General features: G+C 63.2%; 56 protein-coding genes and 3 tRNA genes (2 of these 59 running past the window's edge). 17 read left to right on the plus strand and 42 right to left on the minus strand.

From position 1 onward, the window contains the following. The 3 genes from IG122_RS04010 to IG122_RS04020 all read right to left on the minus strand — a co-directional run. A protein-coding gene (locus IG122_RS04010) for a RidA family protein (protein WP_193180705.1) crosses the window boundary here: on the minus strand, positions 1 to 243 show its 5' portion. The gene continues 153 nt to the left of window position 1, outside the view; 243 of the gene's 396 nt are visible here — the first part of the coding sequence; it begins with the start codon at positions 241 to 243; the stop codon falls past the left edge of the window. A 50-nt stretch (positions 244 to 293) separates the two neighbouring features. Next, positions 294 to 1,001: a DUF502 domain-containing protein gene (locus IG122_RS04015; RefSeq protein WP_193180706.1), complete on the minus strand. Its 708-nt coding sequence runs from the start codon at positions 999 to 1,001 to the stop codon at positions 294 to 296. A gap of 67 nt (positions 1,002 to 1,068) precedes the next feature. Next, on the minus strand, positions 1,069 to 1,941 hold the full coding sequence (locus IG122_RS04020; protein WP_193180707.1) for an alpha/beta fold hydrolase: 873 nt from the start codon (positions 1,939 to 1,941) through the stop codon (positions 1,069 to 1,071). Between the two features lie 59 nt (positions 1,942 to 2,000). Here IG122_RS04020 and IG122_RS04025 point away from each other — a divergent pair, with 59 nt between their 5' ends. Further along, positions 2,001 to 3,182 carry an aminotransferase class V-fold PLP-dependent enzyme gene (locus IG122_RS04025; protein WP_193180708.1) on the plus strand — a complete coding sequence of 394 codons (1,182 nt, stop codon included), beginning with the start codon at positions 2,001 to 2,003 and terminating at the stop codon, positions 3,180 to 3,182. 5 nt (positions 3,183 to 3,187) lie between these two features. On the opposite strand, the gene IG122_RS04030 is transcribed toward IG122_RS04025, so the two are convergent. Together IG122_RS04030 and IG122_RS04035 are read right to left on the minus strand one after the other, a co-directional pair. After that, entirely contained in the window at positions 3,188 to 3,421 is a 234-nt protein-coding gene (locus tag IG122_RS04030) for a hypothetical protein (protein ID WP_193180709.1), read from the minus strand. 94 nt (positions 3,422 to 3,515) lie between these two features. Further along, the gene (locus IG122_RS04035; protein WP_193180710.1) at positions 3,516 to 3,860 is read right to left on the minus strand and encodes a hypothetical protein; all 345 of its coding nucleotides are present in this window, start codon (positions 3,858 to 3,860) and stop codon (positions 3,516 to 3,518) included. A gap of 382 nt (positions 3,861 to 4,242) precedes the next feature. Here IG122_RS04035 and IG122_RS04040 point away from each other — a divergent pair, with 382 nt between their 5' ends. Then, the gene (locus IG122_RS04040; protein ID WP_193180711.1) at positions 4,243 to 4,773 is read left to right on the plus strand and encodes a PAS domain-containing protein; all 531 of its coding nucleotides are present in this window, start codon (positions 4,243 to 4,245) and stop codon (positions 4,771 to 4,773) included. Between the two features lie 17 nt (positions 4,774 to 4,790). Here IG122_RS04040 and IG122_RS04045 read toward each other — a convergent pair. The 5 genes from IG122_RS04045 to ssb form a co-directional block, all read right to left on the minus strand. Next, positions 4,791 to 4,866: transfer RNA gene (locus IG122_RS04045), tRNA-Lys, on the minus strand. Positions 4,867 to 4,937: 71 nt separating this feature from the next. Further along, positions 4,938 to 5,444 carry a pantetheine-phosphate adenylyltransferase gene (gene coaD / locus IG122_RS04050; protein WP_193180713.1) on the minus strand — a complete coding sequence of 169 codons (507 nt, stop codon included), beginning with the start codon at positions 5,442 to 5,444 and terminating at the stop codon, positions 4,938 to 4,940. A 16-nt stretch (positions 5,445 to 5,460) separates the two neighbouring features. After that, positions 5,461 to 8,211 carry a DNA gyrase subunit A gene (gene gyrA / locus IG122_RS04055; protein WP_226893320.1) on the minus strand — a complete coding sequence of 917 codons (2,751 nt, stop codon included), beginning with the start codon at positions 8,209 to 8,211 and terminating at the stop codon, positions 5,461 to 5,463. Between the two features lie 159 nt (positions 8,212 to 8,370). Further along, positions 8,371 to 9,198, minus strand: a complete 828-nt coding sequence (locus IG122_RS04060; RefSeq protein WP_193180715.1) for a class I SAM-dependent methyltransferase — start codon at positions 9,196 to 9,198, stop codon at positions 8,371 to 8,373. A 39-nt stretch (positions 9,199 to 9,237) separates the two neighbouring features. Then, on the minus strand, positions 9,238 to 9,753 hold the full coding sequence (gene ssb, locus IG122_RS04065) for a single-stranded DNA-binding protein (protein WP_193180717.1): 516 nt from the start codon (positions 9,751 to 9,753) through the stop codon (positions 9,238 to 9,240). A 199-nt stretch (positions 9,754 to 9,952) separates the two neighbouring features. Between ssb and uvrA the strand changes: the two genes are divergently transcribed. Then, complete coding sequence (gene uvrA / locus IG122_RS04070) at positions 9,953 to 12,817, plus strand: excinuclease ABC subunit UvrA (protein ID WP_193180719.1); 2,865 nt, start codon at positions 9,953 to 9,955, stop codon at positions 12,815 to 12,817. Here the strand turns inward: uvrA and IG122_RS04075 are convergent. Further along, positions 12,814 to 14,034 (minus strand): hypothetical protein, encoded by a 1,221-nt coding sequence (locus IG122_RS04075; RefSeq protein WP_193180721.1) that lies wholly within the window; start codon positions 14,032 to 14,034, stop codon positions 12,814 to 12,816. The two genes, uvrA and IG122_RS04075, sit on opposite strands and share 4 nt — an antisense overlap. A 167-nt stretch (positions 14,035 to 14,201) precedes the next feature. Between IG122_RS04075 and trmFO the strand changes: the two genes are divergently transcribed. Further along, positions 14,202 to 15,584, plus strand: coding sequence for a methylenetetrahydrofolate--tRNA-(uracil(54)-C(5))-methyltransferase (FADH(2)-oxidizing) TrmFO (trmFO, locus tag IG122_RS04080; RefSeq protein WP_193180722.1), 1,383 nt, complete (start codon positions 14,202 to 14,204; stop codon positions 15,582 to 15,584). Position 15,585: 1 nt separating this feature from the next. On the opposite strand, the gene IG122_RS04085 is transcribed toward trmFO, so the two are convergent. The 6 genes from IG122_RS04085 to yajC form a co-directional block, all read right to left on the minus strand. Further along, on the minus strand, positions 15,586 to 16,434 hold the full coding sequence (locus IG122_RS04085; protein ID WP_193180725.1) for a phytoene/squalene synthase family protein: 849 nt from the start codon (positions 16,432 to 16,434) through the stop codon (positions 15,586 to 15,588). Beyond that, complete coding sequence (locus IG122_RS04090) at positions 16,431 to 17,366, minus strand: squalene/phytoene synthase family protein (RefSeq protein ID WP_193180727.1); 936 nt, start codon at positions 17,364 to 17,366, stop codon at positions 16,431 to 16,433. Before IG122_RS04090 ends, IG122_RS04085 begins: the two co-directional genes overlap by 4 nt. Continuing rightward, positions 17,359 to 17,736 (minus strand): Mth938-like domain-containing protein, encoded by a 378-nt coding sequence (locus tag IG122_RS04095; RefSeq protein WP_193180729.1) that lies wholly within the window; start codon positions 17,734 to 17,736, stop codon positions 17,359 to 17,361. Before IG122_RS04095 ends, IG122_RS04090 begins: the two co-directional genes overlap by 8 nt. A 4-nt stretch (positions 17,737 to 17,740) precedes the next feature. Then, positions 17,741 to 18,703: a protein translocase subunit SecF gene (gene secF / locus IG122_RS04100; RefSeq protein WP_193180731.1), complete on the minus strand. Its 963-nt coding sequence runs from the start codon at positions 18,701 to 18,703 to the stop codon at positions 17,741 to 17,743. 12 nt (positions 18,704 to 18,715) lie between these two features. Next, complete coding sequence (secD, locus tag IG122_RS04105) at positions 18,716 to 20,290, minus strand: protein translocase subunit SecD (protein ID WP_193180733.1); 1,575 nt, start codon at positions 20,288 to 20,290, stop codon at positions 18,716 to 18,718. A 71-nt stretch (positions 20,291 to 20,361) separates the two neighbouring features. Further along, positions 20,362 to 20,733, minus strand: a complete 372-nt coding sequence (gene yajC, locus IG122_RS04110) for a preprotein translocase subunit YajC (RefSeq protein WP_193180735.1) — start codon at positions 20,731 to 20,733, stop codon at positions 20,362 to 20,364. Between the two features lie 257 nt (positions 20,734 to 20,990). Here yajC and IG122_RS04115 point away from each other — a divergent pair, with 257 nt between their 5' ends. Further along, positions 20,991 to 21,848 carry an ATP-binding protein gene (locus IG122_RS04115; RefSeq protein ID WP_193180737.1) on the plus strand — a complete coding sequence of 286 codons (858 nt, stop codon included), beginning with the start codon at positions 20,991 to 20,993 and terminating at the stop codon, positions 21,846 to 21,848. 13 nt (positions 21,849 to 21,861) lie between these two features. Here the strand turns inward: IG122_RS04115 and IG122_RS04120 are convergent, their stop codons facing one another. From IG122_RS04120 to IG122_RS04195, 16 genes are all read right to left on the minus strand, one after another. Continuing rightward, the gene (locus tag IG122_RS04120) at positions 21,862 to 22,902 is read right to left on the minus strand and encodes a peptidoglycan DD-metalloendopeptidase family protein (protein ID WP_193180739.1); all 1,041 of its coding nucleotides are present in this window, start codon (positions 22,900 to 22,902) and stop codon (positions 21,862 to 21,864) included. 107 nt (positions 22,903 to 23,009) lie between these two features. After that, the gene (locus IG122_RS04125; protein WP_193180741.1) at positions 23,010 to 23,654 is read right to left on the minus strand and encodes a protein-L-isoaspartate(D-aspartate) O-methyltransferase; all 645 of its coding nucleotides are present in this window, start codon (positions 23,652 to 23,654) and stop codon (positions 23,010 to 23,012) included. 6 nt (positions 23,655 to 23,660) lie between these two features. After that, the gene (surE, locus tag IG122_RS04130; protein WP_193180743.1) at positions 23,661 to 24,458 is read right to left on the minus strand and encodes a 5'/3'-nucleotidase SurE; all 798 of its coding nucleotides are present in this window, start codon (positions 24,456 to 24,458) and stop codon (positions 23,661 to 23,663) included. Between the two features lie 14 nt (positions 24,459 to 24,472). After that, on the minus strand, positions 24,473 to 25,762 hold the full coding sequence (gene serS / locus IG122_RS04135) for a serine--tRNA ligase (protein ID WP_193180744.1): 1,290 nt from the start codon (positions 25,760 to 25,762) through the stop codon (positions 24,473 to 24,475). A 114-nt stretch (positions 25,763 to 25,876) separates the two neighbouring features. Beyond that, the gene (gene tatC, locus IG122_RS04140) at positions 25,877 to 26,698 is read right to left on the minus strand and encodes a twin-arginine translocase subunit TatC (RefSeq protein WP_193180745.1); all 822 of its coding nucleotides are present in this window, start codon (positions 26,696 to 26,698) and stop codon (positions 25,877 to 25,879) included. Between the two features lie 3 nt (positions 26,699 to 26,701). Next, positions 26,702 to 27,151: a Sec-independent protein translocase protein TatB gene (tatB, locus tag IG122_RS04145; RefSeq protein ID WP_226893322.1), complete on the minus strand. Its 450-nt coding sequence runs from the start codon at positions 27,149 to 27,151 to the stop codon at positions 26,702 to 26,704. Between the two features lie 96 nt (positions 27,152 to 27,247). Beyond that, positions 27,248 to 27,487 (minus strand): twin-arginine translocase TatA/TatE family subunit, encoded by a 240-nt coding sequence (locus IG122_RS04150; RefSeq protein WP_193180747.1) that lies wholly within the window; start codon positions 27,485 to 27,487, stop codon positions 27,248 to 27,250. Between the two features lie 106 nt (positions 27,488 to 27,593). Next, positions 27,594 to 28,676, minus strand: a complete 1,083-nt coding sequence (locus tag IG122_RS04155; RefSeq protein ID WP_193180748.1) for an ABC transporter ATP-binding protein — start codon at positions 28,674 to 28,676, stop codon at positions 27,594 to 27,596. Positions 28,677 to 28,818: 142 nt separating this feature from the next. Continuing rightward, positions 28,819 to 29,472: an SMC-Scp complex subunit ScpB gene (gene scpB / locus IG122_RS04160; protein ID WP_193180750.1), complete on the minus strand. Its 654-nt coding sequence runs from the start codon at positions 29,470 to 29,472 to the stop codon at positions 28,819 to 28,821. Next, a complete protein-coding gene (locus IG122_RS04165; protein WP_193180752.1) occupies positions 29,469 to 30,269 on the minus strand; it encodes a segregation and condensation protein A in 801 nt (266 codons plus the stop codon). Before IG122_RS04165 ends, scpB begins: the two co-directional genes overlap by 4 nt. A gap of 8 nt (positions 30,270 to 30,277) precedes the next feature. Then, positions 30,278 to 30,985, minus strand: a complete 708-nt coding sequence (locus IG122_RS04170) for a site-2 protease family protein (protein ID WP_193180754.1) — start codon at positions 30,983 to 30,985, stop codon at positions 30,278 to 30,280. Beyond that, a complete protein-coding gene (gene nagZ, locus IG122_RS04175; RefSeq protein WP_193180756.1) occupies positions 30,985 to 32,004 on the minus strand; it encodes a beta-N-acetylhexosaminidase in 1,020 nt (339 codons plus the stop codon). The genes IG122_RS04170 and nagZ overlap by 1 nt, the downstream gene beginning before the upstream one ends. 13 nt (positions 32,005 to 32,017) lie before the next feature. Beyond that, complete coding sequence (locus IG122_RS23915) at positions 32,018 to 32,371, minus strand: SPOR domain-containing protein (protein WP_193180758.1); 354 nt, start codon at positions 32,369 to 32,371, stop codon at positions 32,018 to 32,020. Between the two features lie 50 nt (positions 32,372 to 32,421). Continuing rightward, positions 32,422 to 32,958, minus strand: coding sequence for a hypothetical protein (locus tag IG122_RS04185; protein ID WP_193180760.1), 537 nt, complete (start codon positions 32,956 to 32,958; stop codon positions 32,422 to 32,424). Continuing rightward, a complete protein-coding gene (gene argS / locus IG122_RS04190; RefSeq protein ID WP_193180762.1) occupies positions 32,955 to 34,712 on the minus strand; it encodes an arginine--tRNA ligase in 1,758 nt (585 codons plus the stop codon). The genes IG122_RS04185 and argS overlap by 4 nt, the downstream gene beginning before the upstream one ends. Next, positions 34,712 to 35,920: a deoxyguanosinetriphosphate triphosphohydrolase gene (locus IG122_RS04195; RefSeq protein WP_193180764.1), complete on the minus strand. Its 1,209-nt coding sequence runs from the start codon at positions 35,918 to 35,920 to the stop codon at positions 34,712 to 34,714. The genes argS and IG122_RS04195 overlap by 1 nt, the downstream gene beginning before the upstream one ends. Before the next feature lie 168 nt (positions 35,921 to 36,088). On the opposite strand from IG122_RS04195, the gene erpA reads away from it, so the two are divergent. Next, positions 36,089 to 36,478, plus strand: a complete 390-nt coding sequence (gene erpA, locus IG122_RS04200; protein ID WP_193180767.1) for an iron-sulfur cluster insertion protein ErpA — start codon at positions 36,089 to 36,091, stop codon at positions 36,476 to 36,478. A gap of 100 nt (positions 36,479 to 36,578) precedes the next feature. Beyond that, positions 36,579 to 37,349: an exodeoxyribonuclease III gene (gene xth / locus IG122_RS04205; protein ID WP_193180769.1), complete on the plus strand. Its 771-nt coding sequence runs from the start codon at positions 36,579 to 36,581 to the stop codon at positions 37,347 to 37,349. A 138-nt stretch (positions 37,350 to 37,487) separates the two neighbouring features. Here the strand turns inward: xth and IG122_RS04210 are convergent, their stop codons facing one another. Together IG122_RS04210 and IG122_RS04215 are read right to left on the minus strand one after the other, a co-directional pair. Beyond that, the gene (locus IG122_RS04210) at positions 37,488 to 38,990 is read right to left on the minus strand and encodes a M81 family metallopeptidase (protein ID WP_193180771.1); all 1,503 of its coding nucleotides are present in this window, start codon (positions 38,988 to 38,990) and stop codon (positions 37,488 to 37,490) included. Between the two features lie 38 nt (positions 38,991 to 39,028). Next, positions 39,029 to 39,205 carry a hypothetical protein gene (locus IG122_RS04215; RefSeq protein WP_193180773.1) on the minus strand — a complete coding sequence of 59 codons (177 nt, stop codon included), beginning with the start codon at positions 39,203 to 39,205 and terminating at the stop codon, positions 39,029 to 39,031. A gap of 141 nt (positions 39,206 to 39,346) precedes the next feature. On the opposite strand from IG122_RS04215, the gene IG122_RS04220 reads away from it, so the two are divergent. Beyond that, complete coding sequence (locus IG122_RS04220) at positions 39,347 to 40,252, plus strand: HAD-IIA family hydrolase (RefSeq protein ID WP_193180775.1); 906 nt, start codon at positions 39,347 to 39,349, stop codon at positions 40,250 to 40,252. Positions 40,253 to 40,270: 18 nt separating this feature from the next. Further along, positions 40,271 to 40,711 carry a thermonuclease family protein gene (locus IG122_RS04225; protein WP_193180777.1) on the plus strand — a complete coding sequence of 147 codons (441 nt, stop codon included), beginning with the start codon at positions 40,271 to 40,273 and terminating at the stop codon, positions 40,709 to 40,711. 18 nt (positions 40,712 to 40,729) lie between these two features. On the opposite strand, the gene IG122_RS04230 is transcribed toward IG122_RS04225, so the two are convergent. From IG122_RS04230 to IG122_RS04245, 4 genes are all read right to left on the minus strand, one after another. Continuing rightward, positions 40,730 to 43,372 carry a valine--tRNA ligase gene (locus IG122_RS04230; RefSeq protein ID WP_193180786.1) on the minus strand — a complete coding sequence of 881 codons (2,643 nt, stop codon included), beginning with the start codon at positions 43,370 to 43,372 and terminating at the stop codon, positions 40,730 to 40,732. A 133-nt stretch (positions 43,373 to 43,505) separates the two neighbouring features. Continuing rightward, positions 43,506 to 44,150, minus strand: a complete 645-nt coding sequence (locus tag IG122_RS04235; protein WP_193180788.1) for a DUF2497 domain-containing protein — start codon at positions 44,148 to 44,150, stop codon at positions 43,506 to 43,508. A gap of 94 nt (positions 44,151 to 44,244) precedes the next feature. After that, positions 44,245 to 45,624: a TolC family outer membrane protein gene (locus IG122_RS04240; protein ID WP_193180790.1), complete on the minus strand. Its 1,380-nt coding sequence runs from the start codon at positions 45,622 to 45,624 to the stop codon at positions 44,245 to 44,247. A gap of 59 nt (positions 45,625 to 45,683) precedes the next feature. Continuing rightward, positions 45,684 to 46,343: a protein-L-isoaspartate O-methyltransferase family protein gene (locus IG122_RS04245; RefSeq protein ID WP_193180792.1), complete on the minus strand. Its 660-nt coding sequence runs from the start codon at positions 46,341 to 46,343 to the stop codon at positions 45,684 to 45,686. Between the two features lie 134 nt (positions 46,344 to 46,477). On the opposite strand from IG122_RS04245, the gene IG122_RS04250 reads away from it, so the two are divergent. From IG122_RS04250 to IG122_RS04265, 4 genes are all read left to right on the plus strand, one after another. Continuing rightward, a complete protein-coding gene (locus IG122_RS04250) occupies positions 46,478 to 47,554 on the plus strand; it encodes a tartrate dehydrogenase (RefSeq protein ID WP_193180794.1) in 1,077 nt (358 codons plus the stop codon). Positions 47,555 to 47,616: 62 nt separating this feature from the next. Next, positions 47,617 to 47,690 (plus strand) — tRNA-Cys (locus IG122_RS04255). Between the two features lie 175 nt (positions 47,691 to 47,865). Further along, a tRNA-Asn gene (locus IG122_RS04260) sits at positions 47,866 to 47,940 on the plus strand. Between the two features lie 117 nt (positions 47,941 to 48,057). Continuing rightward, positions 48,058 to 49,146 carry a CaiB/BaiF CoA transferase family protein gene (locus tag IG122_RS04265; RefSeq protein ID WP_193180795.1) on the plus strand — a complete coding sequence of 363 codons (1,089 nt, stop codon included), beginning with the start codon at positions 48,058 to 48,060 and terminating at the stop codon, positions 49,144 to 49,146. Here IG122_RS04265 and IG122_RS04270 read toward each other — a convergent pair. Together IG122_RS04270 and IG122_RS04275 are read right to left on the minus strand one after the other, a co-directional pair. Then, positions 49,143 to 50,720 carry a CYTH and CHAD domain-containing protein gene (locus IG122_RS04270; protein WP_193180796.1) on the minus strand — a complete coding sequence of 526 codons (1,578 nt, stop codon included), beginning with the start codon at positions 50,718 to 50,720 and terminating at the stop codon, positions 49,143 to 49,145. The genes IG122_RS04265 and IG122_RS04270 overlap by 4 nt on opposite strands. Further along, positions 50,717 to 51,235 carry a SixA phosphatase family protein gene (locus IG122_RS04275; protein ID WP_193180797.1) on the minus strand — a complete coding sequence of 173 codons (519 nt, stop codon included), beginning with the start codon at positions 51,233 to 51,235 and terminating at the stop codon, positions 50,717 to 50,719. Before IG122_RS04275 ends, IG122_RS04270 begins: the two co-directional genes overlap by 4 nt. Before the next feature lie 218 nt (positions 51,236 to 51,453). Here IG122_RS04275 and IG122_RS04280 point away from each other — a divergent pair, with 218 nt between their 5' ends. The 4 genes from IG122_RS04280 to IG122_RS24395 all read left to right on the plus strand — a co-directional run bounded on the left by IG122_RS04280 (position 51,454) and on the right by IG122_RS24395 (position 55,092). Next, positions 51,454 to 52,023 carry a GNAT family N-acetyltransferase gene (locus IG122_RS04280; protein WP_193180799.1) on the plus strand — a complete coding sequence of 190 codons (570 nt, stop codon included), beginning with the start codon at positions 51,454 to 51,456 and terminating at the stop codon, positions 52,021 to 52,023. A 105-nt stretch (positions 52,024 to 52,128) separates the two neighbouring features. Continuing rightward, positions 52,129 to 53,130, plus strand: a complete 1,002-nt coding sequence (locus IG122_RS04285) for a cysteine synthase A (protein ID WP_193180801.1) — start codon at positions 52,129 to 52,131, stop codon at positions 53,128 to 53,130. Between the two features lie 23 nt (positions 53,131 to 53,153). After that, on the plus strand, positions 53,154 to 54,005 hold the full coding sequence (gene sseA / locus IG122_RS04290) for a 3-mercaptopyruvate sulfurtransferase (RefSeq protein WP_193180803.1): 852 nt from the start codon (positions 53,154 to 53,156) through the stop codon (positions 54,003 to 54,005). Positions 54,006 to 54,018: 13 nt separating this feature from the next. After that, positions 54,019 to 55,092, plus strand: coding sequence for a GNAT family acetyltransferase (locus tag IG122_RS24395; RefSeq protein WP_193180805.1), 1,074 nt, complete (start codon positions 54,019 to 54,021; stop codon positions 55,090 to 55,092). Between the two features lie 79 nt (positions 55,093 to 55,171). Here IG122_RS24395 and IG122_RS04300 read toward each other — a convergent pair whose 3' ends face one another. After that, positions 55,172 to 55,331, minus strand: the end of a protein-coding gene (locus IG122_RS04300) for an amino acid ABC transporter ATP-binding protein (RefSeq protein WP_193180807.1). 632 nt of this gene lie beyond the right edge of the window; the window shows 160 of its 792 coding nt (coding positions 633-792); the start codon falls outside the window, past its right edge — the gene reads right to left on this strand; its stop codon occupies positions 55,172 to 55,174.

The raw sequence follows: 55,331 nt of genomic DNA on the forward strand, positions 1-55,331 counted from the left end.
GGTCAACATGATGCGGGTGCGGACGACATCCTCCATCGCCCCGCCGGCATCCTCGAGCGCCTTCCGGATGATTTCGAGGCAGCGGACGGTCTGACGGTAGACGTCACCTATGCCGTCGGTCTTGCCGTCGCGCCCGATCGGAGCCGTTCCGGCGACGGCGATGAAATCTCCGGAGCGGACGGCACGGCTGAACCCGATCTGCGGCTCAAGATAGGAGCCGGATGAGACGAGAGTACGCGGCATGTCGAATCCTGTTGGTCATGTGAGTTATTCCGGCGCGTCGGCGCCGGGCTTTATTCGTCGGGCGAGGCGATCGCTTCAACATGAATCACCGGCTTCTTCCGTTCGGACTCCGGACGCCGGTCGGGGGGCGTTACGATGCCCGCCGAGATCACCATCTTGATGCCTTCCTCGACCGTCATATTGAGGCGGTAGAGATCGCGGTCCGGAATGAACAGCAGGAACCCGGAGGTCGGGTTCGGCGTGGTCGGCAGGAAAACGTTGATCATCGTGTCGTCGGTCACGTTCTGGACCTCGCCGACGGTGCCGCCGGTGATGAAGCCGACCGCCCAGATCCCGCGCCGCGGATACTCCACCAGCACGACCTCGCGAAACGCGTTGGACTGCTGCGCCATCACGGTTTCCATGATCTGCTTGATGGCGCTGTAGACGTTGCGCACCACCGGCATCCGGGCGAGCAGGTGCTCGCTCAGCCGGATCATCCAACGCCCGAGAATACCCGCCGTCAGCCAGCCGATCAGGGTCAGCGTGGTCAGCATCACGATCAGACCGATGCCGGGCACGGAGAACGGCAGGAAGTTCTCAGGATGATATTTTGCCGGCAGCAGCGGCATGATCTTGCCGTCGATGAAGTCGATAAAGACCCAAGTCAGATAGAGCGTGATGCCGAGCGGGGCTGTGACAAGGATGCCGGCAAAAAGATAGGCCCGCAGCCGCCCGAAGAATGTCGGCCGGACGATGCCGGAATTGTCCTTGGTCATGTATGGTGCTCCCTGTCCCGAGCCTGACCATATAGGGATGCCGGGCGCGGAAGCAATCGGTTCCCCGTCAGGTCGGGAGGAAGCCTCCGAGTTCGTCCAGAAGCCGCTCCGGCGCCTCTTCCGGAATGTAGTGCCCGGACGGCACGGAGCCGCCGGTCACCGGCGCGGTCGTATATCCCCGCCAGACCTCGAGCGGCCGGTAGAGCTTGCCGATGATCCCTTCGGCGCCCCAGAGTGCCAGAACGGGGATGTCGAGACGTTCGCCGCGATCGGCACGGTCATGTTCCAGATCGATTGTGGCGCCGGCACGATAATCCTCGCAGCTGGCGTGGATCGTGGCCGGATCGCGGAAACAGCGGAGATATTCCGCCATCGCCACTTCAGTGATGGCGGAGCCGTCGGCGAGGAATTTCATCTTCTTCGAGAGATAGAAATCCGGATCGGCCCCGATCATCCGTTCGGGATAGTCCGCCGGCTGGATCAGGAAGAACCAGTGATAATAGGCCGAGGCGAAAGCCATGTCGGTGGTCTCGTACATGTCGAGCGTCGGGCAGATATCGAGCACGGCGAGCCGCTCGACCCGGTCCCGGTTGTCCCGCGCCAGCCTGTGGGCGACCCGTCCGCCCCGGTCATGCCCCACGACGGAAAACCGCTCGAAGCCCAGCGCAGACATCACTTCGGCCTGGTCCCGTGCCATCTCGCGCTTGGAATAAGGCATGTGCGCCGGATCGGTCGGCGGCTTGCCGCTGTCGCCGTAGCCGCGGAGATCGGTCGCCACAACGGTGAAGCGTTCAGCGAGCTTCGGCGCAACCTTGTGCCAGATCGCGTGGGTCTGCGGATAGCCGTGCAGGAGCAGCAAGCCGGGCCCGCTTCCGCCGGTGACGAGGTTGATCTCCGTCCCGGAGGTCCTGATTCTTTTCCGCTCGAAACCCTCGAACATTCTGCTGCGCTCCCATCCGCCGCCGTGGCACTCTCGCTGGGCCACATTCGGAGATCACCATGCAGCGTCCTGCCTCTCTCAGCAACTCGTCCCCGTCCTTCGGCGCGTCCGTCCGCGGGGCCTTCTCTCTTCAGCGGGACTACACCCATCTCAATCATGGATCCTACGGCGCGACTCCCGTCTCGGTGATGGCCGCGCAGCGGATATGGCAGGACAAGCTGGAGCTGGAGCCGAGCCGCTTCATGCGGCGGGACTACAAACCGGGCATGCGTGCCGCCATCGCGGCACTGGCGCCGCGTCTCGGTGTCGGAACGGAGGGGCTGGCCCTGGTCGAGAACGCCACGCAGGCTGTCAATGCCGTGCTCCGCGAACTGGATCTGCCGGCAGGGTCTGACGTCCTCGTCACCGACCAGACTTATGGCGCGGTTAAGAACGCCGCACGCCACATGAGCGCGCGCAACGGCTGGAACTTGCGCAGCGTGACCCTGCCCTTCCCGGCTGCGTCGGCAGAGGAAATCATTGCTGCCTACAGTGCCGCCCTGGATCCGGCGCCCGCTCTTGTGATCCTCGACCACATCACCTCACCGACGGCTCTCGTGCTGCCGCTGAGCGAAATGGCGGAGGCCGCCCGGGCAAGGGGCGCACTGGTGCTCGTCGACGGCGCCCACGCGCCGGGCATGCTGGATCTCGATCTCGGCACCATTCCCTGCGACTGGTACACCGGGAACCTGCATAAATGGATGTTCACACCGAAAGGCTGCGGCTTTCTCTGGACCACGGAGGCGCAACGCGCCACGACGCATCCGCTGGCGATTTCCCATTGGTACCAGGAAGGCTACGGCGCCGAGTTCGAATATGTCGGAACGCGCGACGCCTCCAGCCAGCTCTGCCTGCCGAGTGCGCTGGACTTCATCGACGCACACGGCCAGGCCGCGATCCGCGCCTACAACAATGCGCTGGTCAACGAAGCGGCCGACATGTTGGCCGCGCGCTGGGGCACGGAACGTGGCGCGGGGCCTGCGCTGACCGGGCACATGGCGATGGTGCGCCTGCCAGATGGTTTCGGAAGCGCGCGAGAGGACGCCGAGGCGCTGCGCGATCGGCTGGTGGATGATTTCAGGATCCAGATTCCCATCAATCCGCTGACAGGCACGCTCTGGTGCCGGCTCTCGGCGCAGATCTACAATGAGATGGCGGATTACGAGCGGTTGGCGGAAGCCGTGGAAAGATTGGCCGGCTGAAGATTTCAGTTCAGCTTGTTGCGGAACTTCTTCTCTAGGAAGGCGAGCACCTCGCTCTTGCGGGCGCCATCGTTGGCGCGTGCGAGCTTAAACAGCCGGGAGGCTTCATTCTCCTGCATCGGAGCCGGTTTCTCGCCCATCTGGATCAAGGCTGCCTGATGCGCGCGTTCGAGGACCTTCGGGTCGATCTTCTTGCGGATTTCCCGCATCATCAGCAGCAGTTTCTTGCGTTCATCCACGACGGATCTCCTTGCCGGTGGAAGCATCCCGATCAAGGGCCACCTCTCTCAACCATGCTAGCAAGAAAGATACCAGAAACCGGAGGTCGGCGCCTCAGTGTTCGTACGGCTTGATCGTGAAGGCGGCGGCGAGCGCGTTCTGGGTCACCTTGGTAACCACAGCCTCGGCCGAGCCCTTCATCTTGTGCTGCCCCTTCGAGACATCGATCTCGAAGCGGAACCGTTGACTCTTGATCAGTAAGTCTTTGTCGTAGGGCTCAATGATGAAGCCCTTGAGATTGTAGTCCTTCACGTTGAAGGTGAAGCTGTCGATCTTCACGATACCGCAGGAATCCAGCTTGCCCTTGGCTTTGACACTCTTGATGCCCTGAGCCTTGGTCGGCCTCGCCGCCTTCTTCTTTGAATCCGCGGTGATTTTGAGGAAGTCAAGAAGCCCCACGCCCGATTCCCTTTCGCCGTTCGCGCCGCTTCAGCGTCATTGGTTTCAGAAGGATGCCGAATGCACACCGTTTTCCAGAGGCAGAGCGGGCCCGAGGCAACGTGTATTTCGGTCAGGGCCAAGGCCCAAATCAGACTATCGTCAAAATGGGCGTAATTTTCAAGTAACAAGGTATTGCACTTAAATAATCGCTCTAAAGGTAGGGATTAAACCTCTGCCGAAGCGAGAAAAGTAGACGCTGCAAGGGCAGGTGTGATCTCCCCGGCATGCACGAACTTTAACGCCATTCAGGGAATGTCAGAATAATAAACAAATATTGACGATAAAATTACAGAAAGTTTTATGCTATTTTCTTGGGATGACGTTTTCTAGGGAGACCGGCATGGATGCCCGTCCAGTTCTCGGCGAAACCTTAACGGCGACGGAAGCTTACGATGTGGAAATCATCCAATGGGAATTTGAAGAGGAACGGATGACACCGCGACAGCGCCAGCTCTATGGCTACTGGTCTTCCAGATCCGGCGCCGGGAAACGCCTGTCTGTCGGAGAGTTTGATCCACTGGAGATCCGCGCATCCATCGGATACCTCCATCTCGTCCAGTACGATGCCGATCGGAACGATTTTTTCTATCGCATCTACGGGGAAATGGCCGCCAGGTCGGCGAAAGCAGGCATGCACCGGAAATGGGTGGGGAACCACCCGGGTCGCGCAGGGGCCAAGTTCCTGGCCCATTACATGGAACTCATGGCCGAACGTGCCCCGTGGCTGGGTGAGGTCTATACGAAAGATTCTATAAAAGTCGCGCCTTACTGGCGGCGCATGGTTCTGCCACTTGAGATTGCGGGTCACCCGGACGGCTTTGCGTGCGCCACGCTGGCCGAGCCAAGAGACTCACCTGATCCGAGAGGATGACCGGGTACGGGAGAGAATGGTGAGCGCGACAGGGTTCGAACCTGTGACCGTCTGATTAAAAGTCAGATGCTCTACCAGCTGAGCTACGCGCCCCCGAAAGGAAGCCGGAACCTATGCAAACAGGGCCCGGCGGTCAACCTCTTCCGAGAAGTTTTTTTCCGCGCCTAGCGGAACTTGTCCTCGACCCGCTCGACCACGCGGTTCGGGACGAACTGGTCGATGTTACCGCCCATATGCGCGATCTCCTTCACCAGGCGAGAGGAGATGAACTGGTTGCGGTCCGACGCCATCAGGAAGACGGTCTCGACACTCGCGTTCAGGCGGGCGTTCATGCCCACCATCTGGAATTCGTATTCGAAGTCCGAGACGGCGCGCAGACCGCGAATGATCGTCGCGGCACCGTTTTCCTCGACGAAATGCATCAGCAGATTGCCGAAGGACATCACCACGATCTCGCCGTGGATGCCGTTTTCGGCATGCGCCTTGTTGATCAGGTCGATCTCGTCCTGCACCATCTCGACACGCTCGTCGAGACTGAATAGCGGACCTTTTCCGGCATTGCGCGCGACGGCGACAATCAGCTTGTCCACCAGCTTGCTGCCACGCCGGATGATGTCCAGGTGCCCGTTCGTGATCGGGTCGAACGTGCCCGGATAAACACCTACTCTCATGTTCCCTAGTCCCCTGCTAGCTCTCGGAGGCGTCTCCGCCACCGCTACCGTCGGCTTCCGATTCTTCCCCCTCTTCCGCATCGTTTCCGTTCTCATCGCCTGCAAGGCTGACGGACACGACTTTCTCGCCTTCATCGACGCGGAAGATCCAGACACCCTGGGTTCTGCGCCCAGTGATGCTGATTTCGTTGACGGCGCAGCGGATCACCTGCCCGCCGTCGGTGACGAGCATGATCTGATCGGTGTCGGCCACCGGGAAGGCGGCCACGACCCCGCCGCTGCGCTTGGTCAGTTCCATGTTGGCGATCCCCTGACCGCCGCGATTGGTAATCCGGTATTCGTGCGCGGAGGTACGCTTGCCGAGACCGCTCTCGGTCACCGTCAGGATGAATTCCTCCTCTGCGCTGAGCTGGATGAAGCGCTCCTGCGAGATATCGCCGGACGGAGCCTCGACCTCCTCCTCGCCCTCGCCCGTGGCCCGGCGCATCTGGCCGGCGAGCTTCAGGTAGAGATCGCGTTCGAGTACATCCGAGCCCGGCACGTCCTGGTAATCGACGTGATGCAGGATCGACATCGAGACGACCTCGTCGCCCTTTGCCAGCCTGATGCCGCGAACACCGAGCGAATCGCGGCCGCGGAACAGCCGCACGTCGGTCGCGCGGAAGCGAATCGCCTTGCCGTCCCGCGTGGTGAGGAAGACGTCGTCCGCCTCCATGCAGGGCTGCACATTGATCAGCCGATCGTTTTCATCAAGCCGCATGGCGATCTTGCCGTTGCGCTTAATATTGGTGAAATCGGAGAGCGCGTTGCGGCGCACCGTACCGGCGGAGGTGGCAAACATGACATGCATGTTCTCCCAATCATCCTCCTCGGCCGGCAGCGGCATGATAGTCTGGATCCATTCCCCCTGCTCCAGCGGCAGCAGGTTCACCAGCGCCTTGCCGCGCGACTGCGGCGTGCCGATCGGCAAACGGTAGGTCTTCATCTGATAGACCATGCCGCGCGAGGTGAAGAACAGGATCGGCGTATGGGTGTTGGCGACGAACAGCCGGCTCACGAAGTCCTCATCGCGCGTCGACATGCCTGAGCGGCCCTTACCGCCGCGCTTCTGCGCCCGGTAGGTCGAGAGCGGCACGCGCTTGATATAGCCGTTGTGACTGACCGTCACGACCATGTCCTCGCGCTGGATCAGGTCCTCCATATCGTGCTCGAACTCGGCATCGACGAGCTCGGTCCGGCGTGGCGTGGCATAGGCTTCCTTGGCCGCGACCAGTTCCGCGCGCAGCACTTCCATCATCCGCGGACGTGACTGCAGGATCTCGAGGTACTCGGCGATCTTTGCCGCGAGTTCCTTGGTCTCCTCGATCAGCTTCTCGCGCTCCATGCCGGTCAGGCGCTGCAGACGCAGTTCCAGAATGGCGCGGACCTGGGCATCGGAGAGACGGTATTTGCCGTCGACGACCTTGTGTCCCGGATCGTCGATGATGCTGATGAATTCCTCGACATCCTCGGCCGGCCAGTCCCGGCCCATCAGCTGTTCGCGGGCGTCGGCGGCATCGCGTGAGGCCCGGATTACCCGGATCACCTCGTCGATATTGTTCACCGCGACGAGCAGACCCGCCAAGACATGCGCCCGGTCGCGGGCCTTGCGCAGCAGGAACCTGGTGCGCCGGGTGATGACGACCTCGCGGAAGGCGATGAAGGCGACGATGATGTCGCGAAGGTTCATCTGTTCCGGCTTGCCGCCGTTCAGCGCCAGCATGTTGACGCCGAAACTGGTCTGCAGCGGGGTAAATTTGTAGAGCTGGTTCAAGACCACGTCCGGAACCGCGTCGCGCTTCAGCTCGACAACGACGCGCACGCCGTCGCGATCGCTCTCGTCGCGCAGCTCGGCGATGCCCTCGACGGTTTTTTCCCGCACAAGTTCGCCGATCCGCTCCATCAGGCGGGACTTATTCACCTGGTAGGGGATCTCGCTGACCACGATCGCGTTGCGGTCCTTGCGGATTTCCTGGATGTCCGCCTTGGCCCGCATCATGACCGAGCCGCGGCCGGTATGATAGGCGGAGTGGATCCCGTTCTTGCCGAGAATCATGGCGCCGGTCGGAAAATCCGGGCCCGGGACGATCTCGATCAGCTCGTCGATGGTGATGCCCGGATTGTCGACATAGGCGCAGCAGGCGTCGATCACCTCGCCGAGATTGTGCGGCGGGATGTTGGTCGCCATGCCGACAGCGATGCCGCCGGCGCCGTTGACCAGCAGGTTCGGGTATTCCGCCGGAAGAACGCTGGGTTCCTGTGTGGTTTCATCGTAGTTCGCGACGTAGTCAACCGTGTCCTTGTCGATGTCCCGGAGCAGGCCTTCCGCCGCCTTGGCGAGACGCGCCTCGGTATATCGCATGGCCGCCGGCGGATCGCCGTCCATCGAGCCGAAGTTACCCTGCCCGTCGACCAGCGGTAGGCGCATGGAGAATTCCTGCGCCATGCGGACCATGGCGTCGTAGATCGCGCTGTCGCCGTGCGGGTGATACTGCCCCATGACGGCACCGACGATGTTCGCCGACTTGCGGTAGGGCTTGGACCAGTCGTAGCCGCCTTCCTTCATCGCGTAGAGGATACGGCGGTGCACCGGCTTCAGGCCGTCGCGGACATCGGGCAGCGCTCGGGACACGATCACGCTCATTGCGTAATCGAGATAGGAGCGCTTCATTTCGTCTTCGATGGAGACAGGCGAAATGTCGAAAGAGGAGGATTCGGACGAGCTCAATTCACGCTTTTTCCGGTTGGTTACGTCCCTGTGCAGGCGGTAGCGGCCATATGATCGTCGACCCTCCGCCGGGACCTCAGGAAGACCCTGTTTTTATAACAGAACCGTCATCTTCGGACAATCTTTACAGCGATTTTTTCGGCCCGATTAATCAAGCGATTACAGAGCCTTACGAGCCGATATTGAATAGCTCAACGGAAGCCGGGGCATTCCTTCCGGCAAACGGTACAATCCGCCCTCGCAAGGCTCCATGAATGCCAGCGCCTTCCAGGCAACCGTGTCAAACTCATGCAGGTATTCGATGGCCAGTCCGGCGTCGATCAGCGCGGTTACGACCTCGCCGACGGGATGGGTCCATTCATAGCTTCGTTTGGTCTGCAAAACCGCGGATTCGTCGGCATAGGCCTCCGTTCCGTCGAAGGCGATCGGCTCCGGTTTATGAAAGTAATCGTAGACCGGCGCGTGCGGTTTCGGCGCGAGATCGTCGAAGCTCATCAGCACCGGATGCGCATCCAGGAAATAGAATCGGCCGCCCGGCTTGAGGAAATGCGCAACCACCCGTGCCCAGCCCTCGATATCCGGCAGCCAGCAAATCGTGCCCCAGGTGACGTAAACCAGATCGTAGGTCCCGTCGATGAGCTGCGGCGTGTCGTAGAGATTGCCTTCGACGAAGCGGGCTTCGATCCCCGTTTTTTCCGCGAGGTCCCGGGCCTGCCGGATGGCCACGGGAGAAAAGTCGAGACCGGTCACGCTTTTCGCGCCCTTGCGGGCGAGCAGAAGCGTGTCCATGCCGAAATGACATTGCAGATGCAGGATGTCGAGCCCTTCGACGGAGCCGAGTTCCTCCAGCTCCGTCCTGTGCAGGTCTCGCGCGCCCTCGGGACCGTTCAGGAACGCGTCGACACCGTAGTCGCTGCTGGCCGAGCTGTAATTGACCTCGGCCAGTTCGTTCCATTTCCGCTCGTTGGATCTGAAAAACTCATCCATCGCCCTGCTCCCGGTCCAGAGCCTGTCGCGACGCCGTCCCTAGAACGGGATTTCGTCGTCGAGATCGCCCGGGCCGCCGACCGGGGGCTGACCGCCGCCGCCGCCGCCATATCCACCACCGGAGCCGCCGCCATAACCGCCGCCCTGGTTGTAGCCGTCGTCCCCGCCATAACCGCCGCCCTGGCCGCCGCCGCCGCCCTCACCGCGTCCGTCGAGCATCTGGAGCTCGCCGCGGAAGCGCTGGAGAACGACTTCGGTGCTGTATTTCTCCTGGCCCGACTGGTCGGTCCATTTGCGGGTCTGGAGCTGGCCCTCGACATAGACCTTCGACCCCTTGCGCAGGAACTGCTCGGCCACCTTCGCCAGGTTCTCGTTGAAGATCACGACCCGGTGCCATTCGGTGCGCTCCTTGCGCTCGCCGCTGTTGCGGTCACGCCAGCTTTCCGAGGTCGCGACGGAAAGGTTCACAACCTTGTTTCCGTCCTGCATCGTGCGAATATCCGGATCGCGTCCGAGATTGCCGACGAGAATGACCTTGTTGACGCTGCCTGCCATGGTTCTATTTCCACTCTGCGAATTTGCCAGTCTGCAATTTGTTGCCGGACTGTCCCATATCCGGAGGCGCTAATCCAGTCGCGATGCCTCCATCCGGCGGCATGTCCCGGATTTGCTGCACCCGCAAAAACCGGGTGGCAAAGCCGCGCCATGCCGCTTATAAATGTTTCTGTTTCGTTCTTACTCGGGATCCCCGCCGATGTCAGCCTCTTCCGAACCGAAGGATATCCGCGTCCAGGGTGCGCGCGAGCATAACCTGAAGAGCGTCGATGTCGCGATCCCGAGAAACTCCCTGACGGTCCTGACGGGGCTCAGCGGCTCCGGCAAATCCTCGCTCGCCTTCGACACGATCTATGCCGAGGGCCAGCGCCGCTACGTGGAAAGCCTCTCGGCCTATGCGCGCCAGTTCCTGGAGCTGATGCAGAAGCCGGACGTCGATCTGATCGAGGGCCTCTCGCCGGCGATCTCGATCGAGCAAAAGACCACCTCGCGCAACCCGCGCTCCACGGTAGGCACCGTGACCGAGGTCTACGACTATCTCCGTCTGCTCTATGCCCGGATCGGGATCCCCTACTCGCCCGCGACCGGTCTTCCGATCGAGAGCCAGACGGTGAGCCAGATGGTCGACCGGATCCTGGAGATGGAGGACGGCACACGGCTCTATCTGCTGGCGCCGATCGTCCGCGGCCGCAAGGGCGAGTACCGCAAGGAAATGGCGGAACTGCGCAAGCAGGGCTTCCAGCGCCTCAAGGTCGACGGCGAGATGTACGAGATCGACGAGGTGCCGGCCCTCAACAAGAAGCTGAAGCACGATATCGAGGTCGTGGTCGACCGGCTGGTTGTGCGCGAGGGCATCGCGACGCGTCTCGCGGATTCGGTCGAGACCGCGCTCGATCTCTCTGACGGGCTGCTGATCGCCGAGGATGCGACGAGCGGCGAACGGACAACCTTCTCGGCCAAGTTCGCCTGCCCGGTCTCCGGCTTCACCATCGACGAGATCGAGCCGCGGCTGTTCTCCTTCAACAATCCGTTTGGCGCCTGCCCGAGCTGCGACGGCCTCGGCAGCAGCATGTATTTCGACCCGGATCTGATCGTCCCGGAGGCATCGAAGAGCCTGCGCAAGGGAGCGATCGCGCCCTGGGCCAATTCCTCCTCAAAATATTACATGCAGTCCCTGGAGAGCCTGGCGAAGCATCTCGGCATCTCGCTCGACACCGCCTTCGAGGATCTGCCGGAAGCGGCGCAGAAGGCCCTGCTTTACGGCACCGGCAGCGAGCGCGTCGTCATGACCTTTGACGACGGGCTCCGGAGCTACCAGACCAACAAGCCCTTCGAAGGCGTCGTGACGAACATGGAGCGGCGCTTCCGGGAGACCGAATCCGCCTGGAGCCGCGAGGAGCTTTCCAAATACCAATCCGTCGCCCCGTGCGAGGCCTGTCTCGGGCAGCGCCTGAAGCCGGAAGCGCTGGCGGTGAAGATCGCCGGGCTCAACATCTCCGAGGTCACGGAGATGTCGATCTCCGAAGCGGTGAAATGGTTCACCGCCCTGACCGAAAACCTGACCGGCAAGCAGGCGGAGATCGCCGAACGGATCCTGAAGGAAATCAACGAGCGGCTCGGCTTCCTGAACAATGTCGGGCTCGACTACCTGACCATGTCCCGCGCCTCCGGCACCCTTTCCGGCGGCGAGAGCCAGCGCATCCGCCTCGCCTCGCAGATCGGCTCCGGCCTGACCGGCGTGCTCTATGTGCTGGACGAGCCTTCCATAGGTCTGCACCAGCGCGACAACGACCGGCTGCTGGCGACCCTTGTTCGGCTACGCGACCTGGGCAATACCGTGCTCGTGGTCGAGCATGACGAGGACGCGATCCGGTCCGCCGATTATGTCGTCGACATGGGACCGGGCGCCGGAGTCCATGGCGGCACCGTGGTCGCCTCCGGCACGCCTGAGGAGATCATGCGTGCGCCGCAGAGCCTGACCGGCCAGTACCTGACCGGCTTCCGCCAGGTACCGATCCCGGCCGAAAGGCGCAAGGCGAAGAAAGGCAAACACATCACGCTCCGCGGCGCCACGGCGAACAATCTCGACGATGTCACCGTCTCCCTGCCGCTCGGCACCCTCACCTGCGTCACCGGCGTCTCCGGCGGCGGCAAGTCCTCGCTGATCATCGAGACACTCTGGAAGGCCATCGCCAAGAAGCTGCATGGCGCGAGGGAACATCCGGGACCGTTCGACAGCATCGAGGGGCTCGAGTTCCTCGACAAAGTGGTCGATATCGACCAGTCGCCGATCGGCCGCACGCCGCGCTCCAACCCGGCGACCTATACCGGCGCCTTCACCCCGATCCGGGACTGGTTCGCAGGCCTGCCGGAAGCCAAGACCCGCGGCTACAAGGCCGGCCGGTTCTCCTTCAACGTCAAGGGCGGGCGCTGCGAGGCCTGCCAGGGCGACGGCGTGATCAAGATCGAGATGCATTTTCTCCCGGACGTTTATGTCCAGTGCGACGTCTGCAAGGGCAAGCGCTACAACCGCGAGACGCTCGAAATCACCTATAAGGACAAGTCCATCGCCGAGGTGCTGGAGCTGACGGTCGAGGAAGGCGCCGAGTTCTTCAAGGCTGTGCCGTCCATCCGCGACAAGCTGGAGACCCTGGAACGGGTCGGCCTCGGTTACATCCAGATCGGCCAGGCGGCGACCACGCTCTCCGGCGGCGAGGCGCAACGCGTGAAGCTGTCCAAGGAACTCTCCCGGCGGGCAACCGGCAAGACGCTCTATATCCTCGACGAGCCGACGACGGGCCTGCATTTCGAGGATGTCCGCAAGCTTCTGGAAGTCCTGCAGGCGCTGGTCGATCAGGGCAATACCGTGATCGTCATCGAGCACAATCTCGAAGTCATCAAGACAGCGGACTGGATTGTCGATCTCGGGCCCGAGGGCGGCTCGGGCGGCGGCAAGATCGTGGCGGAAGGCACACCGGAGGATGTCGCGGGGACGGCCGGAAGCTATACCGGCAAATATCTGGCGCCTTATCTTGATGCGGCGCGCGCGAAAAGGACGGCCTAGGCGACGCTGAAGACCGGGCCGAAACTGCCGAGGGCGGGCGCAACGCCCGGTCCGTCGACATAATCGTAATGGACCTTGCGCGCCGAGGTCGCGGTGTCGAGATCCGGTGCGCCGAAAAAGAACGTCCTGTTGCGGCCGCCATGGTTGTTCACGACGAAATTGCTCAATTCCTCGACAAGGTCCGGCGTGATTTCCTTCGCATCTCCAGCGGTGCAGGCGGTGCCGATCATGCCCGCTCCCTGCAATTGATCCGCACGTTTGAACTTGCGAGAAAAGCCGCCGACGAAGCCGGCGCAGAAGGGTGCAAGATAGGTGAAACTGTTGTGTACGACTGTCTGCGGCACATCGTCGTTAATCCCGGTGACATAAAGCAGCAAGCGGCGCTCGGCCCAGTCCGGCAGAAGTTTCAGCTCCACCAGAATGGCTTCCCGGAACCGCTTGTTGGTGATCGTTTCCATGTGAACGGGCATCAGCAGGAACGGCTTGGCCCGTGGTTTCTCCTCCATTGCGGCCCGCGTCAGTTGAATCGTCGCGATATCCATCGCGCATTCGAGCGCCCCGGTCTCGCTGCCGTCCTCCGGCATCATGCCCTCCGGCACCATGAGTTCGGAGCGGTACATGGAAACCAGTCGCTTGCGGATATTGGTGATCGGCCAGTAATGCAGGCGAATGCTCTCCTTCGCCTTCTCGAAGGCTTCAGTCTCCTCCGCCTGCCTCTGCTCCCGGGCCTCTTCGACCGTCTGGGCCAGTTCCTTGACCCCGGTGAGCTTTTCCGGGGCGTCTTGCGGCAGTTCGAAGACCATGGATTTGACCACGACGCCCTCGAATCCGGCTTCCGTTCCGGTTCCGTGCAGGCGTCTGTTGACCTCCTTGGCGATCTGCTGTGCCTTCAGTGACGCCGTCTTTCGGTCGTCCTTTCCGAAGAGGACGATGAACTGCTCCGCATTTGCGAGCACATAAATGTCGTGCGGGGTGATGACCTTCTTGATGATGGTTTCGGTCAGGAGATGCACCCTGCCGCGGACCTTGGTCCAGTTGGGGCCGAATTTTTCCTTCAGGTTCTCGAGGCCGAGCATCTCGACATTCCCGGCCATGAGGGCTTCGGCCGCGACCTTGTTGTTGCGGCAGAAGTTGACCATCGCAGACTTGAATCCGTCCTTGTCGGTCGGATCGAGCTTCTGACGGTCAAAGCTCTCGAAGTAACCGGTGTCGCTCATCGGATAAATATAACGCGTTTGCCTGTGGACCCGCTCTCCCGATCAGTTTCGCGAGAACAGCTGAAAAACTGGTTAACGCCCAGGCAAGGAATGAGCGTGCGTTGAGTTTCCCCGCCAGAGGGTCTATCTCTTCGCCAATTGGCGCAAAATGCGAAAATGGAAGCCCTATGAGCGAGATTTCCCCGGTTCACGTCATTGGCGGCGGCCTTGCCGGTTCCGAAGCGGCCTGGCAGCTGGCGACGGCCGGAGTTCCCGTCGTCCTGCACGAGATGCGCCCCGAGCGGAAGACCGAGGCGCATCAGACAAGCGGTCTGGCTGAACTTGTCTGCTCGAACTCCTTCCGGTCCGACGATGCCGAGGGCAATGCCGTCGGCGTGCTGCACGCGGAAATGCGCCGGCTCGGCTCCGTGATCCTCAGCGCCGCCGACGAGCACAAGGTTCCGGCCGGCTCGGCTCTCGCCGTCGACCGGGATCATTTCTCCCAGGCCGTCGAAAAAGCCCTGACCGATCACCCGCTCGTCACCGTAGAGCGCGGCGAAATCGCCGGCCTGCCGCCCGAAGAATGGGACTCCGTCATCGTCGCGACGGGTCCCCTCACCTCGCCGGGCCTCTCGGAAGCGGTCGCGAAGCTCAGCGGTCAGGAGTCTCTCGCCTTCTTCGATGCGATCGCTCCGATCGTGCACAAGGAAAGCATCGATTTCGACATTGCCTGGTTCCAGTCGCGCTACGACAAGGTCGGCCCAGGTGGTGACGGCAAGGACTACATCAACTGCCCGATGGACGAGGCCCAGTACGAGGCTTTCATCGATGCGCTGCTCGCCGCGGAGAAAATGGAATTCCGGGAGTGGGAAAAGGACACTCCCTATTTCGACGGCTGCATGCCCATCGAGGTGATGGCGGAGCGCGGCCGCGAGACCCTGCGCTTCGGACCGATGAAGCCGGTCGGCCTCACCAATCCGCGCACCGGCACGCGCGCCCATGCCGTTGTGCAGCTCCGTCAGGACAATGCGCTCGGCACGCTCTACAACATCGTCGGCTTCCAGACCAAGATGCGCTACGGCGCGCAGGTTGAGGTCTTCCGCACCATTCCCGGCCTCGAAAAGGCGGAATTCGCCCGTCTCGGCGGCATCCATCGCAACACCTTCATCAACTCCCCGACCCTTCTAGACGGCACATTGCGCATGAAGGCCCTGCCACGCCTGCGGTTCGCCGGCCAGATCACCGGGGTCGAGGGCTATGTTGAAAGTTCCGCCATCGGCCTTCTGGCAGGCCGCTTCGCGGCGGCCGAAAGGCTCGGCCGGGAGATTTCCCTGCCGCCACGGACCACGGCGCTCGGCGCCCTCCTCGCGCACATCACCGGCGACGCGGATGCGGAAACCTTCCAGCCGATGAACGTCAATTTCGGCCTCTTCCCGCCGGTCGAGCCGGAGATCACGGCGAACGGCAAACGCAGGAAGCTGAAAGGCCGCGACCGCAAGGCGGCAATGGCCGGCCGCGCATTGCGCGACCTCGACGGCTGGATCGCGGGTGCGCGGATAGCAGCCGAATAGATCAGTATCGCCGCGTGAGTCTGGCGAGCCAGAAGCGCCAGACGTCTAAAGGATCGGGCGACGCAAAGGACTGGTCGAACGGATTGTAACCGGACCGTCTCAACGCCTTTGTCCGGGATCTGGTCTGGCGAGCGGGGAGCAGCAGCGGTGCGAGCGACCTCGCTCTTCCAGCCTTCGAGAGGCCCTGTGCCGTCAGGGTTTCGGCGTGTTCCGCCATTTCCCGAACAGCCACGCGTGCACCCTCATCCGCCTTCAGTTCGGAGAAGTTCCGCGGAATGCCGTGATGCTTCTCCAGCAGCGCCCGCGGAAAGAACGGTCGTCGCAGCGCTTCCAGATGCGCCGTCGCACGCAGCTTGCCGATGAAGGCGTGTCCTGCGGCGATATCGGCAAGCCCGTCCCGATCGACCGTTGCCGCCGGATCGAGAATGGCAGCACTCAACCGGACCAGCGGCTCTGTCGTGGCCCGGAGATAGCGTTCGGCCTCCGCGAGATCGGCCATCGGCCTGTCTTCGAGGTCCCGTTCCCGGGCATCGATCAGGGCATCGAACGCGTCTCGAGGCAGGTCGTGTGCGGTAATCAAATCCGAAAGCGGGAGAACAACTTCATGCTGGCGCGGCGATCCGGCATAGATGCCCTCGATGCTTTCGCGCCACCATTGCAGGCGGATCGCCCCGATCATGTTCTCGCTGACGTTCTCCCGGGTCTTCGCAACCTCGTGGTTGAAGGCATAGAGGGTGAACAGCGCTTCTCGGCGTTCCGGCGGGGCAAACAGCGCAAAACGGAAGCGGTCCGGATCGTGCTGGCGGAGGATCGCCGCCGGAGCGGACAATCTGCGGGCGGCGCCTGTCACGGCTCCGCCCCCGCATTCAGAAGGTCCGCCCTAAGCGAGCGTTCGAGCGCAGGCGCGGCGGCAAGACCCTCGAAAAAATCGGCGCTGAAGCGTTCGAACAGTGTCTCGTAGATCCGGATCAGCCCGGCGAGCGCGAAATATTCCCGTGTCCCAAGCAGCGGCTTCAGACGCATGAGGGACTGGCGTCCCATTTTCAGATGCCCGCCCGCCTTCGTGCGGAGCGCCGCGGCCAGGAGCGGAATACCGGGATCCCGGGTCCGGACGGCCTCGGCGAGGCGATGTTTCTCCAGCCCCGCCTCTTCAAGCAGGCTTTGCGGGATCGTAACCAGCCGGTCCGAGCGCTCCGCGTCCTTTGCCAGATCGCGAAGGATATGGACGAGATAGCAGAAGATGCCGAGATCGGCGGCATATGTGACGGGCGCCTCCGGCAGGCGGCAACGGAAAGCCGTCTGACCCGGATCCGCCGCGAGGAGATAGATGAAGACGGTTGCCGGCGCGACTGTCGCGCCCTCGGCATAGGAAAGGAAATCCTCCCAGTCCTTCATGTCCCGCTCTTCGACATCGCGCCGCATGGCAGCCGCGAGCCCCGCCCACGGCATATCGCCAAGATCGGAGGCGAGAACGGTGTCGCGCATCGCGCGCTGCACCTGCTCCGGCAAGGGGCCCTGTTCGGCCCGCCCAAGACATTGCGCTTCCCAGGCGTCGATCTCCGCGAGCATTTGACCACGCGCGGCATCACGCTCCGGTGCCGGACGCATGAGAAAATCGTCGTCGACCGCGTCGTCGATAAGGCGCATGGCGGCGTAGCTTGCGAAGAAAAATTCCTGGCGCGGCACCGGAAGAAGTCGTGCCGCATGCAGCAGGTTTGCATTGGCACGCCCTGCGATCTCGCGGCAAAAGTCGAAATCGCCTTCTCTGGCTCGATCAGTCAACGGGCAGCAGCGCCGCCGCAACCCGGCGCCCTTCCGCCAGAAGCACATTGTAGGTCCGGCAGGCCGCCCCGGTATCCATGATATCGATCACGGGCCCCTTTTCGCGGACCGCCGCTCTCAGTGACGGAAGCACGAACTCGGTCCGTGCGCCGGTACCGAGAAGAAGGATTTCCGGCACCGGATTTCGATCGGTCACGGGGGTGAAATCGTCTAGCGAGAGAGCGGCGATATCGGCCACGTCCCAGACCAGGGTCGCTTCGGGGAACACGATCACCGCGCCGGGATAGCGCTCTCCGGTGATCCGGAACGCCCCGTCGCCGTAAGCCTCGATCAGCTGGCGGCCTTCCGGGATCAGGGGCGTCACATCCATCGGATCAGTCCTTCTGTCCGTCGGCTCCCTGCGACACAGTCCCCGGTGCTCCGAGGTCCTCGTCCTCCTCGTCGCCCCGGCGCGGCTGCAGATAGAGCAGCAGCGGAACGGCGACGAAGATCGAGGAATAGGTGCCGATCACGATGCCCCAGATCATCGCCAGCGCGAAGTCCGCCAGCACCGCTCCTCCAAAGAAGTAGATCGCCAGGAGCGCCAGCAAAGTCGTAAAGGACGTCATGGTGGTGCGGGACAGGGTCTCGTTGATCGAGAGATTGAACAGCTCCGCAAGGGACATCTTCTTGTACTTGCGGAAATTTTCGCGCACCCGGTCGAACACGACGACGGTGTCGTTGATCGAGTAACCCGCGATGGTCAGGATCGCCGCGACCGTCGGCAGGTTGAACTCGTGCCCGTTCAGGGCGAACAGCCCGAAGGTCGAGAGAACGTCGTGGCTGAGCGCGATGAGCGCGCAGACGCCGAACTGCCATTCGAAGCGGAACCAGATATAGATCAGGATCGCGCCGAGCGCGCCGAGCATCGCGAGCATGCCGGCCTCGATCAGTTCCGCTCCGACCGTCGGGCCGACGAATTCCGTCCGGCGATAATCCACCTTGTCCCCGAGCGCGGCTTTGACCGCTTCGACCGCGACGAGCTGTTCCTGTTCGGTGCCGTCCTGGCGCTGGATTCGGATCAGAACCTCGCGCTCGCCGCCGAATTCCTGAATGGCGACATCCCCGAGATCGAGACCGCCGAGCTGCGAGCGGAGCGCCGGGATATCAGCGGGTCCCTCGGTCTGGACCTCCATGAGGATACCGCCGCGGAAATCGATCCCGAAATTGAGGCCGTTCACGAATAGCAGCCCGATACTCGCCAGCATCAGGATTGCGGAGAACACGAAGGCCTTAACCCGATTGGCGACGAACGGGAAATTGGTTCCGTGGGGAACGATGCGAAGTGGCTTGAACATCTCGGTGTTCCCTCAGATCGGCAGTTCGCTCGGGCGGCTGCGCCGCAGCCAGAGCACGACAAGGAGGCGCGTGACCATGATCGCCGTGAACATCGAGGTCATGATCCCGATCCCGAGTGTCACGGCAAAGCCCTTCACCGGCCCGGAGCCGACGAAATACAGGAACGCGGCCGCGAAAAGCGTGGTGAGGTTCGAATCCACGATGGTCCGGAAGGCACGTTGATATCCGGCCTCCACCGCTGCCATCGGCGTCCGGCCGTTGCGCACTTCCTCGCGAACGCGTTCGAAGATCAGCACGTTGGCGTCGACCGCCATGCCGATGGTCAGCACAATCCCCGCGATACCGGGGAGCGTGAGCGTCGCCTGAAGGCTCGAGAGCACGGCAACGATCAGCGCGACGTTAAAGAACAACGCGATGTTCGCCAGCAGACCGAAGAAGCCGTAGGCGACGATCATGAAGCCGACCACGAGCAGCAGACCGATCACGCTGGCGACCTTGCCGGCCGCGATCGAATCCGCGCCAAGGCCCGGACCGACGGTGCGTTCCTCGAGCACCTGCAGCGGGGCAGGAAGCGCGCCGGCACGGAGCAGCAAGGAAAGGTCCTGAACTTCCTGCACGGTGAAGCTGCCCGAAATGATTCCGGCGCCGCCGAGAATGGCGGTCTGGATCACCGGTGCGCTGATCACCTTGCCGTCAAGGACAATGGCGAAGGGACGGCCGACATTCTCGGACGTGGCCTGCCCGAAGCGGCGACCACCGACACTGTCGAAACGGAAGCTGACGACCGGCTGCCCGTCCTGGAAGCTCGGCTGGGCATCAACGAGATTCTCACCACTGACCATGACCCGGCGTTTCACGACATAGTGCCGCGGCGCACCGGACCGCTCGTCTGCTGCCTCCAGCAACTGCGAGCCCGGGGGGACCCGGCCCTGCAGGGCGTCCTGAACGGAGGCCGTGGAGTCGACCATGCGGAAGGTCAGCTTCGCCGTCTGGCCGAGCAGGGCCTTGATGCGTTCCGGATCGTCGACACCGGGAAGCTGCAGCAGGATCCTGTCGTCGCCCTGACGCTGGATCGTCGGCTCCCGCACGCCGGTTTCGTCGATGCGACGGCGGACAATCTCGATCGACTGGGAGATCGCACGTGACTTGAGATCGCGGATCGCGACTTCCGTCAGCGATATCCTGACGACATTGCCGACATCGGTCACGGTCTCGGTCTGCGGATCGATCCGGCGCACGGCATCGCGCGCCTTCTCCAGATCCTCCGCCTCGCGCACGGTGAAGCGGACCGTATCGCCGGAAACGCCGAGACCGCGATAGCCGATCCGCTCTTCCCGGAGATTGCGCCGCGCCTGATCGACGATCGACTCGAGCCGTTCTGCGATCACCACGTCGACATCGACCTCGAGCAGCAGGTGTGAGCCGCCCTGGAGATCGAGGCCGAGATTGATCTTTTTCCCGGGAAGCCAGGAGGACGGAAGGTCTTGCGTCAGATCGCGCTCGACGACGTTCGGCGCCGCATACAGCACGCCAAGCGCGCAGACCAGCGCCACAAAAGTGATCTTCCAGGGCTGAAATTGGAGCATCTTCTAAGAGCCTCTAGCCGGATCGGGCAGTCGGAACGGTGTTCGGCGCCGTTACCGGCGCCGAAACCATCTTATTTTTTCTCTTCGGAGGCCGCTTTCTTGTCCGACGAGTCCGTGTTCGCCGGCTCGGTCTTGGCGCGCACCTCGGTAATCATGCTGCGCACGACCCGCACCTTGACGCCTTCGGCGATTTCAACCAGCAGCTCTTCCTTGTCCTCGATCACCTTGGTGACCGTACCGACGAGCCCGCCATTCGTGACGATGACGTCGTTCCGGCGAACCTTGGAGAGCATCTCCTTGTGTTCCTTGACCCGTTTCTGCTGCGGACGGATCAGAAGGAAATAGAAGACGACGAAGATCAGGATCAGCGGCAGGAACGCCATCAGATCGAAGCCACCGCCGGCTCCGCCAGCCGCTTGTGCATAGGCCGGTGAAATGAGCATCAAGTTCTCCCAAACTGCCACGGGCAAATTGCGGCTCTGCGCATACCCCGCTCACATAGTCGTTTCACGGCCTTGCTGCCAGCCATTTCCGCCGGATGCAGCCGAAAACTCGGAACGGCGGACTATAAAGCCCCGCCCGGCAATTTCAATGGCCGGAACCCCATTGAATTGACGGAGCGGCGGCGTGTGATACTTTCCCGCCGCCCTGCCCCCTGGCGGTCGGGCCTGGTTCGTTACTCTTCTTAAGGTTCAATGACATGTCCGACGCCCGGGAACTCGAGATTCTCACCCGTATTGCAGACGCCCTGGAACGCATCGCGCCGCCGCCGGCAAAAGCCGCGGACCTCGGCGATGCCGAAGGGTTCGTCTGGAACGCGCAGACCGGACAGGTCGATCCCGTGCGTCACATCAACCGCGTCGACATCTCCCTGCTGAAAGGCGTGGGACCGCAGCTCGAACAGCTCCATGAGAACACGGACCGTTTCGCCCGCGGTCTGCCGGCAAACAATGCGCTGCTCTGGGGATCGCGCGGCATGGGCAAGAGCTCGCTGGTGAAAGCCGTGCATGCCGAGGTGAACCGCAAGCGCGACGGCATCCTGGCTCTGGTGGAGATCCACCGCGAGGACCTGGAAACCCTGCCCCGCCTTCTCAACCTGGCGCGCGACACTGACCGACGCCTGATCGTGTTCTGCGACGACCTCTCCTTCGATTTCGCGGACAATTCCTACAAATCGCTGAAGGCGGTGCTGGAAGGCGGCGTCGAAGGCCGTCCGACCAACGTGCTCTTCTATGCAACCTCGAACCGCCGCCACCTGATGGCGCGGGACATGATCGACAATGAACGCTCGACCGCGATCAATCCCGGCGAGGCCGTCGAGGAGAAAGTCTCGCTGTCCGACCGTTTCGGTCTCTGGCTCGGCTTCCATGCCTGCGATCAGGATACCTTCCTCTCCATGATCGAAGGCTATGCCGGCGCCTACGATCTGCCGATTTCCGCCGACGAGCTGCGGGCGCGGGCGAAGGAATGGCAGGTGACCCGCGGTGCGCGCTCCGGACGCGTCGCCTGGCAGTTCATCCAGGATCTGGCCGGCGATCTCGGCAAGAAACTCGACTGATCTCAGACGGTCGTCAGGTCTTTTCCAGATACTGCCGCGGATCGACCGCGCGCTTTTCCTTGCGGATCTCGAAATGTAACTGCGGGCGGTCGACGCTGCCCGTTGAGCCGACCGTTGCGATGGCTTGACCCCGGCGCACCACATCGCCGCGCTTGACCAGCAATTTGTCCGTATGGCCGTAGGCCGTGATCCAGCCGTCGGAATGTTTCAGCAGCAAAAGCCTGCCGAAGCCCGGGAGTCCATCTCCCGCATAGGCGACGACCCCGTTCTCGGCCGCCACGACAGGGGCCCCGTGCGGCGCGGCGATGTTGATGCCGTCATTGTGCAAACCGCCCTGCCTCGGTCCGAAATTGGCGATCACCCGTCCCCTCACCGGCCATCGGAAGCTGGAACCTGTGCGTTCCGGAGGACGTATTCGCGCCACCTCGAGGCCGGTCTTCCCTTTCGGAGTCGGGGCCGGTGCAACAGACGGACTGACGGGTGCCGGCGCGGGCGCGGCTCTTGAAATAGCGGGCGCGGGCGCAGCGGGGCTGCGCGGATTGGGCGTGGGCAGCGCGACGGTTCCGGGAGTCAGCAAGGCCGTCCGGGTCCGGCTGCCGCGCGCGCCCGGTCCCTCCGGCAGGGCGACATTCGGCGCCGCCGCCGCGACTTCCCGCGACGGAAGACGCAGTTCCTGACCGACATGGATCTGGTACGGCGCCGCGATCCCGTTCATCTGCACGACCGTACGCATGTCGACATTGAAGCGCCGGGAGATCGAGAACACCGTATCGCCCGGACGCACGAGATAATTGCTGGGCGCCGGCAGACGGAGGTCCTGGCCGACGCTGAGCCTGTAGGGCGGTTGCAGGCCGTTGGCGAGGATGATGTCTCGCACCGGCACACCGTATCGTCGGGAAATCTCGTAGACGGTGTCGCTGGGGCCGGCACTGATCCGTCCGCCCGGGGGAATGGCAAGGCGCACGCCGGCATCCGGGCGCGAGTTCGCGAGGCGGGGCGCGTTCCCGCTGCAGGAGGCGAGCAGACCGGTCAGCAGCAGAAGCGCGACCGCCACCAAAAATCGTGAACGCTTTTCGGCCATGGGGCGAGTTTAGGTTTTGCGATCCCGGGGCTCAAGCGACGGAGGACGGATAGCGCTAACTTGCGGCGGCACTGTGCATTTCAGGCGCTGTCCCGCGCCTCGCTCTCGATCAACGGAACGAATCGCACCGGGAGCATCCGCTCCGGCTCGATCCCCCCCTCGGTCCGGGTGAAGCGGAAGATATGCTGGGTCCCGTCCTGCGGGCCGATCGGGACCACCATGATGCCGCCGACCGCGAGCTGTTCCAGGAGCTGCTCCGGAACGTCCTCGGAGGCTGCGGTGACGATGATGCGGTCGAACGGCGCCTGCTCCGGCCAGCCCTTGCTGCCGTCGCCGACTCGGGTGGAGATCGTGTGCAGGTCGAGCTGCTTGAAGCGCGCGTTCGCTTCTTCCGAGAGACTCTTGTGCCGCTCGATCGAATAGACCCGCCGCGCCAGCTTGGCGAGGATCGCGGTCTGGTATCCGGAGCCGGTGCCGATCTCCAGCACCTTGCTCCGGTCGTCCAGCTTCAGCGCCTGGGTCATATAGGCCACGACATAGGGCTGGCTGATCGTCTGCCCGGCACCGATCGGCAGCGCACGGTTATCGTAGGCAAAGGTCTTGATCGGCGCCGGGATGAAGATCTCCCGCGGGATGCGCTCGATCGCACCGAGCACGGATGCGTCCGAAATACCCTCCCGGCGCAGTTCCATGATCAGGCGGATCTTGCTTTCCTCAAGCGTCATCGCCGTTCAACCGTTCGCGCTTTCGGCCGAAAAGGCCCGTTGCAGTTCCGTCAAAGTGACGGTGTCGGTCATGTCCATCTTGATCGGCGTCACCGAGATGTATCCCTCGTCGATCGCCTGCAGATCGGTTCCCTTCGCATAGGGTCGCATGCTTTGCATATGGCCGATCCAATAATGTTTCGCTCCGCGCGGATCGATCACTTCCATGATGTCGTCGCCGTTCTTCCTCTTGCCCTGATTGGTAACCCGGATGCCCCGGACCTGGTTGGCCGGAACCGGAGGAAAATTGACGTTCAGTAGAGTGTCCGACGGAAAGCCTTGCTTCAGGATCCGGCGCAGCAGGTCGGGACCGTAGGTCTCCGCCGGTGTCCAGTCCGCCGCCTCACCGTCGATCACTTCCTGGCTGAAGGCGATGGCCGGGACGCCAAGAATAGTGGCTTCCATGGCTGCGGACACGGTCCCGGAATAGGTCATGTCCTCGGCGAGATTGCCGGCTCGGTTCACGCCGGAAAGCACGATGTCCGGTCTTTTGTCCTTCATCAGCAGGTTTACCGCCAGCAACACGCAATCGGTCGGCGTGCCGTTCACGGAATACCAGTTGGGCTGATGCTCGCGGGCCTGGAGCGGTCTGCGCAGGGTCAGCGAATGGCCGGCGCCGCTCTGCTCCGTCTCCGGCGCCACAACCCAGACATCGTCCGAGATCGAGAGGGCGATCCGCACCAGGACCTGAAGTCCCGGTGCGTAAAAGCCATCGTCGTTGGAGATCAGGATGCGCGCCTTGGAGTGATCGAGCGGCCAGGCCATGGAGCGTTCTCCCGTCAGCCGCCGGCGGATATCCGTGTGAGGCCGCCCATATAAGGCTGCAGAGCCTCAGGCACGGAAACCGAGCCGTCCTCTTCGGCATAATTTTCCAGCACCGCGATAAGGGTGCGGCCGACCGCCAGCGCGGAGCCGTTAAGGGTATGCACGAAGGCGGTCTGCTTGCCCCCTGCGACCCGGTACCGGGCCTTCATGCGGCGCGCCTGGAAATCCCAGCAGTTCGAGCAGCTGGAAATCTCGCGATACATGCCCTTGCCGTCGTCCTGCCCCGGCAGCCAGACCTCAATATCGTAGGTCTTGCGCGCGCCAAACCCGGTATCGCCGGAACAGAGCGTGACGACGCGATATGAGAGCCCGAGGCGCTTCAGCACCTCTTCGGCACAGTTCGTCATCCGCTCGTGCTCTTCGGCGGACTTGTCCGGATGGGTGATGGAGACGAGCTCGACCTTGCTGAACTGGTGCAGCCGGATCATGCCGCGCGTGTCCCGCCCTGCCGAACCCGCTTCCGAACGGAAGCACGGCGTGTAGGCGGTGAAACGGAGAGGAAGTTCCTCTTCGGCCAGGATTTCCCCGTTGGCCATGTTGGTCAGCGGCACCTCGGCGGTCGGGATCAGCCAATGATCGCCGGTCGTCCGGAACAGGTCCTCGCCGAATTTCGGCAGCTGCCCGGTGCCATAGAGCGCCGCGTCGCGCACCATGTAGGGCGGCGAGACCTCGGTATAACCGAACTCGCCGGTATGAATATCGAGCATGAAGTTGGCGAGCGCGCGCTCAAGACGGGACAGCTGGCCCTTCAGGAGCGTGAACCTCGCGCCGGAGAGCTTAGCGGCGGTCTCGAAATCCATCATCCCGAGGCCTTCGCCGATGGCGACATGATCCGGTGCCTTGGCATTGCCCTGCGCGACCGCCCCTACCTTGCGGATTTCGACATTCGCGCTCTCGTCCGGACCGTCCGGCACGTCGTCGGCGAGAATGTTCGGCAACCCGGAGAGAGCTGCGTCCAGCTTTTCGGAGAGCGACCGTTCGTCCTCCTCGAGCTGCTGCATACGGGCCTTGATGTCGGCCACTTCCTGGATCAACGCGTCGGCATCGCCCCCCTGGGACTTGACCTTGCCGATCTCCTTGGAGGCTTCGTTGCGGCGCTGCTGCAGGGTCTGCAGTTCTGTCGTGGCGTCCCGCCACTTCTTGTCGATCTCAAGGATGGCGCCGGCCTGCGGCTCGAAGCCGCGGCGCGCCATGGCCTTGTCGAAGGCCGCTCCGTCCTCGCGAATCCATCTGATATCGTGCATCTCACACGTCCATTCTGTTCGGCATTCTGTTCGGAAATCCGGTGAACTCTTATAGGCACTGCCACCCGGCGGGTCCAGCGGCGGGCGCCGGGCGATAGCCGGCGCGCCGAGGCGTCAGGTGGCGGTGCTAGACGAACTCTCGGGCTCGTCGTCGTCATCCTCGAATTCGTCGGCGTCATAGCCGCGCTTTTTCTCGACGATGCGGGCCCCGATGATCGAGATCTCGTAGAGAATCGCGACCGGGATGGCCAGGAGTACCTGAGAGATGACGTCCGGCGGCGTCAGAACCGCCGCGACGATGAAGGCGATGAGGATGGCGTATTTGCGCTTCTTGGCCAGCCCGCTCGAGGTCACGATCCCGACCTTGGCGAGCAGGATCATCAGTACCGGCAGTTCAAAACAGACGCCGAAGGCGAAGATCAGCCGCATCACCAGCGAGAGATACTGGTCGACCTTCGGCTCCAGTACCAGCGGCAGAGAGCCGTCCGTGCCCGGATGCTCGAAGCCGAGGAAGAACTTCCAGGCGAGCGGAATGACCAGGTAATAGACCATCGCGGCGCCGATCGTGAACAGAACCGGAGTCGCGATCAGGAACGGCAGAAAGGCCGTTTTCTCGTCCTTGTAGAGACCCGGTGCGATGAACTGCCAGATCTGGATCGAGATCACCGGAAAGGCGACGCAGGCGGCGGCGAAAAAGGCGACCTTAAGGTAGGTGAAGAAGGCCTCGTGAAGCGCGGTATAGATCATCCGGCGCCCGGACTCGCCCTCCGTCAGATGCGCGAGCGGCGCAACAAGGAACGAAAAGATCTGCTCGGAGACCGCATAGCAGGCAAAAAACGCAACCAGGAAAGCGGCAAAGGAATAGATCAGGCGGGTCCGCAACTCGACCAGATGATCCAGCAGCGGCATCCGCTTTTCTTCGATTTCGTCGCTCATGGATTATTGTCCGGCCGCAGCGCTTTTCTCGGCGCTCTTCGCATCTTTGGTCTCTGGCGCCTCATCGGCGGAAGTTTTTTCCGCAGCCGGCTCCGGCTTGCTCACAGGGGCCGGCTCAGCCGGGGTCTCGACCGGCCGCGAGGACGCAGCATCCTTGGCCTGGCTCGCGATGCGCTCCATCTCCTTCTTGGTCTCGCCCGAAGGATCGACCCAGTCGTTGACCTTCTTTTCGAGGTCCCCGCTTGAGATGCTCTTGGCTTCCTTGCGCAGATCGTCCAGCTCGGCCTCGCGGGCCACCTCTTCGAGAGAGTTCTGGAATTCGCGCGCCACGCTCCGCGCCTTGCGGATGTAGGTGCTGATCGATCGCACCACGCGCGGCAGGTCGCGCGGTCCCACGACGACCACCGCGACGAACGCGATCAGCATGAATTCCTGCCAGCCGAGATCAAACATCAGCGCATACCATCAGTCACGCGAGCGGACGGCCCGCCCGCGGGCCCGTCCGTTTCCGGCGTCAGCCACCGGAAGGCCGTAAAGAGATTTGTCCGCTCAGCTTTTCTGAGCTTGATCGGCCTTGGACTCGGTCCCGGCGGTCTCTTCGGATTTCAGGCTCTTGGCGGATTCCGTCTCGGCCCCCTGCTCGTCGCCCTCTTCCTTCATGCTCTTCTTGAAGTTGCGCAGGCCCTTGCCGAAATCGCCCATGATCGAGGAGATCTTGCCTCCGCCGCCAAACAGCAGCAGGGCGACAGCGATCACGATCAGCCAGTGCCAGATACTCATCGCACCCATAAGGTTACGCTCCCATTCGAATCAATTCGTTCCGCCCCGCCACGGGACTTTTGCGGTATATAGGCATGTTCACCCGTGCACTGCAACGTCCGGCGCCCAGGTTATTTCAGGACACGTGTCCTTCCCTTGCCGGAAAAACGAATATCTGTCCCGGATCGAGCTCGATCCTAAGGCGCGTTCCGGTTTCCGGAAGAAATATGCCGGGCATGCGGGAATGAAAGTGCCATTCGAGTCCGTTGCCGTTCTCGCCGGAATGGACATGCAGGTGAATGAGACTGCTGCGCCCGAGCAACCGGGCCTGCATGACCCTTGCCGTATAGTCGCTCTGTCCCGCCTGCAAGGTCGTGACCCGCAGGCCCTCCGGACGCACGATCACGGCGACCTCGTCCCCGTCCGGAAGTCCTTCGGCGCGGACATGTCCGATCGGCGTCTGGACCTGACCGCCTTCGACCCTTCCGGAGAAGGCATTAACCTCCCCGAAGAACCCGGCAACGAAGGCGGAATTGGGATAGCAGTAGAGCGTGTGGGGCGAGCCCTCCTGCACGATCTTCCCGTCCCGCATGACGGCAATCCTGTCTGCCATGAACATGGCTTCTTCGGCATCGTGGGTCACCATCAGCGTCGCGGCGCCGCTTTCCTTCAGCAGATGCAGGACGTCGTCCCGAACCTGGCTCCTGAGCGCCGTATCGAGCCCCGAATAGGGCTCATCAAGAAGGATGATGCGCGGATTGGGCGCCAGCGCCCGCGCCAGTGCGACGCGCTGCTGCTGGCCGCCAGAGAGTTCGTGCGGGAACTTGTCCGCTGCCCCCTCCATGCCGACCCGGCGCAGTTCCGTCAGCGCCTTCTCCCGGCGCTCGGCTTTCGGAAGGTCGGAGAGGCCGAAGGCGACATTGTCGACGACGCTCAGATGAGGAAATAGGGCATAATCCTGAAAGACCAGACCGATTCCCCGTTGCTCCGGCGGGATCTGGCGGCCCGGCGCCGCCACTTCGCGATCCCCCATCAACACCCTGCCGGTTTGCAGTTGCTCGAGACCGGCCGCCAGACGCAGCGCCGTCGTCTTGCCGCAACCTGACGGTCCGAGCAGGCAGACCACCTCCCCGGCTCCGATCTCCAGCGAGAGGTCGTCGACGACAGGGACTCCGTCGAAACGATGCGTAATCCCCTCCAGGCGAAGCACGGGCGTCATTCCGGTGTTGCACCCGTCTTGCAGGAGCACCGCGACATGCGCGCAGGGAGACTGTGTTTGGGTTCAGAGTTCATGGCAGGTCCGGGGGTATCAGAAGCGACAGGCCGGCTCAAGTCGAACCGGCTGCGACGCTTTTTCCGGCTCACGCTCCATCTTCCGCGTCGAGCAGTTCAAACTGGCCGTCATCTTCCTCGTTGTCGTCCTCGTCATCGCTGTCGTCGCCCATGGCGATGGACGTGAGGCCAGGCCGCTTGTCGAGCATCCCGGCTGCTTTCAGCTCCTCGAGACCCGGCAGATCGGCGAGCGAGCTCAGGCCGAAATGGTCGAGAAAGGCCTCGGTCGTTCCCCAGGTCAACGGGCGGCCCGGCACCTGCCGGCGTCCGCGCGGCTGGATCCAGCCGGCCTCGAGAAGCGCGTCCAGCGTCCCTTTGCTGACCGCGACACCGCGGATTTCCTCGATGTCGGCCCGGGTAACCGGTTCGTGATAGGCGATGATGGACAGCGTCTCCAGCGCCGCGCGGGAGAGTTTGCGTCGGACCGCGACTTCGATGCGCAGCGCCTCGCCGATATCAGGCGCGGTGCGGAAGGCCCAGCGGTCCTTGACGGTTACAAGATGGATACCGCGATCGGCATAGCGCTTCTGCAGGGCCGCGAGGATCGGCTCCGCCGTGACACCGTCCGGCAGGCGCTCGGAAATCTCCGCGGCCGAAAGCGGGTCCTTGCTCGCGAACAGCAGAGCTTCGACGATCCGCTCGGCCCGGCTCGGCCCGCTATTCTCGGTCTGGTCGGAACTCACGCATCGCCCTCCCGGGAGCGGAAATAGATCGGCTGGAACGTCCCCGACTGGTTGAGCTCGGCCTTACCGTCCTTCACCAGCTGCAGCGAGGCGACGAAGGTCGAGGCGATCGCGGAGCGCATCCGGAGCCCCTTCCGGAGGCCTTCAGGCAGGAAGGAAAACAGAGTCTGCCATTCGGGTACAGCGCCCAGCACCCGGCTCAGCCGCTTGACCGCATCCTCGACGGAATAGAGATGGGTCGCCTCGATCTTCAGCGCGAGCCGGTCGTGCCGGACCCGGTGATCGGCATAGGCCCGAAGCAGTTCGTAGAGCGTGACGTCATAGACCGCACGGCGACGGACCGAGATGCGGTCCCCCTGCCCGCGGGCGAAGAAATCGCTGCCGAACTGCGGACGCGCCATCAGCGCCTCGCCCGCCTGCTGCATCGCCTCGAGGCGCATGAGCTGGAACCTGAGCGCTTCGGCCAGCTCCTCCGGCGTCTGCTCCTCCTCTTCCTTCTCCGCGGGAGGCAGCAGGAGACGGGATTTCAGGTAGGCGAGCCAAGCCGCCATGACGAGATAGTCGGCGGCGAGTTCCAGGTTTAGCTTCTGCGCCTGATTGACAAAGGCGAGATACTGCTCGGCGAGCTGCAGCACCGAGACATGGATCAGATCCACCTTCTGTTCCCGCGCAAGCTGCAGCAGCACGTCGATCGGACCTTCGAAACCGTCGATATTGAGGAACAGCGAGAGCTGCACCGGCTCGCGCCGCCTGCGGTGATCAGGCTCCGGGCTCTCGAATGCCCCCGTATCGCTCATACGCTCTCTCAGATCTGCCCTGTCAGCATCAGCACGAATTGTAGCAGATAATGCACGCCGATCATGACCAGGCGCATGAGATAATTGAGTTCGATGCCGATCTCGCGTCCGATGAAGGGCAGCAGGAACAGCAAACCGACGACGATGAAGATTCCATAGCGCTCGAGCCGGACATAGCGACGGGCAAGCTCGTAGGGCAGCAGACCTGTCACGATCCGCCCGCCATCGAGCGGCGGAATGGGAAGCATGTTGAAGACCGCCAGCACCAGGTTGAGCAGCACCCCGTTGATCAGCGTCTGTTCCCACCATGCGCCGAACCATTCCGGGAACCAGGTGACCGTGTGCAGCAGCGCGGACGCGGCTATGGCGAGCAGGACATTGATCCCGGGACCGGCGGCCGCGACCAGCATCATGTCGCGCCGCGGATTGTTGAGGCGCGACATGGCAACCGGCACGGGTTTCGCGTATCCAAACACGAACGGCGTTCCGGCAAGCGCCCAGCCCGAGATGATGCACAGGATCGGCAGGACGATGGTACCGAATTTGTCGATATGGGCGAAGGGATTGAGCGTGACCCGCCCCAGCAGCCGCGCCGTCGGATCGCCGCACAGATTGGCGACGAACCCGTGTGCCGCCTCGTGCATGGTGATGGCGATCAGCACCGGCAGCGCCCAGATCGAGGCGGTAAAGAGAATGTCGGAGACGAAGTTTTCCATCAGGAGGCCGTGCCGGACAGCTCGGCGAAGGACGCGAGCAGTTCCTCCCGGTTAGCCGGTTGCGCCTCCCTGCGGATCCGTTCCATGAACGTGAGCACCATATCCGCCCGGCGTAGCGCGTCTCCGGACAGGGCCGGAACGGCGCCCGCAATCTCCCGCATCTCGTCCATTTCCCCATTGCAGTGCAGGACGACATCACATCCCGCCTCGAGGGCACGCGCAGAGGAGACGGCGAGCGGCTCGGCGAGCGCCTTCATGGAGATGTCGTCGGTCATCAGGAGGCCGTCGAACCCGATTTCCCCGCGGATGCTGTCCCGGACGACCTTCGCCGAGACCGTCGCCGCGTTCTCGGCGTCCAGCGCCTCGTAGATCACATGCGCCGTCATCGCCATCGGGAGACTTGCGAGCGCCTTGAAGGGCGCGAAATCCACTTCCGTCAGCGTATCGTGCGCGGCATCCACCCGCGGCAGAGCGTGATGGCTGTCAACACCGGCGCGGCCATGTCCCGGGATATGCTTCATGACCGGCGCGACACCGCCGGCGGCGAGACCTTCGGCCTGCGCCCGACCGAGGCGGGCGACTGTCTCCACATCGCCTGCAAAGGCGCGATCGCCGATCACGTCATGTGCGCCGTCCTGGCGCACGTCGAGCAACGGCAGGCAATCGACATCGACGCCGCAGGCCGTCAGTTCAGCCGCGATCAGACGGGCGTTCACCCGTGCCGCCTGCTCTGCGCGCACCGGGTTTTTACGGTACAGCTCTCCGAACAGGGCCGCCGGCGGCGCCTTCCGCCATGTCGGCGGCTTCAGCCGCTGCACGCGACCACCTTCCTGGTCGATCAGCACCGGGGCATGGTGCTCGACGCAATCCCGCAGCTCCTCCGTTAGCATACGGATCTGCTCAGGACTCTCGCAGTTTCGCTGAAAAAGAATAAAACCGAACGGTTCGGTCTCGACGAAGAACTGCCGCTCGGTCCGGGACAGTTCCGGCCCGGCACAGCCGAGAATCAGGGCGCGCATAGGCGGATCCGATCTAGCGTTTGACGACGAGGCAGGCCTGGCCCTTGGCCTTGAGCGCGGTGCAGGCGTCCTTTGCCGCATCCTCCGTCAGGGGACCTCCCTGAACCCGGAAAAAGACGCCGTTCGCCGTGCTGATGCGCTGGTAGGTCGGCTGCAGTCCGCCGAGCAGAGACTTGTTGGCAGTCTGAACCCGGGCCCACTCCTTTTCGGCCGCCGCTTCTGTGCGCAGGGCCGCGATCTGGATATTGAAGCCCCCGGCGGCGGGCGCCTTCGGTGCTGTTGTCGGTGCCGCGGCCGCCGTTTCAGCCGGTTTCGGTGCCGGTGCGGCGGGCTTCGGTGCTTCGGCCGCCGTGGCGGGCGCTGGCACCGGTGTTGGGGCCGGAGCCGGCGGCGGCGGCACAAGGGCTTTCGGCGCCGTCACGTCCGGCGCTTTCGCGGGCGGAATGGTCTCGGGCCCTCTCGGAGCGGGGGTGGTCTCGGCGGGTGCGACGGCAACCGTCGCACTGTCAGTCGGGGCTTCGGGCGCCGGGGCGGCGGGCAGGGGCTCTGGGGGGGGGACGGGCGTTTCCGGCGGGGGGGGGAGGGGTTCGGCCCCGCCGGCAGAAGGCGTTCGACCCTGCCTTCACCGTTCTGCGCGCCGCGGCCGGAACCGAGATCGTCGAGCACCAGCTTGTCCTGATGCGGTACCTGCATGCCGCCCGGCGAATCCGGGCGCACTTTCGAGGGGCTGTCGTCTGCCTTGATCAGGGGCGCCGCCGTCTCGCTGCCGATCCGCCGGCCCTGGTCGTAGGCGTACCAGACGACACCGGCGAAGGCGGTCACGGCCAACACGGCGGCGAGGATGGTCAGCCCCCGTCCCTTGCCGCGCTCTTCCGACATGAGCGGCGGCGGTCCAGGACGCTCGTCCTCCTCGATGATCCGCGGCCGTTCCGGTGCCCCCGAATGCAAGCTCATGCGCGCAGTTCCTCCACGGGCTCGACTCCGATCAGATCAAGACCGGAGGCGATCACGGTCTGGGTCGCCCGCACCAATGCCAGCCGGGCCATGGTCAGCTCGCTGTCCTCGTCGACCAGGAAGCGCAGGGTCGTGTCTTCCTTGCCCTTGTTCCACAGACCGTGGAAGGCGGCGGCGACGTCGCCGAGATAGAAGGCGATCCGGTGCGGTTCGTGTGCCTCGGCGGCGCTTTCGACCGTGCGGGGCCATGCGAGCAACGTTTTCATGAGACCAAGCTCGGCGGGATCGGTCAAGCGGTCGAGCACTACCGACGCGAGAGCGGTTCCGGAAAGATTGGCGCCGTTCATGGCCTCCTCGGCATGCCGGAGCACGGAATGGCAGCGCGCATGGGCATACTGGACGTAGAAGACCGGATTTTCGCGGCTCTGCTCGGTGACTTTCTTGAAATCGAACTCAAGGGTCTGGTCATTGCGCCGGGTCAGCATGATGAAACGGAGCACGTCCTTGCCGACCGAATCGATGACATCCCGCATGGTCACGAAGGTGCCCGCGCGCTTCGACATCTTCACCGGCTTGCCGCCATCCATCAGGTGCACGAGCTGGCACAGTTTCACGTCGAGTTCGCCCTCGCCGCCTGTGACGGCCTTCACCGCCGCCTTCATGCGCTTGACATAGCCGCCGTGGTCGGCGCCCCAGATGTTGATCATGTCGGCATAGCCGCGCCGGTATTTATCCAGATGATAGGCGATATCGTTGGCGAAATAGGTCCAGGTACCGTCCGACTTCTGGATCGGCCGGTCGACATCGTCGCCGAATTCGGTCGCCTTGAAGAGCCGCTGCGGGCGCGGCTCCCAGTCGTCCGGCTTCTTACCCTTCGGCGGCTCGAGCACGCCGGTATAGAGCAAATCGCGGCCTTCGAGCGTCTCCATGACCATGTCGACAGCACCGGCCTCGACCAGCGCCTTCTCCGAGCTGTAGACCGCCATGTCGACGCCAAGGAGGCCCAGATCTTCCTTGATCCAGCCCATGATCTCGGAGATCGCGAAGGCGCGGATTTCCGGAAGCCACTCGGCTTCGTCCTTGCCGAGCCACTTGTCCCCGTCCCGCTTGGCAAGCGCCTCTCCGACATCCTTCAGATATTCGCCGGGATAAAGGCCTTCCGGAATGGTGCCGATTTCCTCGCCGAGCGCCTCCCGATAGCGGAGATAGGTGGATCGCCCCACGGTATCGACCTGGGCGCCAGCATCGTTGATGTAATACTCGCGGAGGACATCGAACCCAGCCTTTACCAGGAGCGAAGCGAGCGCGTCGCCAACGATCGCGCCGCGGGCATGGGCGGCATGAAGCGGGCCCGTCGGGTTGGCGGAAACGTATTCCACCATCACCTTCCGGCCCTTGCCCATGCCGGACGCGCCGTAGGCAATGCCGGCTTTCAGCAGGTCTGCGACAGCGCTGCGCCAGAATGCGTCCGCGATCCGAAGATTGATGAAACCGGGACCGGCGATTTCCACCTCCGTGACCTCGTCCCATCCGCGCATCCGCTCTGCCAGCATGTCCGCGATGTCCCGCGGCTTCATGCCCGCCGGTTTCGCCAGCACCATGGCCGCGTTGGTCGCGATGTCGCCATGCGAGGGATCCCGAGGCGGCTCGACCACGGCCCGGCTCGCATCGATGCCGGCCGGTAGTGCTCCATTCGCCGACAGCGATTCGAGTTCTGCGTTAAGTTTGGACTGGAAGTGATTGAAAACGTTCATCAGGTCTTCGCATTCAGGTCAAAGAGACGGGCATGCTCGATCATCGCGTAGCGATCTGTCATGCCTGCAATATAGTCGGCAACGAGGCGGGCCTGCTTGCTTTCCTCGATATCGCCGGGCTGGTCGTTGCCGGTGCGCTGCCACTGTGCCGGCAGGCAGTTCGGCTCCTTCATCAGAAGTTCGAACATGTCTGTCACCACACGGCGCGCCTTGCTCGCCATGCGGTTCACCTTGTAATGCCGGTACATGTTCTGGAACAGGAAGCTTTTCAATGCCTTGTTCCGTTCCTCCATCTCCGGGGAGAAGGAGATGATCGGCACTGGCGCCTGGCGGATATCGTCGGCAGAGCGCGGTTTGTGCTCGGCCAGTCTTTTCCGGCTCTCCGTCAGCAGATCCTCGACCATGATGCCGATCAGGCGGCGGACGATCTCCTGCACCAGCTTCGAATTCGAAAGGTCGCCATAGGTATCTCGGACCTTCGCGACGATCTCGCCCGCGAGTGGCGCTTGCAACAATGTTTCGATACCGAACAGATTGGCGTGAAGCGCATCGTCGATGTCATGTGTGTGATACGCGATATCGTCTGAAATGGCCGCTACCTGCGCCTCCGCGCTGGCATAACCGTTCAACTGCAATTGCAGTTTGCTGTCGAGCTCAGCGATGATCGGAGGCACCTCGCCCGCGCCATGCGGTCCAACAAGAGGACCGTTGTGCTTGATGATCCCCTCGAGGGTCTCCCAGGTCGGATTAAGCCCATCGAAGGCCGCGTAGCGCTGTTCGAGGAGTGTCAGCACTCGCACGGTCTGAACATTGTGATCGAAACCGCCATAAGGCTGCATCACGGCGTCCAGCGCGTCCTCGCCGGCGTGTCCGAAGGGCGTGTGGCCCAGATCGTGCGCGAGAGCCAGCGCCTCCGCCAGGTCCTCGTTGAGCCCGAGCGAGCGGCTGATGGAGCGCGCGATCTGCGCGACCTCGAGACTGTGGGTCAGGCGCGTGCGGTAATAATCGCCTTCGTGATAGACGAAGACCTGGGTCTTGTATTCGAGCCGCCGGAAGGCGCCAGAATGCAGGATCCGGTCGCGGTCGCGCTGGAACGGCGTACGCTCGCGCGCCTCCGGCTCCGAAAACTGCCGGCCGCGGCTGTTCCGGAAATCCACGGCGTAGGGAGCGAACTGCTGTTTCAGCGTCCAGTTCTGGGACTCGGGCATGAGAGTGGGCCGGGTGCGATTCGAACTGGGCGGAACCTACTCTCGGGAGGGTCCGGGCGCAATGGCAGCGACCGGGAAACGGATTGAATTCGCGGGCGGAAACATTACTTTTTTCAAAGAACAGTGCATAATCGCGCCTCGCGCGCCACGAACCATGCTGGAGCGGCCATGAGCCTCGCCGAAAATACATCTTCCGAGAACGGGTCCCCGGTTCCGCCGACCGGCGGACGGAGCTTTAGCCTGACCGAAAGCGCGGCGAAACGGATCACGGCGCTTCTGGAGCAGGAAGAGAACGGCGCGGCCAAATTCATGCGGGTCTCCGTCGAAGGCGGCGGCTGCTCGGGCTTCCAGTACGATTTCGGCTTCGACGACGAGATCCGGGACGACGACCACACTTTCGTCAGTCACGGCGTGAAGGTCGTGGTGGACGACATGTCGCTCGATCTCCTGAACGGCGGTGAACTGGACTATGTCAACGAGCTGCTCGGCGCCTATTTCCAGGTCACGAATCCAAACGCCTCCTCCTCCTGCGGCTGCGGCACCTCCTTCTCGATCTGATCCGGTTTCCGGGCATTTTTTCGAACCGGCTTGGCCGGCCGCGACGGGCGGGGCAGTATGCTCTTCCTCGCCCATCTCTAGCCCGGAGCGGTTCTCTCCCATGAAAGTGGCCACCTGGAACGTCAATTCGATCAAGGCCCGGCTCCCGAATGTCCTGGAATGGCTCGACAGCTTCCAGCCGGACGTTGCGCTGCTGCAGGAAACCAAGACGGTGGACGATAATTTCCCCCGCCTCGAAATCGAGGAACGCGGCTACAAGGTGCTCGCGCACGGGCAGAAGAGCTACAACGGCGTCGCGATCCTCTCGAAACACGAGATCGAGGATCCGCTGACCGGCCTTCCAGGCGACGATGGAGACGAACAGGCCCGCTACGCCGAAGGCACGATCAATGGGATCCGTTTCGCCACCATCTACCTGCCGAACGGCAATCCGGTCGATACCGAGAAGTTTCCCTACAAGCTCGGCTGGATGAAGCGCCTGAAGGCGCGCGCGGCCGAACTGCTGGCCTCCGAAATCCCGGTTGTATTGGCTGGCGACTACAACGTCATTCCGGCGGATGTCGACGTGCACGATCCCGCCGCCTGGGCAGGCGACGCGCTCTGTCAGCCGGAATCCCGCGCCGCCTTCCGCGAGATTCTGCATCTTGGCTATATCGACGCCTACCGGATCTACAACACGGCGCCGCACCGCTACAGTTTCTGGGATTATCAGGGCGGCGCTTGGCAGAACGATCACGGTGTGCGGATCGACCATCTGCTGCTCTCGCCCCAGGCCGCAGACCGGCTAAGCGCCTCCGGGATCGACACCGCGCCGCGCGGCAAGCCCAAAGCCTCCGACCACACCCCGGTCTGGATCGAGCTGGCGGCCTGATCGGCCCTTCGTTTTGTTTTTAAGTTGTCATCCCCACGGAAGTGGGGACCCAGAGAACCTAGAGCGGTGAACTGGATCCCTGGGTTCCCGCTTTTGCGGGAATGACGACAGGTGTGCGGTGAGAAGATACCGGAGCGCTCAGCCCCCGAAAGCCACACCCAGCGGCCGCGTGCGCAGGCCCGGGCGGAGATGTTTCCACGGTAGCGCCCCCGGATCGGCGAGCACCGGACCCGGTGCGGCGCATTCTATGATTTCCGAGGCGATCGGGGCGAAATCGGCGCGGTAGTGCACCGAGCTCTTGTTGCAGAGAATCTTCATCTGCTCCGGCTCTATGCCGACGAAGCGGTACATCATCCGGTCCGCCATCTGCACCTTGCGCGAGCCGACCACCACCTGCACCCCGCCGATCGACAGCCGCGCCGACAGGCCGAGCCGCATATGGGAGCCGGAGTAGAACGGGCCTGTCGCCGTGAACTGGCCGTCCGAGAGCGCTTCCACGCGGAACGTGCCTTCGAGCGGCGCATCGCCCGGCACACGGGATTTGCCGCCGAGCCCGAGCGTGATCTCCGCGCCGACACCCGCCGCATGCGCCGCCTCGGCCGCCGACGCATCGACCAGAAGCCCGATCGCCGCACCTTCGGCCTTATTGTCCAGCAGCGCCCGGAGCAGTCCGGTGGTGTCGCTGTCGCCGCCGCCGCCGGAATTGTCCTGCACGTCCGCGATCACCACGGGACGGTCGGCGGAAGCCGCGATCCGCATCGCTTCGCGAACCGCGCTGCCCGGGTCCGGAAGATCGGCTGCAAATTCGCTCTCAACTGCGCAAATCTCATCAACCAATTGTTTCACGGCGCGTTTCACGTTTTCTTCATCTGCGCCATAGGCGAAAACGGAGGCGCCGCAATGGTAGATATCGGCCGCGGGGAAGCCGGTCGCGAAGGACAGGGAGACCTTATGCTCGGCCTCGATCTCCGGAATCATGCCGTAGAGGCGTCCGGCAGGATCGGCCATGGTGCATTGCCGGACGAGAGGCATCAGGAAGGGGATCTGTCCGAAGGCCCGGGCCGGTCTGCCACCGCCGCTCTTCAGCAGCGCATCCAGCGTCCGAGCGACCCTGGCGCCGGTATCGGCCATGTCGATATGTGGATAGGTCCGGTAGGCGTCGAGCCCGTCGGCGCGCTCCACCATCTCCGGCGTGACGTTCGCATGCAGATCAAGGCTGGCCATGATCGGCAGGTCCGTGCCGGTCACCTCGCGAACGCGGCGCAATAGCTCGCCCTCTCCGTCCTCGTAGCTTTCGGTCACCATCGCGCCATGCAGACAGAGATAGACCGCATCCGCCGGAAGCGCCGCCTTGATACCTTCGACGATCAGCCCCGCGATATGTTCGAAGGCCTCGTCGGTCACATGGGCTGACGGCGAGGCCGCGGCCCAGCTCGTCGGCACCAGCTCGTGCCCCAGACGCCGCGCCTCCTCGACAAACCCGGCGACCGAGATATTGATCCCTTTCACCGCCTCGAACAGAGGCGTGCCCGTAACGAGCGCCGGCCAGCTACCGGGACTGGTGAAGGCGTCCAGCTTCGCCTTGCTCGGCGCGAAGGTGTTCGTCTCGTGCTGGAAACCGCCGATGATAATCCGCGCCATTGGGCAACTCCGGAAGGGAAAGAAACGCGTAAAGTCAGTCAGGTAAGTCCGATGGCGCCGCAGATCGCGACCCAGACGTCTTGCAGGATGTAGCTGTCTCGGACCATGGGCAGAACCGCGGCCGCGACGAGTAGAAAGAAAACAAGCCCCAGAAACTCCGCCATGCGCCAGGGGCGCTGGCTTTTATTCCGTTGCTCGTTCGGGTGTTGTGTCATGTGCTTCGGCAGCCTCTGTCATCTGCCCGGGGAAAGTCGGATCACTCTAGCCGTGCCGGATGTTACATGGCAATTGATGCACCGTCATTTCATCGGAACCGGACCGGTTCCGAAGCCCGATCGATTGGAGACAAGATCCAGATGCCCGATATGGAACGGCTGAGCTTCGAGGAAGCCTGGAACGGATATCTGAAATGGGCACACAGGCTTCCCCCCGCGCCGCCGCCTGTCACTCCGCGCCGGATCTCGGGAATTGCAGAGATCATCAGCGATTTCGACGCCGTCATTCTGGATAATTTCGGGGTTCTCAGCCTCGGCCCGCCGGTGATTCCGGCCGGCCCGCCCGCCTATGCGGCAATCCGGGACGCCGGTGCGGCGATCCGGGTGATCTCCAATGACGGCTCGAAGGCTCTTTCGGCGATGCTGGAGAGCCATCGCCGCCGCGGATATCACTTTGCCGAGGAGGAGATTTATGCCGGTCTCAGCCTCCTGGAAGAGGCCGCACGGGACGCGGCTGGAGGTCTCTGGGCCGCGATCGGCCTCGATCCCCTGCCCGTTCCGTCCGGTACATTTCAGGCCCGGAACTGGGCGACGGATCGCTTTGACCTCGACGAAGCGGCCGGTCTGCTGCTGATGGACTGCCTGTCTTTCGGACGCGACGACTTCAGGCGGGTCCTGGAGAGCTTCAGGCGATATCCGCGCCCGGTAATCGTGTGCAACCCGGACCTGACAGCGCCCTATACCGATGCGATGAGCCTTGAGCCGGGCTATCTCGCACATTGGCTCGCGGACGAGGCCGGCATCGAACCGCTGTTTCTCGGCAAGCCTTTCCCGGAAGTCTATCGCCGCGCGCTGCGGGATCTCCCGCACGTTCCTCCGGAGCGCGTGCTCTGCGTCGGGGATACGTTGCATACGGACGTACTCGGCGGACGCCATCTCGGCATGAAGACCCTGCTCGTCGAGACCGGCTTCACGCGGGGACAGGATCCCCTCGCCCTTGCGGACGAGAGCGGAATCTGGCCTGATTTCATCGCATCATCGATTTGAGAGACGCGGAGGGCCCTCATGCGCGCCAACGCACTCACAGCATTCGCAACGCTGTCCCTAGTTCTTTTGCCGGCGGTCACGAATGCAGCCGACAAGAAGCCCCTCGTCATTGAGGGTACGGCGCATGTGATCGACGCGGGGACTCTTCAGATCGACAAGAGCGTCATTCGCCTTTTCGGCATCGTCGCGCCCGGCCCCCGGCAAAAATGCCTGTTCGGATCGCTGCCCTGGCTTTGCGGTGCGGCGGCGCGGACCCATCTGGCGGATCTGGCGGACGGCAAGCAGGCGCGCTGCGAGGCGATCGAGACGTTCAATGCCCGCTGCATCGTAGGCGGCAAGGACCTATCGAACCAGATGGTACGTGCCGGATGGGCCGTCGCGGACGAGGCAGGCGAAGCCTATCGCCCAGCCCAGGAAAAAGCCCGCGCCGAAAAACGCGGGCTTTGGAAATATGAGTAAGACGGAGAGCGTCTCCGGCTAGAGCGCGGCAATCCGCTCCAGAGCGGCCGCCAGCTTGTCCCTGCGCGCCCTTTCCTCGGCCAGCCGCTCGCGGTTTTCCTCGACCACTTCTTCCGGCGCACGGGCGACGAAGCTCTCGTTCGACAGCTTCTTGTCCAGTTTCATGATCTCGCTGTCGAGCTTGCCGAGATCCTTCTCCAGACGCACCCGCTCCTGTGAGAGATCGACGACGTCGGCGATCGGCAACACGATGACCGCCTCGTCGATCACGCCCTGAACGGCACCGGCCGGGATCTGGCCGGTCGCCTCGGCGCTTTCGAGGCGCGCGAGACGCAGGATGACCTCGCGATGGCGCGCGAGCCGCGCCTCGGTCTCCGCAGACATGTCCTTCAGCAGAAGATCGATCTTGGCACCGGCCGGAACGTTCATTTCCGCGCGGATCGATCGGATTTCGGAAATCAGCCGCACGACCCAGTCCATCTCGGCCACCGCCGACGGGTCGGCCGCCTCGGAGAGGCCTTGCGGCCAGGCGGTAGTGATCAGCAGATCCTCGCCGCCGAAGGCGCCCCAGAGTTCCTCGGTGATGTAGGGCATCAGCGGGTTCAGCAGGTTGACCGCCTGCATGAGCGTCCAGGCCGTGACGGTACGGGTTTCCGCCGCCGCGTCCGCATCCGCACCGGAGAGAATCGGCTTGGTGAATTCCACGTACCAGTCGCAGAACGTGCCCCAGATGAATTGGTAGAGCGCGCCCGCCGCCTCGTTGAAGCGGTACTCGTCGATCGCTTTCGAGACCTTCGCCTCGGTTGCCGCCAGTTCGGAGATGATCCAGCGGTTTGCCGTCTGCCTGGCGGATTTCGGATCGAACGAGGCGTCCCATTTGCACTCGTTCATTTCCGCGTAGCGCGCGGCGTTCCAGAGCTTGGTCGCGAAGTTTCGGTAGCCCTCGATCCGGCTCTCGGCGAGCTTGATATCGCGACCCTGCGCCGCCATCGCGGCGAGCGTGAAGCGTAGCGCGTCGGTGCCGAACTTCTCCACGAGGTCCAGCGGGTCCATCACGTTGCCCTTGGACTTGGACATCTTGGCGCCGTGCTGGTCGCGCACCAGGGCATGGATGTAGACCGTCTTAAACGGCACCTCGCCCATGAAATGGATGCCCATCATCATCATCCGGGCGACCCAGAAGAAGATGATGTCGAACCCGGTAACGAGCACATCGCCCGGATAATAACGGTCGAGCTCCGGGGTCTGTTCCGGCCAGCCAAGCGTCGAGAACGGCCACAGCGCGGAGGAGAACCAGGTGTCGAGCACGTCCTCGTCACGGGTCAGCTCGGCGTCCTTGCCGTAATGCGCCTTGGCCGCCGCCAGCGCCGCCTCTTCCGATTCCTCGACGAAAACCTGGCCGTCCGGACCGTACCAGGCCGGGATCTGATGGCCCCACCAGAGCTGGCGCGAGATGCACCAGGGCTGGATGTTGCGCATCCATTCGAAATAGGTGTTTTCCCAATTCTTCGGCACGAACTCGGTCTTGCCAGTCTCGACCGCCTCGATCGCCGGTTTGGCCAGGGTCACCGCGTCACAGTACCACTGATCGGTCAGCCAGGGCTCGATCTCGACGCCGGAACGGTCCCCATGTGGCACCGTGTGCTGGATCTCGTCGATCTTCTCGAGCAGACCCGCCGCGTCCATATCGGCGACGACCTTCTTGCGCGCCTCGAACCGGTCGAGACCGCGATAGGCCTCGGGCGCGTTCTCATTGATCCGTGCATGGCTGTCGAAGACGTTGATCATCTCAAGATCGTGCCGGCGCCCGACCTCGAAATCGTTGAAATCGTGGGCCGGGGTCATCTTGACCGCACCGGAGCCTTTCTCCGGATCGGAATATTCGTCGGCCACGATGGGAATGCGGCGGCCCACCAGCGGCAGGGTCGCATATTTGCCGACCAGATCCTTGTACCGCTCGTCATCCGGATGCACCGCAATACCGCTGTCGCCCAGCATGGTTTCCGGCCGCGTCGTGGCGACGGTGATGAACTGCTCCGGATTGTCTTCCAGCGGATAGCGGAAATACCAGAGATGGCCCTTGCTCTCGACCTGCTGCACTTCCAGATCGGAAATCGCCGTATGCAGCTTTGGATCCCAGTTCACAAGGCGTTTGTCCTTGTAGATCAGGCCCTTCTTGTAGAGATCCACGAACACTTTCAGGACCGCGTCGGAACACCCCTCATCCATGGTGAAGCGCTCGCGGGGCCAATCCGGAGACGCCCCGAGGGCACGAAGCTGCTTGGTGATGGTCCCGCCGGATTCAGCCTTCCATTCCCAGACCTTCTCGACGAAGGCCTCGCGGCCGAGATCGCGCCGGCTGATCTGCTTCTCCGCAAGCTGCCGCTCGACCACGGACTGGGTCGCGATCCCGGCATGGTCCGTGCCCGGCTGCCAGAGCGCATCCCGTCCGGTCTTGCGCTTGAAGCGGATAAGGATGTCCTGGATCGTGAAGGTGAGCGCATGGCCCATATGCAGGCTGCCGGTGACGTTCGGCGGCGGCATCATGATGGTATAGGGGACCTTGTTCGAGGTCGGATCGGCAGCAAAAGCCCCGGCCTCTTCCCACTTCTCGTAATGCGCCGTTTCGACTGCGCCCGCTTCGAATGTCTTTCCAAGCATCGTCGGTGCCCTTGGCCTTGCCAATCAAAGATACAGGCGGGCGCACGAAATCGTGCCGGCCCGCCAAAAGGAGAGCAGGTTTAGGCCATCGGAACGGGGATTTCCAGCCCGGAAAGCCCGAGCCGGGGGTATCTTACCAGGGATCGCGCCGCTGGGACTGCATAACCAGGCGCTCGATCTCCTCGCGCACCAGCCGTTCGACCATCATCGGCAAATGCTGATCCAGCCATTCCTTCAGCATCGGACGCATCAGCTCGCGCGTCAGGCGTTCGAGCGTGATGGCGCCGTTACCGATCGGAAGCTCGTGATAATCCTCGTTGAGCTTCTCGTTCAGGCGGCTGAAAGCATCGACCGTCTCGGCGGCCTGCGGCGGCGAGACGAGTCCTTCGCTCGGGTGAGCCTGTGGCGGAGGGGGCGGAGGGGGCGGCGCCTGTGGCGGCTCCGGCCTTTCCTCGGTATATTTCTGCTCCTCGAAGAGCGGCTCCGGCTCCTCTTCTTCCATATCGGTCAGGTCGAGGACGTCTTCTTCCTCGTCCTCGGACTCTTCCTCAGGCTCCGGCTCTTCCTCGGCCTCTTCCTCAGGCTCGGGTTCTTCCTCCGGCTCGGGTTCCGGTTCGGGCTCAGGCTCGGGTTCCGGCTCCGGTTCGGGTTCCGGCTCGGGCGCAGCAGCTTCTTCGGGTGGAGGGGCTTCTTCGCCCTCATCGCCGTCTTCGGAAATGATTCGCCTGATCGAGGCGAGGATTTCCTCCATCGACGGTTCTTGCGCCGTATCGCTCATCCGGACTCAAACCCACAAGGAATCAAGAGACTTGAAGGTTATCCTACAAGTCTATGAAAGGCCAGCCAATCCTCTGACAGGTAGTCCTCCGGATTCAGGGCAGCTTACCGGCGGGTTCTGTCCCCCACCAGCGATCGACGACCTCGCGGTAGTGCTTGTCGTAATCGTAGAACTCTACATCGAGCTCAAGATCCGCCGCGGTCAATTTACCCATCGCCAGAAGAAGCGTATATGCGGCCACGACTTCATTGCGGTTTGCGGCCACCAGACTGACCTGGGCGTCGAGGAGTTCCTGCTCGGCATCGAGCACGTCGAGCACCGTTCGCGCCCCGACGGTAGCTTCCTGCTGCACGCCCTGAAGGGCGATATCCGCCGCCGTCACACCGGCTTCCAGGGCCGTGATCGCCGCTACCGACGTCTGCCAGGCCTCGTAGGCGCGGGCTGCCAGATCCACCGTATCGCGGCGAATCGACTCAACAACGATGCGCGACCGGTTGGCATCTTCCTTCGCCGCACGCACGCGGGCCGAGACCTGCCCCTTCTGATACAGGGGAATTGAGACCTGCGCCGTCACGCTGAATTCGGTGGTCTTGTCGTCGTTGACCCCGCTATCGGCGGTATAATCCGCACTGCCGATCAGGTTCACCGAGGGAAGCAGCTCGCCATAGACAAGGTCGATGACTTCAATCAGACGGCGCTCGTCGAATTTCGCGGCGATCAGCGAGAAATTGTTCACGACGGATTGCTCGACGGCGCTCTCGCGGTTTTGCGGCAGATCGATTGCAATATCGGGGGTCTGCAGATCCTTTGGCACGAATCCGACAACCCGCTCAAAAGACACCCGCGAACTGATAAGATTGCCTTCGGCCTGAATCAGATCCGATTCTGCACGCGCGACGCGCGCTTCGGACTGCGCCACGTCCGTACGCGTCACCTCGCCGACTTCGAAGCGATCGCGTGTCGCACGCAGCTGCGTCTGCAGGCGTTCAAGGTTTTTCTGCTGCAGCTCCAGAACCGACTGGTCGCGGATCACGTTCATGTAGACAGTCAGGGCGTCGAGCAGGGTCTGCTGCTCGGTTCCGAACATGTTCGCCCGTTCCTGCTGGACCCGGTATTCTGACTGGTTGACGTCGGCCTCGGTCCGTCCGCCGCGATAAACCGGCTGGGTAACCGTGATGTTCGCGTCCTTCGGCGTCGTATTCCCATCGGATGAGCTGGTGTTGTTCTCCGTATCGAAGTTGTTGTATCCGGCCGATAGCGTCGAGGTGACAGTCGGACGCCAGCCGCCCTTCGCACGCGGAACACCTTCGTCGACCACCCGCAGATTTGCGCGCGCGGCGTTCAGAGTCGGATTGGTCTGGTAGGTATACGCGAGCACCTCGGACAGCGTTTCGGCGGAAAGGCGCGGCGCGGAAACGCCAAGGATACATGCCGACACGGTCAGCATCGCGGCGGTGCGATACAGCTTTTTCATAACTCTCTTTCGAGACATCCGAGAACTTCCCTTATTTCCGGCCAGGCTGCGCCCGGAGGCTAGAAGACGAATTTCGGCTCGTTGCGGAATTCCGGCAGAAGCGGAACGGACGCGTCGAAGATGACGCGCTTGGAGACGGTCGCGCCGAATTTCTCGACGAGAACGGCAGTTCCCTGCCGGGCGCCGTCTTCATATAGGATCGTGACCAGCCGTCCGCCATCGCTAAGTTGCTCGATCAACGGTTCCGGAATGCGTTCGACGCCTCCGCCGATCACGATCAGGCTGTATGGCGCTTTTTTAGTGTAGCCCTGAAGCGGGTCGCCCGCCACGACGGCCGCATTGTCCACATCGAGCGAGCCGAGCCGCTCGTTGGCGGCGGCGACCATCTCGGCGTCCTTATCGACGCCATAGACGGTGCCGGCGACGCGCGACAGCACCGCGGTCGAATATCCGCAGCCGCAGGCCACATCCAGAACCTTGTCGCTGGCGTCCGGAAGCGCCGCCTGCAGCAACCGCGCAAAGACCATCGCCTCCATCAGGATCCGTCCGGACCCGAGAACAAGGTCCTCGTCGACATAGGCGACGCCCATCAGGGGCTTCGGCACGAAAAGTTCCCGCGGGACGAATTCGAACGCTTCGATGATCGCCGTATCCGTTACCTTGTTCGTGCGGATCTGGCTCTCGACCATATTGTGGCGTGCAGTTGCGAAGTCCGACATCGCGCGGCAGTGCTCCAGCATGTGAAATGGCAGGCCGTTCATCAGCCTTAGGGCAGTTATACTTTGCCAGTTTTTCGAACACAATCGAGATGGCACGAACGGGAGGGGCGGCTCCAGAGGCCGCGTAAGAAACGATGAAGACCTACAAGATTGCGGCAGTTCCCGGAGACGGTATCGGACCAGAGGTGGTCGATGCCGGGGTTGAGGTTCTCAAAGCGTCCGCGCAGGCAGGTTCGGGCTTCGCGCTCGAATTCGAACATTTTCCGTGGGGTGGCAACTACTACCGCGAACACGGCGTCATGATGCCGGAGGACGGCGTCGATACGCTGCGCGCGTTCGACGCGATCCTGTTCGGCTCCGCCGGCGATCCCAAGATCCCCGACCACGTCACGCTCTGGGGCCTCAGGCTGAAGATCTGCCAGACGCTCGACCAGTACGCCAATGTGCGCCCTGCCCGCCTGCTGCCCGGCATCAAGGGACCGCTCGCAAATGTCACTTCGGACGATCTTGACTGGGTCATCGTGCGGGAAAACTCGGAAGGCGAATATGCCGGGGCCGGCGGCCGTGTGCATGTCGGATTGCCCGAGGAGGTCGGCCTCGATGTCTCGATCTTCACGCGCCCCGGCGTCGAGCGCATCCAGCGATTCGCCTTCGAACTGGCGCGGTCCCGCCCCCGCAAGAAACTGACGCTGGTGACCAAGTCGAATGCCCAGCGCCACGGCATGGTGTTCTGGGACAGCATTTTCGAGCGGATTCGCGGCGATTATCCCGATGTCGAGACCGACAAGATGCTGGTGGACGCCATGACCACCCGCATGGTGCTGGATCCGAAGAGTCTCGACACCGTGGTCGCGACCAACCTGCATGCCGACGTGCTGTCGGACCTGGCGGCGGCCCTCACCGGTTCGCTCGGAATCGCGCCGACCGGGAATCTGAGGCCGGAGCGAGACATGCCCTCGATGTTCGAGCCGATCCACGGCTCGGCCTTCGACATCACCGGAAAAGGCGTCGCGAATCCGATAGGGACTTTCTGGAGCAGCGCCATGCTGCTTGAGCATCTCGGAGAAACCGCAGCGGCCACACGCCTCATGGCGGCCATCGAGCGTGTGACGGCCGACGGATCCGTGCTGCCGCGCGACCTCGGCGGCACCGCGACGACCCGGCAGGTGACTGATGCGGTGCTGTCCGCGCTGGCCAGCGGGAACGTCTGACCGGGAAACGCTGAAAAGGCATTGACGGGCGGGGGCGGTGCCGGTACCTATCCCGCCCTGCTGGCCCGGTGGCAGAGTGGTGATGCAGAGGACTGCAAATCCTTGTACGTCGGTTCGATTCCGGCCCGGGCCTCCAGCTTTCTCTTTTCCCTCACAATTTGAGCGCTTTGACACGGAAAACTCCATGTTTCCGTGGAGAAATCCGCATGTCCGGGAAATTTGCCAAACTGTCACGTTTGGGGTTTGCACTCTCGGAAATGCACTGCTATATACCGGCTCCTCGTCGGGGCAACACCCTGGCGGGCCGCTGATCCCCGGTAGCTCAGCGGTAGAGCAAGCGGCTGTTAACCGCTTGGCCGGCGGTTCGAATCCGTCCCGGGGAGCCAATCAAAGAGCGGTCGGAGCTTTGCTCCGGCCGTTTTTTCTTGCCCTAAATCAGCGCATTGCCGCGGGAGCGCTTTCCGGCAACGATCTCCGAAGCAAGGCAATACAGGATCGCTCCCATGCTATCGGATATCCGCATCGTCGAGATCGAGGCGCTCGGCCCCGCCCCCTTCACCGCCATGCTGCTGGCGGATCTCGGCGCCGATGTCATCACCGTGCACCGAAAGACGGCCTCGGACGTGCCGGGAAAAGGCGAACGCAATCTTCTCGACCGCGGCAAGCGCTCGATCGCGCTCGACCTGAAGGATCCCGAGGACGTCGCTCTCCTGAGGAAACTGCTCCGCACAGCCGACGGGTTGATCGAAGGCTTTCGCCCCGGTGTGATGGAGCGGCTCGGGCTCGGGCCCGAACCCTGCCTCGAGATCCAGCCGAAGCTCGTTTATGGTCGCATGACCGGTTGGGGACAGAGCGGCCCCCGCGTGCAGGAGGCCGGGCATGACCTAAACTATATCGGTCTGTCCGGCGCGCTCTGGTACGGCTCGCCCGCCGGCGTACCGCCCTTCCCGCCGCCGACGCTGGTCGGAGATATCGGCGGCGGCGCGCTCTACCTGGCCGTCGGCATGCTGAGCGGCCTGCTGAAGGCGCGCGTAACCGGACGCGGCACGGTGGTCGATGCCGCGATCGTGGACGGCTCGGCGCACATGATGAACCTTCTGATGTCGCTCCGCGCCTCGGGAGGATTCCGCACAGAGCGCGGACAAAGCCTGCTCGACGGCCCACACTGGAGCCGCTGCTATCGCTGTGCCGACGGCAGCTATCTCTCCGTGCAATGCCTGGAGCCGAAATTCTACCGGCTATTCGTCGATAAACTCGGGCTCGGGGACGATCCGGACTTCGCGCGCCAGTTCGAGCAGGGCCTTTGGCCGGATCTGGGCAAGCGCCTCGAGACCCTGTTTCTGGCAAAACCGCGAACACACTGGCTCGCGCTGTTCGAGGGCAGCGACGCCTGCGTCGCACCTGTCCTCGACCCTGAGTCCGCCGCCGGGGATCCGCATATGGCGGCGCGCGGTATATGGTCCGAAGAGGATGGCCGCCTGCAGGCGGCAGCGGCCCCACGTTTCGACGGGAATCCGCCCCCGAGGCCGCGTGCCGCCCCCGAACGCGACGCGCACAGAGACGAGATCCTTGCCGAACTCTCCGGGAGCTAAGCCTCCGGCCGTGGCCAGAAACGTCCGGCGTCGAGAAAACGGGTCCAGGCATGCTCGATCTCGCGATTGGCCTGTACCATCTCCGCGCCATGCCAGCCGATGACCACGCCCGCCGCCTTCGCGAGGTCCTGACCGGCGCTTTCCCCGCCGGAGTCCAGCAAGGCCGAGAGCTGTTCGGCCGAAACCGCAAAATCGTTCGCGTAGCCGAGCAGGTTCTGCAGGCGGGCCGCCGCCTTCGTGAAAGCCTTCGCTTTCTTCGCCTCGAACAGGGAATTGAAGAACTCGGCGGCATAGCGCATTTTCTTCATTTCGAGACGCAACTCGTGCATCGCCTCGCTCGGTCCCTGCAACGCATGACGGCCCATCTTCCGGACCTTGCGAAACCGCTTTTCGAGCCGCGACGCCGCGAATTCCTCGCTCCGTGCCAGATGGTCGAAACGTCCGCCGGACGCGGACAACGTCTCGATCAGCAGCCCGAGATTGAGTTGCAGGGTGGTGAACCGCGGCGACGCCACGGCCGCCCGCGCATCGCGATATCCCATCTCCTGCCGTGCCTCGGCGAGCCCGCGCAGTTCTTTCAATGCGGGAATGCCCGCGCCAAGCGCCTTTTCGACCGGCATGTGCAGGTCCTCGATATAGACGTCCCACTCCCGCGCCTCGCCGAGTGCACTTGCCAGCCATTTCGCCTCGGCACGGACATGCTCGGTCAGCCCGGGGTCGCCGAAGGCGCGAAACATGCCGAGAGAGGCCCGCATCCGGCGCAAGGCGACGCGCATCTGGTGCGGACCTTCGGGATCGTTTGTCTCCAAGATCGCCGCCTCGTTCGCGGCAACCTGCGCCTGGGAGGCCTTCAGGATCTCGACGGCCGATTCGTTGATCCGGCTGCCGCCGGCCAGCACCGGTCTTTCCCCCTTGACCGGCGAAGGCTCCGGCGGCGCGGAAAGCTGTTCCGCCCGGAGCGCCTTGCCGCGATATTCCAGCCTCAGCGGAACTTCCCGATGGATCGCGAGCGCGAGTTCGAAAAGCGCGGCGGAATCGCCGTCCTTGAGCTCCAGTTCAAGCTCGGAAATCGGCATTGACCGGCTTCCCGACCGGATCGCGCCGTGATCGAGGTCGACGGACACGAGCGCGCTCCCGAACCCTCCCTCGAAGCGGACCTCCCGGCTCGTGCGCCTGAATTCGGTAACGAAGCGCGGCTGCAGCCGGTCCCATATCCCGTCGCGCGTCAGGAATTCGCGGATTTCGGGCAGATGGATGAGCTCCAGCACGGGCTCGGCGTCCCGCACCCACCCCTCGATCTCGATCCGTTCCGTCAAACCGGCCTGCCAGCCGCTCCCGACCTTCAGCGTCTGCACGCGGCGCTGTCCGATCTCGCGTATCCGGAGGTTCATTTCCGCCGCGGCAAGCGCCCCGTCAGGCGTATCGAAATAAGTCGCCTTGAGCGGTGTGGTCCTGGCCCGCTCCGTCCCGGCGCCGACGAGAAGGGGCAGCCGCTTCAGTTTCGACTGCCATTTCTCCGGTACCGCCAGCCGAAGTTCCGCTTCCATCGGCGGCGCATCGGGTTTCCTGCTCATACGAGATCCTTCGGCGTGACGAAGCACGTCAGAGTTCCGGCGCCCGGAGCGCACGCGGACCATTCTTCGATATCGAGGTCGATAAATGCCAGGGCGCATGTCGGGAATTTATCCTGCAGCCGGAGCTGGTCCTCGCCGCCTTGCCCCTGGCAGAGGGCAAGGGCGAGACGTTCGAAACCGGGATTGTGGCCGATCATCAGCAGCGTTTTCGCCGCTCCGCCGAAATCTGTGAGCGCTTTGAACAACTGATCCAGTCCGGCCTCATAAATGGAAGCCGTTGTCTCCAGCGCCGTCCGGCGCGGCAGAAAGGGACGGATGACCTCCCAGGTCTGCATCGTCCGGCGTGCCTCTGAACAGAGGACAAGGTCGGGACGGACCCTCTCCTGTTCGAGGAACTTGCCGACAACCAGCGCGGCGCGCTCACCGCGCTTGCTCAGCGGACGATCGAAATCATTGAGGTCCGGCTGGTCCCAGCTCGACTTCGCATGCCGGAGCAATATAAGGGATCTGGTCACACTGCGGGCCCCTGGACCAAAAGCGAAACAATCGAAGAATCACCATAACATTGGCGTGGGAAGCACCCTGTCAAATCTCGAAGAAAATTTCCACGCCGGACAATTCGCGCTTATTTCCCTGCTTTTTGGCTGCGTTAAATTGACAGCGCAGGGCACTACGGCCAAGGTCGAGTCTGTCACCGCATTCCAGTGTCGCCTTTCGTATTTCAGGATCAGGTATGAGCGCCGATTCCTTCCGCCAAGCCTCCGCGCTCCCCGATCCGGAACAGGGTGAGACTCGCGCGACGATCCCGGCCCCGGGCACCGTACGCGCGGCCCGGTCGGAAGACGTGGACGCCCTTGCCCTGCTCGCACAGGAACTGCTCGCCTTCTATGGTCTGCCGGCCCGCAACCAGCGCTCCTACATGGCGCATGTCATGACCGCCGAATTGTTCGACCGGGAGAGCAATCTGAAGATCCTCGTTGCGGAATCTTCCTCCGGCCTCAGCGGTTTTCTCGCCTATATAGAGGTCTTCGCGCTCGCCAATTGCCAGCGCAGCTTTTTCATCCAGGATCTCTTCGTCACCCGCCGCGCGCGTGCAGGCGGGGTTGGCGGTGCTTTGATGGGCGAACTGTTGCGCCTTGCCGACGAAGGAGACGTCGCCCAGATCGACTGGACGGCCGACCCCTGGAACGAGAAGGCCGTCGCCTTCTACGAAAAGATCGGCCCATTGCTGAAGAGCGACAAGATTCTCTACCGGCTTGCAGGGCCGTCGCTCCGCCGATCTATGCAGGATCAGAAACGGTGAAATCCGCGTGATCCGAGCCTTCGGGTGCGATCGGGCTGGTAACCAAAAGACCGGATCACTAAGTTCGACCGGCAAACACCCCGTACGCGAGAGCGGAGAAAAAGAATGCAGATTCGCGATGGCTTCGTCGGCACGATCGGCAACACACCGCTGATCAAACTGAAGCGCGCGTCGGAGGAAACCGGCTGCACCATTCTCGGCAAGGCCGAGTTCCTGAACCCGGGCGGATCGGTGAAGGACCGTGCCGCGCTCGCGATCATCCGCGATGCGGAGGAGCGCGGGGCGCTGCGTCCGGGCGGCGTGATCGTCGAGGGCACCGCCGGCAATACCGGCATCGGGCTCGCGCTGGTCGGCAACGCGCTCGGCTACCGCTCGGTCATCGTCATGCCGGAGACCCAGAGCCAGGAAAAGAAGGACATGCTGCGCCTCGTCGGCGCCGACCTCCGCCTGGTTCCCGCCGTGCCTTACAAGGATCCGAACAACTACGTGCGCTATTCCGGCCGTCTCGCCGAGGAAATCGCCGCAAGCGAGCCGAACGGCGCGATCTGGGCCAACCAGTTCGACAATGTCGCCAACCGCAAGGGCCACTACGAGACCACGGGTCCGGAGATCTGGGAGCAGACCGACGGCAAGGTCGACGGCTTCATCTGCTCCGTCGGCAGCGGCGGCACGATCGGCGGCGTCAGCATGGCGCTGAAAGAGCGTAATCCGAACATCCGGATCGGCCTTGCCGATCCGATGGGGTCGGCCATCTACAATTACTACGCCAACGGCGAGCTGAAATCCGAAGGCGGCTCGATCACCGAGGGCATCGGCCAAGGCCGGATCACCGCCAATCTCGAGGGCATCACCGTCGACGCGCCATTCCAGGTGACGGACGAGGAAGCGCTCGACGTCATCTTCAAGCTGCTGATGGAGGAAGGCCTCTGCATGGGTGGCTCGACCGGAATCAATGTCGCCGGTGCCGTGAAGCTCGCGAAGCAGATGGGCCCGGGCCACACCATCGTCACCGTGCTCTGCGACTGGGGACACCGCTACCAGACGAAGATCTTCAATCCGGCCTTTCTCAGGGAAAAAGGCCTGCCGACGCCGAGCTGGCTCGAATAAGAACGCCTCCGAGGGAGAACATGATGGGATACGCAAACCCGCACGCGTTGGTGGAGACCGACTGGCTGGCCGAGAATCTCGGCAACCCGACGGTGAAGGTGCTGGATGCCAGCTATCATCTGCCGAATGTCGACCGCGATGCCGAGCAGGAATACCGCGAGAAGCACATTCCGGGAGCGGTCCGCTTCGATATCGACGACGTGAAGGATCCGAACGATCCCCTGCCCCACATGGTGCCGGATGCGGACACTTTCGCGGCAAAAGTCGGAGCGCTGGGAATCTCCAGCGGCGACCACGTCGTCATCTACGATGTCTACGGCATGATGAGCGCCGCCAGGGTCTGGTGGATGTTCCGGTTGTTCGGGCACGATCAGGTCTCGGTCCTGAATGGCGGCCTGCCGAAATGGCTTGCCGAAGGACGGGCTGCCGCGTCCGGTGTCGAGACTCTGCCGGCGGCTAAGTTCTCGGCCGATTTCAGGCCGGAACTCGTGACCGACGTCCCGGCGCTGCTTGGCAATATCGACAGCAAGGAACGCATGGTGCTCGACGCGCGCGCCGCCGACCGCTTCGCCGGAACCGCGCCGGAACCGCGCGCCGGTCTGCGCAGCGGCCACATTCCCGGCAGCAAGAGCCTGCCATTCGGTAATCTCCTGAACAAGGACAAGACGTTCCTCCCAGCCGACGAGTTGCGCGCGCGGTTCGAGGGAGATCTCGGCCTCGATCTTGGCCAGCCTGTCTCAACGACCTGCGGCTCGGGGGTCACCGCCTGCATCCTGTCGCTGGGGCTCTATCTGCTCGGCAAGGAAGACGTCGCGGTCTATGACGGCTCCTGGAGCGAATGGGGCGCTCATCCGGAAACCCCGGTCGAAACCTGACGGAGACTAAGCTGTGGCTTCGCTCAACGTGCGTCCGATCTCGGGCCGCGATATCTCCGCTGTTGTCGCTCTCTGGCGGAAAGCGGGACTGACGGTCCCGCACAACGATCCGTACGAGGACATCAGGTTCTGCCGCCGCAGCTCCAATGCCGAGATCCTGCTCGGTTTCGAAGGGGAACACCTATCGGCCGCCGTCATGGTCGGCCATGACGGACACCGGGGCTGGTATTACTATGTCGGCGTCGATCCGGACAGCCACGGGACCGGACTTGGCCGGAGGATCATGGGGGCGGCCGAGGACTGGCTGATTTCCAGAGGGGTCGGGAAAGCCCAGCTGATGATCCGCCCCACCAACGCGGCCGTGAAAGCGTTCTACGACCGGCTGGGCTATGTCGAGGAAGAACGACTGGTGATGGCCAAGCGGTTTCGCCCCGCACCCGACTGGCAGGCCGGCGAATGCACCACGACAGTCATCCATCTCGAGATGCTCTCCAGACCGGCTCGCGGCCCGGCCAGTCCACCCGACATCGGGCGAAGGATAGCGCTTGAGCGTATGGCCGTTCCGAGCGTCCGGTTCTACCGCTATCTCTATGACGGCGTCGGAGGAGACTGGACCTGGGTGTCCCGGCGCATCATGGACGACACGACGTTGAAGTGCGTCCTCGAACGCGAAGGCGCCGAATATTACCTGCTCACCGTCGATGGCGAACCCGCCGGGTACTGTGAGTTGGAACGCGGGGCCGATGGCGGTGAGGTCGAGCTTTCCTATTTCGGATTGCTGCCGGACTTCATCGGGATCGGGGTCGGACGTTATTTCATCGATGCGGCGATCGACCTCGCCTGGCGGCCGGAGGCGCGACGGGTCTGGGTCCATACCTGCGACCTCGATCATCCCCGCGCACTCGGCAATTATATGCGGGCCGGCTTCGTTCCCTATGGCCGCGAGATAGAGACCCTTCCGGATCCGCGCGACGCCGGGCTCCCGATGCCGCCGGAGCCGGGCCGGAGGGGCCATGATGCGGCCAGCCTCTATTGCGACGCGGCCGCGCTCGCCGGACTGCGCGAAGTGCGTCACGACGTGGAATAGACGAAGGGCGCGCGCGATCTCTCGCGGCGCGCCCTTCCAAGGGGTCCCCCCTCCGGTCCCCCCCCTCTTGACTGAGCTCCTAGTGGGCCAGGATCTGGCTGAGGAACAGCTTGGTCCGGTCGGAGCGCGGGTTGGTGAAGAACTCCTCCGGCGTGTTCTGTTCGACGATCTCGCCGTAATCCATGAAGATCACCCGGTCCGCGACGCGCTTGGCGAAGCCCATTTCGTGGGTCACGACA

The sequence above is a fragment of the Nisaea sediminum genome (assembly GCF_014904705.1).
Lineage (GTDB): Bacteria > Pseudomonadota > Alphaproteobacteria > Thalassobaculales > Thalassobaculaceae > Nisaea > Nisaea sediminum.

What these genes read in the sequence shown, in the direction of transcription:
- IG122_RS04015 (WP_193180706.1), bottom strand. Translation starts at nt 1,001, where the DNA reads ATGACCAAGGACAATTCCGGCATCGTCCGGCCGACATTCTTCGGGCGG.
- IG122_RS04020 (WP_193180707.1), bottom strand. Translation starts at nt 1,941, where the DNA reads ATGTTCGAGGGTTTCGAGCGGAAAAGAATCAGGACCTCCGGGACGGAG.
- IG122_RS04025 (WP_193180708.1), top strand. Translation starts at nt 2,001, where the DNA reads ATGCAGCGTCCTGCCTCTCTCAGCAACTCGTCCCCGTCCTTCGGCGCG.
- IG122_RS04040 (WP_193180711.1), top strand. Translation starts at nt 4,243, where the DNA reads ATGGATGCCCGTCCAGTTCTCGGCGAAACCTTAACGGCGACGGAAGCT.
- coaD (WP_193180713.1), bottom strand. Translation starts at nt 5,444, where the DNA reads ATGAGAGTAGGTGTTTATCCGGGCACGTTCGACCCGATCACGAACGGG.
- IG122_RS04060 (WP_193180715.1), bottom strand. Translation starts at nt 9,198, where the DNA reads ATGGATGAGTTTTTCAGATCCAACGAGCGGAAATGGAACGAACTGGCC.
- ssb (WP_193180717.1), bottom strand. Translation starts at nt 9,753, where the DNA reads ATGGCAGGCAGCGTCAACAAGGTCATTCTCGTCGGCAATCTCGGACGC.
- uvrA (WP_193180719.1), top strand. Translation starts at nt 9,953, where the DNA reads ATGTCAGCCTCTTCCGAACCGAAGGATATCCGCGTCCAGGGTGCGCGC.
- IG122_RS04075 (WP_193180721.1), bottom strand. Translation starts at nt 14,034, where the DNA reads ATGAGCGACACCGGTTACTTCGAGAGCTTTGACCGTCAGAAGCTCGAT.
- trmFO (WP_193180722.1), top strand. Translation starts at nt 14,202, where the DNA reads ATGAGCGAGATTTCCCCGGTTCACGTCATTGGCGGCGGCCTTGCCGGT.
- IG122_RS04095 (WP_193180729.1), bottom strand. Translation starts at nt 17,736, where the DNA reads ATGGATGTGACGCCCCTGATCCCGGAAGGCCGCCAGCTGATCGAGGCT.
- secF (WP_193180731.1), bottom strand. Translation starts at nt 18,703, where the DNA reads ATGTTCAAGCCACTTCGCATCGTTCCCCACGGAACCAATTTCCCGTTC.
- secD (WP_193180733.1), bottom strand. Translation starts at nt 20,290, where the DNA reads ATGCTCCAATTTCAGCCCTGGAAGATCACTTTTGTGGCGCTGGTCTGC.
- yajC (WP_193180735.1), bottom strand. Translation starts at nt 20,733, where the DNA reads ATGCTCATTTCACCGGCCTATGCACAAGCGGCTGGCGGAGCCGGCGGT.
- IG122_RS04115 (WP_193180737.1), top strand. Translation starts at nt 20,991, where the DNA reads ATGTCCGACGCCCGGGAACTCGAGATTCTCACCCGTATTGCAGACGCC.
- IG122_RS04125 (WP_193180741.1), bottom strand. Translation starts at nt 23,654, where the DNA reads ATGACGCTTGAGGAAAGCAAGATCCGCCTGATCATGGAACTGCGCCGG.
- surE (WP_193180743.1), bottom strand. Translation starts at nt 24,458, where the DNA reads ATGGCCTGGCCGCTCGATCACTCCAAGGCGCGCATCCTGATCTCCAAC.
- serS (WP_193180744.1), bottom strand. Translation starts at nt 25,762, where the DNA reads ATGCACGATATCAGATGGATTCGCGAGGACGGAGCGGCCTTCGACAAG.
- tatC (WP_193180745.1), bottom strand. Translation starts at nt 26,698, where the DNA reads ATGAGCGACGAAATCGAAGAAAAGCGGATGCCGCTGCTGGATCATCTG.
- tatB (WP_226893322.1), bottom strand. Translation starts at nt 27,151, where the DNA reads ATGTTTGATCTCGGCTGGCAGGAATTCATGCTGATCGCGTTCGTCGCG.
- IG122_RS04150 (WP_193180747.1), bottom strand. Translation starts at nt 27,487, where the DNA reads ATGGGTGCGATGAGTATCTGGCACTGGCTGATCGTGATCGCTGTCGCC.
- IG122_RS04155 (WP_193180748.1), bottom strand. Translation starts at nt 28,676, where the DNA reads ATGACGCCCGTGCTTCGCCTGGAGGGGATTACGCATCGTTTCGACGGA.
- IG122_RS04165 (WP_193180752.1), bottom strand. Translation starts at nt 30,269, where the DNA reads ATGAGCGATACGGGGGCATTCGAGAGCCCGGAGCCTGATCACCGCAGG.
- IG122_RS04170 (WP_193180754.1), bottom strand. Translation starts at nt 30,985, where the DNA reads ATGGAAAACTTCGTCTCCGACATTCTCTTTACCGCCTCGATCTGGGCG.
- nagZ (WP_193180756.1), bottom strand. Translation starts at nt 32,004, where the DNA reads ATGCGCGCCCTGATTCTCGGCTGTGCCGGGCCGGAACTGTCCCGGACC.
- IG122_RS04185 (WP_193180760.1), bottom strand. Translation starts at nt 32,958, where the DNA reads ATGAGCTTGCATTCGGGGGCACCGGAACGGCCGCGGATCATCGAGGAG.
- argS (WP_193180762.1), bottom strand. Translation starts at nt 34,712, where the DNA reads ATGAACGTTTTCAATCACTTCCAGTCCAAACTTAACGCAGAACTCGAA.
- IG122_RS04195 (WP_193180764.1), bottom strand. Translation starts at nt 35,920, where the DNA reads ATGCCCGAGTCCCAGAACTGGACGCTGAAACAGCAGTTCGCTCCCTAC.
- erpA (WP_193180767.1), top strand. Translation starts at nt 36,089, where the DNA reads ATGAGCCTCGCCGAAAATACATCTTCCGAGAACGGGTCCCCGGTTCCG.
- xth (WP_193180769.1), top strand. Translation starts at nt 36,579, where the DNA reads ATGAAAGTGGCCACCTGGAACGTCAATTCGATCAAGGCCCGGCTCCCG.
- IG122_RS04210 (WP_193180771.1), bottom strand. Translation starts at nt 38,990, where the DNA reads ATGGCGCGGATTATCATCGGCGGTTTCCAGCACGAGACGAACACCTTC.
- IG122_RS04215 (WP_193180773.1), bottom strand. Translation starts at nt 39,205, where the DNA reads ATGACACAACACCCGAACGAGCAACGGAATAAAAGCCAGCGCCCCTGG.
- IG122_RS04220 (WP_193180775.1), top strand. Translation starts at nt 39,347, where the DNA reads ATGCCCGATATGGAACGGCTGAGCTTCGAGGAAGCCTGGAACGGATAT.
- IG122_RS04225 (WP_193180777.1), top strand. Translation starts at nt 40,271, where the DNA reads ATGCGCGCCAACGCACTCACAGCATTCGCAACGCTGTCCCTAGTTCTT.
- IG122_RS04230 (WP_193180786.1), bottom strand. Translation starts at nt 43,372, where the DNA reads ATGCTTGGAAAGACATTCGAAGCGGGCGCAGTCGAAACGGCGCATTAC.
- IG122_RS04235 (WP_193180788.1), bottom strand. Translation starts at nt 44,150, where the DNA reads ATGAGCGATACGGCGCAAGAACCGTCGATGGAGGAAATCCTCGCCTCG.
- IG122_RS04240 (WP_193180790.1), bottom strand. Translation starts at nt 45,624, where the DNA reads ATGAAAAAGCTGTATCGCACCGCCGCGATGCTGACCGTGTCGGCATGT.
- IG122_RS04245 (WP_193180792.1), bottom strand. Translation starts at nt 46,343, where the DNA reads ATGTCGGACTTCGCAACTGCACGCCACAATATGGTCGAGAGCCAGATC.
- IG122_RS04250 (WP_193180794.1), top strand. Translation starts at nt 46,478, where the DNA reads ATGAAGACCTACAAGATTGCGGCAGTTCCCGGAGACGGTATCGGACCA.
- IG122_RS04265 (WP_193180795.1), top strand. Translation starts at nt 48,058, where the DNA reads ATGCTATCGGATATCCGCATCGTCGAGATCGAGGCGCTCGGCCCCGCC.
- IG122_RS04270 (WP_193180796.1), bottom strand. Translation starts at nt 50,720, where the DNA reads ATGAGCAGGAAACCCGATGCGCCGCCGATGGAAGCGGAACTTCGGCTG.
- IG122_RS04280 (WP_193180799.1), top strand. Translation starts at nt 51,454, where the DNA reads ATGAGCGCCGATTCCTTCCGCCAAGCCTCCGCGCTCCCCGATCCGGAA.
- IG122_RS04285 (WP_193180801.1), top strand. Translation starts at nt 52,129, where the DNA reads ATGCAGATTCGCGATGGCTTCGTCGGCACGATCGGCAACACACCGCTG.
- sseA (WP_193180803.1), top strand. Translation starts at nt 53,154, where the DNA reads ATGGGATACGCAAACCCGCACGCGTTGGTGGAGACCGACTGGCTGGCC.